A 57,478-nucleotide genomic window follows, 5' to 3' on the forward strand; every position below is an offset into this window, starting at 1 on the left:
GGCCGAAGCGAACATGGCTAAGCTGCTCGCGTCCGAGGCGACCTGGCACGCCGCCGATACCGCGCTGCAAACGCACGGCGGTTTTGGTTATGCCGAGGAATACGGCATTGAACGCAAGTGGCGCGAAGCGCGGCTTTATCAGACCGCGCCCATCTCGACGAACCTCATTCTTGCGTATCTCGGCGAGCATGTTCTCGGGCTGCCGCGGTCGTATTGATGCGCGAACGTTTCGCGGCGCGTGCCTTATTCACAGTCATCGAACTGCCGGCCGACCTCTTCGATATGCGTTTGCATCGCTTCGGCGGCGGTATGAGGCCGATGCGCGCTGACAGCATCGTAGATCGCGCGATGCTGCGCGAGCCGCGCCGTCGCGAGCCGATGCGATTCGTCCTCGGAAGCCGACGCCAGCAGCGTATTTCTCGCGATATGGCTGCGCAAGGTCGAACCTGCATTCAGGCAGAGCGTGGCCAGCATCCGGTTATGGGAAGCGCGGACCAGCGCCAGATGGAAATGCGCATCCGCGAGCGCTTCGGCCTCCACGTCTCTCGCGTGCACGGCATCGGTCATGCGCTGAAGCAGCGTCTGCAACTCGCGCAGATCGCTGTCGGCTGCACGCGTCGCGGCGAGCCTCGCAGCGGCGCATTCGACGACGAGCCGGAACTCCAGCGTGTCGCGTCTCGAAGCCGCGGTTTCGCCGAACACCGAAGGCTCCAGCATGTCCGATGCGGGCGGCGCGCGGCGAATGAACAGCCCGCGGCCGTGACGCGCATCGATTGCACCGGTTGCGATCAGTCGCTGGATGGCCTCGCGAAGCGTCGAGCGCGATACGCCGAGCGTCAGCGCCAGTTCGCGTTCGGGCGGCAGACGCGGCTCGTTGCGCAAGCCGGCTTCTTCGATCGCGCTTTCGAGCTGACGAGCGACGCGCGCGACCGTCTCGCGGCGTCCGGCCCTACGCTCGGTCGTGTGGGGCTGCTGCATCGGTGGTCTGACCATCTTGGTGAGTGCCCAAGGTTGTTTCAACATGGTGGGGTCGCGCTTCGCTTCCCCGCGAACATCGGCGCGCTCGGCGCGTCTCTCTAAAGGTGAGAACGAATGGACGAGATCAATCAGTATTCCCTATTTATCGATGGAGACTGGGTTGCGTCGAGCGGCACGGCGCGGCTCACGGTGCGCAATCCGGCGACAGGCGAAACCATCGCCACGGCCGCCGACGCGACGGACGCGGATATCGACCGCGCGGTTCAGTCCGCGGCGGCGGCATTTCCCGCATGGAGCCGCCGCACGGCCGTCGAGCGCGCGGACTTCCTGTTGCGCCTGAACACGCTGATCCAGCGCGATCACGAACGCCTGGCGCGGCTGCTGACGCAGGAAGTCGGCAAGCCGATCCGCGAGGCGCGCGGCGAGATCGATTTCGCGATCTCGCTGATTCGCTTCGCCGCCGAGAATGCGCGCCGCCTCGAAGGCGATATCGTGCCGGGGAGCCGTCCGGGCGAAAAGATCCTGATCGACAAGCAGCCGCATGGCGTGATCGCCGGCATTTCGGCGTGGAATTTTCCGGCGGGGCTGCTCGCGCGCAAGGTCGCGCCGGCGCTCGCGGCCGGCAATACGATCGTGCTCAAGCCGCATGAACTGACGCCGGTGACATCGCTCGAAATCGCCAGGCTCGTCGCCGAAGCAGAGTTCCCGGCGGGCGTCGTCAACATCGTGAGCGGGGGCATTCCGGCGGGACAGCGCCTTGTCGCGAATCCGGCCGTGAAAATGGTCACGATGACGGGCAGCACCGCGGCGGGCAAAAAGATCATGGCCGCGGCCGCGCCGACGCTGAAGGAAGTCCGCCTCGAACTCGGCGGCAAGGCGCCGTTCATCGTGCTCGCCGACGCCGATCTCGAAGCGGCCGCCAGCGCGGCCGTCGAGGCGCGCTTTCTCAACGCGGGTCAGGTCTGCACGTGCAATGAACGCACGTACGTGCACGAAGCCGTCTACGACCGCTTCCTCGAACTGGTGAGCCAGAAGATCGGCGCGATCAAGGTCGGCGATCCGTCGAACGAAGATACGACGATGGGCCCGAAGATCAGCGCCGCCGAGCTCGAAAAGGTCGAGGCGATGGTCGCAAAGGCGGTGCATCAGGGCGCGCGCGTGCGGATCGGCGGCGCGCGGCTGAGCGGCGGCGTGTACGAGCGCGGCCATTTCTACGGTCCCACGCTGCTGACGGACGTGACGCACGAGATGGACATCGTGCAGGGCGAGGTGTTCGGTCCGGTCATGTCGGTGCTCAAGGTGCGCGATTTCGACGAGGCACTCAAACTCGCGAACGATTCGAGCTACGGTCTTTCCGCGTATCTCTTCACGAAGGATCTCGGCGTGCTGATGCGCACCGCCGCCGAACTGAACTTCGGCGAGATCTACGTGAACCGTTCGCTCGGCGAAGCGCCGCAAGGTTTCCATCATGGTTACGGCGATAGCGGCCTGGGCGGCGAGGACGGCAAGTACGGGCTCGAAGCCTACGTTCGCACGAAGACGATCTATCTGAACGCCTGACGCAGGCGCGGGCGCAAGCCCGCGCATCGTGCCGCGCGTGTCAGTTGCAGGAAGCGGGCGCGATGCCGTCCAGCATGTGGCGGAACGCGATCATTCCCGGATCGTCGAGACCGATCGAGCGCTCCGCGAACATCCGCGCGCGCCCGATCCGGTTCGGCTGCGTTCTGAACGACGCGATGGTTTCGTCGACTGCCGCGCTCGCGGCGGCGTATTGCGCACGAGGATCGTCGATACCGTCGATGGCGTCGTGCGCGGCCGCGAGCGTATCGAGCACGGTCTTGTCGCCGAGCTTCGCGCCGCCGCGCTGAGACATCGCATCGAGCGCAGCTTGCAGGGCCGCGGGCAGGTCGCGCCAGGCGAGCGTCGCCTGGTTATCGAGCCGGCGCGCGAGCGTCATGAACGCCACGGTCAAAAGCGTGCCGAAGCTCGATCCCGACGCGCGCGCGCAAGCCTGCGCGCAGGCCTTGAACAGCAGGCCGAGATCCGCGTACGGACCGGCGTCGAGCGCCGTGCGCACGCGCGCGGCGCATTTTTCGAGCGTCGCGCCGAGGTCGCCGTCGCCGAGCTGGCCATCGAGCCGATTGAGCTCGGGCGCCGCTTCATCGATACGGTCTGCCCAGCGGCGCAGCGCGGCTTCCATCTGTGAAGGCGTGAGAGACATCGTCAGTGGCTCCAGAACGGGCAGCGCGCGGGCGCGCGCAGCAGCGTTTCGAGATCGGCGTCGAGGCGCTGGATCGTGAGCGATGCGCCCGTCATTTCCATCGACGTCGCATAGCGCCCGACGAGCGGCGCGACGATGCTCACGCGCTTCGCATCCAGCAGCCGCGCCACCGCGCGATAGAGGATGTAAAGCTCCTCGTGCGGCGTCGCGCCAAGCGAGTTGAGCATGACGGAAACCCGCTCGCCCGCGCCCACGTCGAGGTCGGCGAGCACGCGTTCGAGCATTTCGCCCGCGAGCGCGTCGGCCTGTTTCAGCTCGCCGCGCCAGATGCCGGGCTCGCCGTGAATGCCCATCCCCATCTCGATCTCGCCTTCGCCGATCGTGAAGTTCGGTGTGCCGACTTCCGGCACGATGCAAGGCGTCAGCGCGACGCCGATCGTGCGGCATCCGGCAATGGCCTTGCGCGCGCTGCCGGCCACGTCGTCGAGCGTGGCGCCGCGCTGCTCCGCGCGCGCACCCGCGATCTTGTACGCGTAGACGATACCCGCAACCCCGCGGCGCTTGCCGCTTTCTTCGGCGGATGCGCTCGCGACGTCATCGGTCACGAGCACCGTTTCGCTTTGCATGCCGTCGAGTGCGGTCAGCTCGCAGGCCATGTCGAAGTTCATCCGGTCGCCGCCGTAGTTGCCGTACAGGCAAAGCACGCCCGCGCCGCGCTCGGCGGCATGCATCGCGTCGATGCAGTCGCCGACGGTCGGTCCGGCGAACACGTTGCCGATCGCGCAGGCATCGAGCAGCCCCTCGCCGACGTAGCCGGTGAAAAGCGGCATATGGCCCGAGCCGCCGCCGGACACGACGCCGACCTTGCCTTCGAAGCCCGGCGTCGCGCGCGCGATCACGCGGCCGCTTTCGCCGGCGCGGCGGTACGTGTCGGGATGGGCTGCGCACAGGCCGTCGAGCATTTCGTCGACATACGCGCCCGGTTCGTTCATCAGCTTCTTCATGAATTCCTCCAGCGGTGCGTGTGCGTCAGGCGGGGACGAAGCGCGCGAGCGAGACCTCGGGCGTCACGTCTTCGAACTGCACTTTCATCGGCATGCCCATCTTCACATCCTGGGGAATGCCGTTCCCGAAGTTGCCGACGACGATCGGGCCATCGTCGAGTTGAACGAGGCAGACGTGATACGGCAGCTCGCCGCGAAAGGCGTCCCAGTACGCGCGATGAAACGTGACCCACGAGACGAGCGTGCCGCGGCCGCTGACCGCTTCCCACGCCTGCGCATCGGACAGACACGAGGGGCATACGGGCGATGCCGGAAAATGCCGATGGCCGCATTGCCGGCACACCTGCACCGACAGCCGATGCTGGCGCGCGAAGTTCCAGTAACCCTTCGAATACTCGTCGATCGCCGGTAGCGGCTTGTCATAGGCAGTGGTCATGGCTTATCCCTTCGTGTAGATGATCGATCGCGTGCACGGCGTGGCCGCGATGTACTGCACGACCTCGCAGTCCTTCACCTGGCGCGCGCCGCATTCGCCGCGCAGCTGCCGCACCGCTTCGACATTGAGCGCCCAGCCCTGCATATACGAATTCGACAAGTGGCCGCCATCGGTATTCGTCGGCAGCCGGCCATGTACGCCGAGCGCGCCGTTCTCGACGAACGCGCCCGCCTCGCCGCGCTCGCAGAAGCCGAGCCCTTCGAGGCTGAAGAGCACCGTCGGCGTGAAGTTGTCGTAGCACATCAGGGCATCGACATCGTCCTTCGTGACGCCCGCCATCTCGTAGGCCTGCGTGCCCGCCTCGCGCACCTCGTCGTACCAGAACTCGGGATCGAAGTTGCCGATGGCGGAACGCTCGAACGCATCGCGCGCGCCGACGCCCGAAATCAGCACCGGCGGCTGTCGGAGATCGTTCGCGCGCTCGCGCGTCGTGAGAATCATGCAGACGGCGCCGTCGTTGATGAGGCAGTAGTCGAGCAGACCGAGCGGCTCGACGATCCTGCGTATCGACGCGTGATCCTCCAGCGTGATGGGCTTGCGCATGACCGCGTCGGGATTCAGGATTGCGTTGTTGCGAAAGGCGACGGACACTTCCCCGAGCTGGCGCGTCGTCGTGCCGTAGCGCTCCATATGCATGCGGAACATCAGCCCATGCGAAGCGCCCGGCGACGTGAGACCCCACGGGTCCCAGAACGAAGCGAATTCGTCGCCGCCATAGTTCATCCGGCGCGAGCGCCCGATGTTCGTATAGATGAGCGCGACATATTTCGCCGCGCCCGTTTCGAGCGCGAGCATCGCTTCGGCGATCGCCATGCCGGACATGCGGCCGTGGCCCGGCAGCGTCATCGTCCAGCGCGGATTGAGGCCGAGGATCTCGCCCATGCGCGCATAGAAGGGCACGCGGCAGCAGAGCAGGCCGTCGATCTCGTTCTTGTCGAGCCCGCAATCGGCGATCGCGGCCTTGAATGCCTCGGCGCCGAGCGCGTAATCGTCGACGGCGGGGAAGTCGCCGTAAGGCGTGTTGCCGACGCCGACGACGGCGATCCGGTTACTGAGGCCCTGCATCGGATTCATGCTGTGTCTCCGTTCGATATGGGATGGTCGGGGCAGACGCGCTCAGATCACGCCTTCCTCGCGCAGCGCGTCGATCTCCGACGCGCCGTAGCCGAGCCACTGGCTGAGCACGTGTGCGTTGTCCTCGCCGTAGCACGGCGCGCCGCGGTCGATCACGCCGCCGCTATAGGCGGGCGTCGCGGCGAGCTTGACCGGGAATTCGATGACCGGCCAGCGGCCGATGCGCGTGCCCGTTACTTCCGTCAGCCAGCCGAGTTCGGTGAGTTGCGGATCGGCATCGCAGCGGCCGGCGGCCGTCTGGCACACGCCGGCCGGCACGCCCGCGCGCTGCAGGCGCTGCATGCAGGCGTAAGGCTCCTGACTCGACGTCCACGCGCCGACGAGCGCGTCGAGTGCGTCCTGGTGAGCGAGCCGGTCCGTGAGCGTCGCGAAGCGCGGGTCGCCGGCGAGCGCGGGCAGTTGTGCGGCGTCGACGAAGGTGTGCCAGTGCGCGTCGCTGAAGCAGGCGATCGCGAGCCACGCGTCATCGCCCGCGCACCGGTAGGCGCCGTGCGGCGCGGCGCGCTTGTACGGCGAGCGGTTGCCGTAGCGCGTCCAGACGCGGCCATTGGCCGACCAGTCGAGCACGGACGACGCCGTCTGGAAGATGCCGGATTCGCACTGCGACGAGTCGATCCACTGGCCTTCGCCGGTGCGCTCGCGGTGATAGAGCGCGCCGAGCGCGGCGAGCGCGAAGCCGTATGCGCCGATCCAGTCGAGATACGAGTAGCCCCATCCGGCAGGCATCGCGGGATCGGGCAGGCCGGACATTTCGGTGCTGCCCGCGAACGACGCGGCCACGGGCCCCACCGTACGGAACCGGCCATAGCGGCCGATCGTGCCCATGCCCGACTGCTGCACATAGATGATGTCCGGCCGGATCGACTTCAGCACGTCGTAGCCGAGGCCGAGCCGTTGCAGCACGCCGGGCGAGAACCCTTCGGCGACGATATCGCACTGGCGGATCAGATCCTTCGCGATCGCGAGACCTTTCGGATGCCGGATGTTCAACGACATGCCGCGCTTGCCCGCGTTCTTGTTGTTGAACTGCCCGCCCATATCGGGGTCCGTGACGCCCGGCAGCGGCCCGGTGGCCTTTTCGCGCGCCTCACGGCCGCCGACCGGCGCCATCGCGGCCAGCCGCGTGTCGGGATTCTCCTTCCATTCGACCTTGATGCTTTCCGCGCCGAGCGCATTCAGGAAGCGCGTGCCGCCCGCCGATGCGAGGAACCACGAGAAGTCGAAGATGCGCACGCCCTGCAAAGGGAATGGCTTGCCATGCTTCGAGAGCGTCACACCGGCGGGCGATGGATCGCGAGGCCGCGCGGGCAGCTTGTCCCCTTCGCTGCGCGCGAGCGGCTTCGTGAGCGGCTTCATGAGCGTGGCGTCGTCGTTGTGCTCGCCGAGGAACGGCGCGCGCGTGCCCGCCTGCCATGCGGTGGCCGTGCCGAGCCATTTGCTGGTCGGATAGCGGAAGCTGCGGCCAAGCTCCGGATGTTCGATGTCGCTGAACGACGAGCGCGCGAGCCAGTGCTCGTCCTCGGCATTCTCGTGAGGCTTGCGCACGGGCGCCCACAGCAGCCCCGCGTCCTGAGCTTCGCGCCACGGCAAGTGTTCGTAATCGTACGAGCCGACGAAACGCTGGATGACTTCGAGCATATGGCGCGTATCGGCATCGACCTCGGTCGAACCCGGCGTGTTGCGAGCCGTCATGTCGGTGTCGCTCGGGGGCGGCTGCAGGTCCTCGGCCTTGTCGAACTGTTGGAGGAACGGCACGAGCCGCGCCTTGTCGCGCGCGGATACGCCCCATGTCATGTTCCAGCGGCCATCCGACGTGCGGCTGATATTCGGCACGTCGCTCGGCGTCTCGGATGCGTGCCGCGCCGTCTGCCGATAAAGCGGCGCATGCCGCATCACCCACGACATGAGGTCGAGTTCGGTGTTGATCGACACGGCTTGATGGATCGCGCACGAGACATCCTGACCTTCGCCGGTGCGCAAGCGGTGCATCAACGCGGCGAGAATCGCGACGGCGGTCTGGTCGCCGGCGATGTGATACGCGTGCCAGACCTGCGGGGCGATCGGGGGCGTGGAGTAGGTGCCGTCCGCATTCCGGTCGTAGCCGCAGTTCATCATCACGCCGCCGAGCGCGAGATGAACGAGGTCCGATGCGCGATAGTCCTTCCACGGTCCGCTGTCGCCGAACGGCGTAATGCGCGCATGGATCAGCGCGGGAAAACGCTTTGTCACCGGCTCGCCGAGTTCCAGGTCGCGCGCGAGGCGGCCGCACGTGCTGTCGAGCAGGATGTCCGCGTGGGCCAGCAGGTCGAGCAGTCGCGCACGGCCCGTGGGACTCGCCGTATCGATCACCACCGATTTCTTGCCGCGGTTGTAGGCCCAGAAATGCAGCGAGCGCTCGCGGTCTTCGACGTCTTCGTAAAACGGCCCGATGCCGCGCGTCGTATTGCCGTGAAGCGGTTCGATCTTGATGACCTCGGCGCCCAGTCCTGCCAGCAGCAGACCGCAGTATTCGCCGGTTTCGTCGGCGACTTCGATGACCCTGAGGCCGGTCAGCATGCCGGGGAGGGTAGCGGGGTCGGGCATGCTGGGTCCGGAAGCGGTGCGATGCGACATGGTTCTCCTTTGCCGGGCCGTGTTACCCGGAATCGTCGATGCAAATTATAAAATATATTCTATAACGCGGTCACGTCACTTTCGATTTGAATCTCAAGCCGGGGATCGGGCGCGGCGAATGGGCGCCGGGACGCGGCGTGCGCCGACGCGCACACAAAATGCATCGGCGACGGCGCGGGGGCTGCGGCGTCGTACAATACGGCCTGGCGTTGCCTTGCAGGCTGAGCGTGTCGGCTCAATCGGCGGGCCCGAAGCGCGATCGCACCTTCTCTGGACAATCATGGCTTTCCTCACAAAACTCGATCACGTGGCAGAACGTTTGCGAGAACGGATCATCTCGGGTGAGTACCCGCGCGGCCACAAGCTGAAGCAGGCGGATATCGCCGCCGAACTCGGCGTATCGATCACGCCGGTGCGCGAGGCGCTCAAGGCGCTCGAAATGGAAGGCTTCGTCGTCAGCGAACCGCATCGTGGCCTGTCAGTGCCCGATATCGATCCGATGCGCGCACGCGAGATCTTCGAATTGCGCGTCGTGCTGGAGCGCATGCTCGCCTTCAAGGCCGCCGAGCGCGCGACGAAGGAAGACATCGCCGAGCTGCGCGCGATGCACAAGGAGTTCGTCGCGCTGGTCAAGAGCGGCGAGCGCTTCGCGATTCGCGCCGCGAACGTGCGGTTTCACTTCCGGCTCTACGAGATCGCCGACTGTCAGCAGACGCTGCAGTTCGTCCGGGTGCTGTGGGCCAAGTTTCCGTTCAACTTCCATTACGATCAGGCAGGGCGATTCAAGCAGTTGCCGCACGAGCACGTCGAGATCCTGCGCAAGCTCGAGGATCACGACGCGCAGGGCGTGGCGGATGCGATGACCGAGCACATCGAGGCCGGCTGGGTTCGGGTCGAGAAGAATCTGACGACGCCGTCCACTGCCGCCTGACGGTGCTGCCCGGCCAGCGCTGCTTCGGCGCTGACCGGAAGGCGCGGGCCGCGATCAACGTCCCGCGCGGGCGGGGGTGAGCGGCTGCCCCGTTTCGGCGGCGATCGGTGCGATCGGCTCCTCTTCCACCAGCGAGCGGCGGCAGGTTTCCGGCAGCGTGAAATACAGCACGACGAACGCGATCAGCGCGATCGCGCAAAGATAGAACGCCGGCGAAACCGCAATGCCCGTGCTTGCCACCAGGGCGGCCGCGATCAGCGGACCGGTGCCCGCGACCGGCCCGGCGCCGAGATTGAGCGCGAGCGCGCCGCTCGTCATCCGCGTGCGCGGCGGGAACAGCTCCACGACGACAACCGTGTTCATCACGTTGATGAGCGCCTGAAACGACGCGAAGATCACGAGCCCCGCGAATGCGATCAGCAGGCTGCCCGACGACAGCATGAAGAACACCGGCAAGCCGAACGCCATGTGTCCGAAGATGCCGATGAGGAAGGTCTTGCGACGGCCGATCACATCCGACAGCCAGCCCGCCAGCGGACAGAACAGCCCGTAGAGCACGAGGCTCGCGCCGCTCACCATCACCGATTCGGTGCGCCCCAGATGACCGGTCACGGGCAGATAGTTCACCATGTACGTGACGAAGTAGTAGAAGCCGAGACCGGTGATGCTCGCGAACAGGAACGCGATGCCGATCATGCGGATATCTTCCTTCAGCGAAGCAAGGAACGGCGTTCTGGCAACGCCGCCCGCCGAGCGCGCCTTGATTTCCTCGAACACCGGCGTGTCTTCGAGCTTCAGCCGCATGTAGAGGCCGACCAGCCCCACAGGCACCGCGAGCACGAAGGGAATGCGCCAGCCCCACGCATCGAATGCCTGCGCATCCAGCCTGCTCGATATGGCGAACACCACGAGACTGCCTGCCGCGACGCCGAATGCGGCCGTCGCCGAAATCACGCTCGCTGCGATGCCCCGGCGATTCGCCGGCGCATATTCGACGAGAAACGTGCCCGCGCCCATCCATTCGCCGCCGACGGACATGCCTTGCACGCAACGCGTGAGCAGGAGCGCGACGGTCGCCCACATGCCGATGCGCTCATAGGTCGGGAGGATCGCGAGCACGAACGTGGCCGCGCTCATGACGATGATCGCGATGGCGAGCGACTCCCGCCGGCCCACACGATCGCCGATCATGCCAAGCACGATGCCGCCCAGCGGACGAAGCAGAAAGGCGATGCCGAACACCGCGAGCGATGAAAGCAGCGCGACCGTCGTGTTGCCCGCCGGAAAAAACGCGTGACCGATATTGACCGCGACGAAGCCATACACCGCGAAGTCGAATCACTCCATGAAATTGCCGATCAGTGTCGCGATGACCGCGCGCCTTCTGCGAGTCGAGATGTCGGCCTTGGGGCCGCCGTTCGTCGTGTTCAATGCAGTCTCCGGTTTTGTCTGTTCTGTAGGTGGATCGCGCGCCGATGCGGCCCGCGATTCAGCGCAGCGAGCGGTTCCAGTTCGTTGTCGGCGCGCCGGCGATGGGACTTTCGAAGGTCAACACCGCATCGCCGAGCAGGCAGCCGAGGTAGGCGGTTCTCCTGTCTGGACCGCCGAACACGAGGCTCGATACGCTTTTCAGCCGCGATGTGCCGGTCGTCGCCATGTCGTCGGGCGTGAGCGAACGGGCCGCGTAGCGCGACGCGAGGTAAGCCGTGTACTCGACGTCGAGGTCTTCGAGCACGATCTGCGTCGAGCCGTCCGGCCGAACGACGATGACGCGGTTGCTGCCGACGCAGGTGACCCACACGCCGCCGAATGCGTCGAAGCACAGGCCGTCCGGAAAGTCGGCGCCTTCGTATTGGCAGACGATTTCCTTCGGTCCCAGCGACGGTCCCGGCAGCAGGGAGAACCGGCTCGTCTTCTGCGCGTAGGTTTCGTTCACGTACAGCCACTTGCCGTCAGGAGAGAAGGCGATTTCGTTCGTATAGCCAAGACCGTCCGCCACGATGCGCGATCCTTTCGCGTCCGCCACGCCGATGAAGCCATCGGCAACATCGCGCGTCCACGCCCGCGCACGCGGACGCATGCGCGTGCTGACCGTGAACCAGATCGCGCCGTTGCCGTCTTCGACGACGAAGTTCGTCGGCGGCATGGGCGCGTTGTCTACGGTCTCCACGACGGGTTCGACCGCGCCGTTTCCATCGATGCTGAAGATGCCGCCGAGCTCGCTGCCGAGGTTGGCGAACAGCACCTTGCCGCGCGTCGATAACGCGATGCCATTGGGCACATAGCGACGCGGATTGCCGTCGGCCGGCAGGACATGACGCGGCGAGCCGCCGGGACGCCAGTGCGTGTAGCCGCCTGCGCCGTGCGCGGCGATCAGTTCGCCCGTCTCAAGCGCGAGCACGCACTCCGGCCGGGTGAGGCCGGCAGCGGAGACGCGCAAGTCGGAAAAAACAAGCCGGAAGTCGGGCCTGAGTGGATAGGACATCGGAAGCTCTCCCGCATGGGTTGGACGTGAAAGGGCGCACGCCGGTACGTGAAAACGCCGGTACGTCTGCCGGTGGTCCCAGACAATATAATTTATATTTTGCATTTTATAAAATGATGCCGTCGAGCGCAGCGGCGGACGGCGCTTACATCTGCGCGCCGATCATCCAGGGCACGAACTCGTCGTCACCGACGCCAAGCGCTTCGCTTCGACTCTTCTCGCCGCTGGCGACGCGCAGGATTGCGCGGAAGATCTCTTCGCCTTTTTCCTGCACCGTGGCGCTGCCGTCCATGATGTCGCCGCAGTTGATGTCCATGTCGTCGCGCATGCGCTCGAACATCTTCGTGTTGGTCGCCAGCTTGATCGATGGTGCGGGTTTCGCGCCGAAGCAGGAACCGCGTCCCGTCGTGAACAGCACGAGATTGGCGCCGCTCGCGACCTGGCCGGTCGCGCCCATCGGGTCATAGCCGGGCGCATCCATGAAGACGAGGCCGTGGATCTCGATGGGCTCCGCATAGCGATACACGCCCATGAGCGGCGTCGATCCGCTCTTGGCCACCGCGCCCAGCGATTTTTCGAGGATCGTCGTCAGGCCGCCTGCCTTGTTGCCCGGCGTCGGATTGTTGTCGATGCTGCCTTTCTCGCGTTCCGCATAGCCTTCCCACCAATGAATGCGCTCCACGATCTTCTCGCCGACCTCGCGCGAGATCGCGCGGCGGGTGAGCAGGTGTTCCGCGCCGTAGATCTCCGGGGTCTCGCTCAGGATCGCCGTGCCGCCGTGCCGCACCAGCAGGTCGACCGCCGCGCCGAGCGCGGGATTCGCCGTGATGCCCGAATAGCCGTCCGAGCCGCCGCATTGCAGCGCGATGCTCAACGCCGACACGGGCACCGGTTCGCGCGTGACTTCGTTCGCGGCGGGGAGCAGCGCGTGGACCGCCTCGATCGCGGCATCGATCGTTGCTTGCGTGCCGCCTAGCTCCTGCATCACGAGCGGAACCATGCGCGGTCCGCTTTGCACGTTTTCGGCGACGAACATGGCGCCCATCTGATTCGCTTCGCAGCCCAGTCCGATGACGAGCACGGCGGCGAAATTGGCGTGCTTCACATACCCGCCGATGGTTCGGCGCAGTTGCGCGATGCCCTCGCCGTGGTGATCGATGCAACAGCCGAAGCTATGCGTGACGGGCACGACGCCATCGACGTTTGGATAATTCGCCAGCGCGCCCGGTGCTGCGAAATGTTGCGCGACGCGTTTGGTGACGGTGGCCGAACAGTTGACCGTGCTGACAACGCCGATGTAATTGCGTGTCGCGACGCGGCCGTCGGCCCGGCGAAAACCCATGAAAGTGAGCGGTGTGCCGGGTGGGTCGACGGGTTTGACGTCGCAGCCGTACGCGTAGTCGCGGTCGAATGCGCCGATCGAGAGGTTGTGCGTATGCACGTGCTGGCCCCGTGCGATATCGGCCGTGGCGAAGCCGATCACCTGGCCGTAGCGGCGCACCGCTTCGCCCTTCGTGATCGAACGCAATGCGATCTTGTGGGCGGCGGGAATGTCGTCCAGCAGGACGATGTCGTCGAATTCGGGCAAGGTCGTGCCCGCCGTGAGGGCGTCGCGCGCGATGGCGACGTCGTCGGTTTCGTGAAGTTTCAGGGCTCGTGATGCGGTGAAGGTGAGGGTGTCCATGTCGATCCTCCGGTGCGATCGGTGGGGAAGAAACGCCGATGGTGCAAGAGAGGGCGAGGATTGGGGAAGGTGGTCGGACCATCGTCGAGGCGCGGGGCTGGCGGCGGCTGCGTTACCGGTAACGCACTCGAATTGCACGAGCTGCCGAACAATCGCTATACTGGCTCCGCGATCGTGTGGCCCGACCACTTCGATTGGCCTGACCGCAGAACGAATCAAGCAGACTGACTGGAAGTGTCGCATCGGCCCCGCGTTCGATGCGCCGGAAAGGAGCGTGCTGTAGATGAAGTCGCGCAGCGCCCTCTCCACAAGAAAAATGAAAGGAGACGATTCGATGTTCCGTAAAGGAAGGCCAGTGAGCGCCGCGCTCGCGCTTGCCGCCTGCGCGCTTACGAGCGTAGCGCAAGCGCAGGTCGCAACGGGCGACACCACGCAGAAGAAGATCGCACTATCGAATAGCTTCGCCGGCAACGCGTGGCGGCAGTCGATGCTCAAGAGCTGGAACGCCGTCGCGCAGCAGGCGGTGGCGGACAAGAAGATCGCGGCCGCGCCCGCTTTCACGACCGCCGAAAATCAGGTGACGGAACAGGCGCAGCAGGTCCAGAACCTGATTCTGCAGGGCTATAACGCGATCGTCATCGACGCCGTATCGCCCACCGCGCTCAACGGCACCATCAAGAAGGCGTGCGCCGCGGGCGTGGTCGTCGTGTCATTCGACGGCATTGTCGACGAGCCGTGCGCGTATCGTGTGAACTTCGACTTCAAGGGTTGGGCAGAGCAGGGCGTCGACTATCTGGCGACGCGGCTCAACGGAAAGGGCAACATTCTGGAAGTGCGCGGCGTGGCCGGCATTTCCGTCGACAACCTCATGCACGAAGGCGTGCTGGAGGGGCTCAAGAAGCATCCGGGGCTCAAGCTCGTCGGATCGGTCAATGGCGACTGGACGCAATCGGTCGCGCAAAAGAGCGTCGCCGGCATTCTTCCGACGTTGCCGCAAGTCGATGGCGTCGCCACCGAAGGCGAGATGTCGTTTGGCATCGCACAGGCGTTCAAGGCCGCCAGCCGTCCCGCGCCGCCGATGATCATCGGCAGCACGTATCCCGAACTGCAATGGTGGAACGAACAGGCGAAGACCGGCTATCAGTCGCGCTCGCTGTCGAATCCGCCGGGCGCGGTCTCGTTCGCGTTCTGGGTCGCCCAGCAGGTGCTCGCGGGCAAGAAGCTCCCGAAGGAAGTGACCATCAACGTGCCGCTGCTCGCCATCTCGCAAGAGGAGTTGCCCGCGAAGCTGGCCGCGACGCCGCCGGGCGGCATCGCCGACGTAACCTACACCTTGCCGCAGACCGTGGCCCTGCTCGACAAGAAGTAAGCATGGCATGACGCCACGTAGGGAGGCATGTGAATGGGCGCAACAATCGACAATGAGGAACGGCGCGCGCTGATTCGCTTCGAAGGCATCGGCAAGACCTTCGGGCGGGTGCGCGCGCTCGCGGACATCGACTTCGCGTTCATGCAGGGCGAATGCGTCGGCATCGCGGGGCACAACGGCGCGGGCAAATCGACGCTGATGGCCGTGCTCGCGGGCGTGTATGCGCCGACGCAGGGCCGCATCGAAGTGAACGGGCAGAGCGCGCCGCACTACGACGCCAACGCCGCGCGCGAGGCCGGCGTGCGCTGCGTGTTTCAGGAACTCTCGTTGTGCGCGAACCTGACGGTCGCGGAGAACATGACGATCGTGCATCCGCAATTGCGCGGACGCGGCTGGCGGCGCAGGGCCACGGCGCTCATGCGCGAGAAGCTCGAAGAAATCTTTCCGGGCAATGGACTCAAGGGCAACGAAGTCGTTTCCGATCTGACGCTCACGCAGCAGCAGATGGTCGAGATCGCGCGCGGCTTCACGGTGACGGACGCACCCGTGCGTCTTGTGATTCTTGACGAGCCGACTTCGTCGCTCGATGCACACACCGCCGATCAGCTGCTGGCCTTCGTGCGGCGCGCGGCGGAAAGCGGCATCACGTGCCTGCTCATCACGCACATGCTCGGTGAGATCGAGCGCGTCGCGGATCGCGTGATGGTGATGCGCGACGGCGGCATCGTCGGCGTGCTGCCGCGCGACTCGGCGGACCGGGCGTCGATCATTCAGGCGATGGGCCAGCATCTCGAAGCGGAGCGGACGCCGGCCGCCGCGCGCATGCGCGATGCGCAGAGCGGCGAGAAAGCATTTCGCTGGAACGTCGGCGCCAGAAAACATACGTCGATCGAAGCATCGCGCGGCGAGATCGTCGGCTTCGCCGGACTCGCGGGGCAAGGGCAGACAGAAGCGCTGCTCGCCATCTACGATGCCGCGACGAGCCGCGGCGCGGGCCGCATGAAAGCCGCGTTCGTCGCGGGGGATCGCGGGCGCGACGGCGTGTTCCCGGTGTGGTCGATCGCGCAGAACCTCGACATGCGGTGGCTCGTCGGCGGCGCGAAACGCAAGCGCGGCTTGATCGATTTCGCGGCGGCGCGCGCGCTTGCGGAAGCGTGGCGCACGAAGATCGGCATACGCGGCGCATCGATGAACGCCGGCATTCTGTCGCTCTCGGGCGGCAATCAGCAGAAGGTGCTGTTCGCGCGCGCGCTCGCATCGGACGCGCAACTCATTCTGATGGACGATCCCACGCGCGGCGTCGATGTCGGCACCAAGCGCGATATCTACCGGCTCGTTCACGACGAAGCCGCGAAAGGCCGCACATTCATCTGGTACACGACAGAAAACGAAGAACTGTCGCATTGCGACCGCACGTATGTCTTCCGCTCGTCGGCGGTGACGCGCGTGCTGCACGCCGACGAATGCACGGAAGAAGCGCTGCTCGCGGCGAGCTTCGAGGAGCAGGCCGCATGACCGCCATGCGCATCACGTTTCGGGGCACGCAGGCGCGACTGCGCGCGCTGCTTCCGGCGATCTCGCTCGTCGCGGTGCTGGTGCCGATTCTCATCATGCAGCCTGCGGTGATGAGCTATTTCGGATCGAGCCTGCTGCTCAATCTGGCCGTGCCGATCGTGCTGGCGACGCTCGCGCAGCTCGCCATTATCACCGTCAACGATCTCGACTTGTCCATCGGGCCGTTCGTGAGTCTCGTCGCGTGCATCGGCGCGACGCTGCTCGTCAAGACGCCGTGGCTCGGCGCGCTCGCGCTCGCCGGTTGCGTGCTCGCGTATGCGGCGGTCGGCGCGCTGATCGAGCTACGGCAGATTCCGTCCATCGTCGTGACGCTCGGACTGTCCTTCGTGTGGAGCGGGCTCGCCATCGTGCTGTTGCCTTCGCCGGGCGGTACGAGCCCCGGCTGGCTCGGCACGGCGATGGGTTATCAGACGCCGTTCATCGCCGCGCCTATCGTGTGGTCGGTGCTGATCGCCATCGTGGGCCATATTCTGCTGATGCGGACCTCGGCCGGCGTGCGCATACGCGGGGCGGGCGGCAATCCGCGCGCGATGCGGCGCTTCGGCTGGTCGCTCGTGCGCAGCAAGGCGACGCTCTACGGCATCGCGGGCGTGTTCGGCGTGCTGTCGGGGCTTTCGCTGCTCGGCCTCACGACCTCCGCCGACGCGAATCTCGCGCTGCGCTACACGCTGCTTTCGATCGCCGCGGTGATCCTCGGCGGCGGCGAGTTCGTCGGCGGTCGCGTATCGGTCATCGGCGCGGTGCTCGGCGCGATCACGCTCACGCTCGCGGCGTCGTTCCTCGCCTTTCTCAACATCTCGGCGGATTGGCAAGTCGGCATGCAGGGCGCGATCCTGATCGTCGTGCTGTCGTTGCGCGTGCTGCTGCAACGCGGGGAGCGGCAATGAAATCGCAGACATCGGGCGAAGCCATCGGCAACGATGCAACCGCATGGGCGCGGCTCAGAAGCATTCAGGCGCCGTGGGCATGGTCCTTCATCGGCATGGTGCTCGTGTGGTTCGGCATCGTCGGCATCTTCGGGTTCGGCATCGCGAGCAATGTGGCGCAGACAGCGCTCACGTACGGCGTGTTCATGGTGCTCGTCGGTCTCGGGCAAATGCTCGTCATCACGTCGGGCGTCGGCAATATCGACCTCTCGGTGCCATCGACGATCGCGCTCGCAGGCGTCGTCGGCATGCACGCGATGAACGGTGCAAACGATCAGATCGCGCTCGGCGTGGCGGCAGCGCTCGGCGTCGGCGTCGCGGTCGGGATCGCGAACTACATGCTGATCCGGCTGCTGCGCATTCCGCCGATCATCGCGACGCTGTCGTCGAGTTTCATCATCCAGTCGATCGCCATCACGCAGGGGCGCCAGCTTCCTCCGCCGCCGCCCGCGCTCGGCGCATTCGCCACGGGCCGGCTCCTGAACGTGCCGTATATCGCGCTCGTCGCGCTGGTCTTGTCGGCGGCGCTGGCCGTGCTGCTTCATCGCGCGGTGTATGGCCGCAGGCTTTCCGCCATCGGACAGAACGCGCGGGCCGCGTGGCTCGCGGGCGTCGATGTGCACCGCACGCGCTGCCTCGCCTATGTGCTTTCGTCGATGATCGCGGCGCTCACGGCGCTGCTGCTCGCGGCGACATCGGGCGGCGCGTCGCTCGATATGGGCGTCGAGTACATGCTGATCTCGATTGCCGTGGTCGTGATCGGCGGCACGCTCGTCACGGGCGGCAAGGCGACGATCGTCGGCGTGTGGGGCGCGTCGATGTTCCTGTTTCTCACGAACGCCGCGCTCAATGCGGTCGGCGCGGATGCGGGCGTGCGCTCGATCGTCTACGGCGTGCTCATCATCGCGGTGACGGTCGCGGCCGGCGGCAAGTCGGCGCGCTGACACGGCGATCCACATCCACAGAAGGACGAGGGGACATGAAACCCAGCGATTTCGAAGTGCATGACGCGCGTTTCAGGCTGCTGCTTCAGCCGAACGCGTTTCTCACCCGCCTGACCGGTGAATGCCTGTGGGCCGAAGGACCGGTGTATTTTCCGGCGGCGGACCTGCTCGTCTGGAGCGACATACCGAACAACCGCATGTTGCGCTGGGCGCCGGGCATGGGCGTCGGCGTGTTTCGTGCGCCGTCGAACTACAGCAACGGCAACACGCGCGACCGCGAAGGGCGGCTCGTGAGCTGCGAACACGGTGCGCGCCGCGTGACGCGCACGGAGCACGACGGCAGCGTGACCGTGCTCGCATCGCACTTCGAAGGCAAGCGGCTGAATTCACCGAACGATGTCGTCGTGGATTCGCAGGGCGCCATCTGGTTCACCGATCCGGACTACGGCATCCTGAGCGACTACGAAGGCTATCGCGCCGACAGCGAGATCGGCCGATGCAACGTGTATCGCGTGGCGCCCGATGATACGCGCGTGCAGCTCGTCTGCGACGACTTCGCGAAGCCCAACGGTCTCGCGTTTTCTCCGGACGAATCGCGGCTCTATATCGCTGATTCCGCCGCTTCCCATGACGACGAAGCGCCGCGTCATATCCGCGTGTTCGATGTATCGGGCGAAGGCGTCTTGCGCAACGGACGCGTGTTCATCGAGATGCAAAGCGGCGTGCCGGACGGCATGCGTCTGGACGAGCACGGCAACGTATGGACGAGCGCGGAAGACGGCGTGCACTGCTACGCACCCGACGGCACGCTGCTCGGCAAGATCCTGATGCCGGAAGTCGTCGCGAATCTGACGTTCGGCGGGATCCATCGCAATCGCCTGTTCATTGCGGCGACTTCATCCATCTATTCGCTTCATGTCGGTGTGCGCGGCGCGGGGCGGTAAGACTTCATAACATCGAAACGATAATCGGAGACGAACATGAAGGCGGCAAAACTCGGCGTGGCGTTGTGCATGATCGCGGCATCCGTGGGCGCGTCGGCGCAGGTGGCAACGGGCGACACGTCGTCGATGAAGATCGCGCTGTCGAACAACTACGCGGGCAATAGCTGGCGGCAGCAGATGCTCAAGAGCTGGTCCAACATTGCGGATCCCGCCGTGAAGCAGAAGATCGTCGCGGCGGCGCCCAGTTTCACCACGGCGGAGAGCCAGGCGACCGAGCAGGTCCAGCAGATCCAGAATCTCATTCTGCAGGGCTTCAAGGCGATTGCCGTCGATGCCGTTTCGCCTACGGCGCTCAACGGCGTCATCAAGCAGGCGTGCGGGGCGGGCGTGACGGTCGTATCGTTCGACGGCATCGCGACCGAACCGTGCGCGTATCGCATCGCGGTGGACTTTCAGGGGATGGGCCGCATGCAGGTCGATTACCTGGCGAAGCGGCTGAATGGCAAGGGCAATCTGCTCGAGATTCGTGGACTCGCGGGCGTCTCCGTGGACGACGAGATTCATCAGGGCATCGTCGATGAACTGAAGAAGTATCCGGGGCTGAAGATCGTCGGTTCGGTGCATGGCGACTGGACGCAGACCGTCGCGCAAAAGCAGGTCGCGGGCATCCTCCCGACGCTGCCGAAGATCGACGGCGTGGTCACGCAAGGCGGCGACGGCTTCGGCGCGGCGCAGGCGATCAAGGCAGCCGGGCGGCCGACGCCGATCATCATTCTCGGCAATCGCCAGGAAGAGCTCGCGTGGTGGGCCGATCAGAAAAAGAGCGGTTACGAGACGATGTCGGTGACGATTCCGCCCGGCGCGTCTTCGTTCGCGTTCTGGGTGACGCAGCAGATTCTCGCGGGTAAGAAGGTGCCGCACGACATCCGCATGCCGGTGCTCGAAGTGAAGCCGGAAGAGCTTGACGCCGTGCTTGCAAAAACCCCGGCGGGCGCGCTCGCGAACAAGGAGTACACGCGCGAGGAAGTCGTCGCAGTGGTGGACCGGAAGTAAGGCGAGGCGGGCAGCGTTCGCGCGGAGATATCGCGATGCGCTGCCCGTCGCGGCTGTGCAGATTGTGATCGCGCTAGAACGTCGTGCGCAAGCCGACCATCACGCTGCGGCCGCCCTCGGGCGCGATATCGCGCACGACCGAACTCGCATAGCGAATATCCTGATTGGTCAGGTTGTCGCCGCGCACATAGGCGAGCCAGTGGGTCATGCCGACGTGGAACCGGTAGGTGAGCATCAAGCCGAGCCGCGTATAGCTCGCAGTCGGCAGATCGTCTTCGGGCACGCGATGCTGCGCCCACGCGTGCTCCATCTCCGCATGCGCGCCGAACGGCCCGTAGCCGTAATCGACCGCGACCGTCGCGCGTAACGGCGAGATGCGCGGCAGCGGCTGACCGGTGTCCATATCGCGGGCGTGCGTGTAATCGCCGACCAGGGAGACGTCGACCGAGTGCGCGCCGTGCTCGTACACGCGCCATTTGCCATCGAGCTCGATGCCGTAGAACTCCGCGCGCACGCCGCGATAGACCGCTTCGTTCAGGGCATCGTCGGTGCCGGGCGGCACGACTTCGTCATCGTCGTTGACGAGGCGTCCGGTGTTGAACTCGGTCAGATAGTTTCTGAATCGGCTGTAGAACGCGCCAATGCTGCCCTTGTTCGGCCCGCTCGCAAAACGCAGCGACAAGTCCGCCGAGACGGCCTTTTCCTTCTGCGCATCCGGATTGCCGATCAGGTATTGGCCGGTCGCGTCGTGCGGTCCGTTGGCGAAGAGTTCGTAGAGCGCGGGCGCGCGCTCCGTATAAGCGACGTTTCCCGCCACCGACCACACGGGCGTGAGCTTGTACAGCGCGCCGAGCGAAGCGCTGACCGCGTTGAAGTCGCGATCGGCAGCGCCCGCGAACTTGTCGTTGCCCGCCGCGGTGGGATCCTGCCTGACGTGTTCGTAGCGTGCGCCCGCGCTCAGCTTGAGCGCATCGGTGACGTTCCACTCTTCAAGCCCGAAGAGCGCCACGTTGGTCGTCTGCGTGGTCGGCACGAGCGCCTCGTCGCCGAGCGCCGAGAACGTATTCTGGCTGACCTGCACGCCGATCGCGCCTTCCAGCGGACCGATCTTGCGGTGCCGCGCCTCCAGCCGCGCTTCATAGCCGTGATTGCGGAACGTCGTGCTCGTCTCGCCGTCGTCGATTTCCCTGTGCTCGTAGTCCGTGTAGCCGAAATCGAACTTCAGTTGCGAGAACGGCCCTTGCAGATTGCGCACTTCGGACGCGAACGCGACGTGATCCTGATGCATGCGCAACCGCACATCGTCTTCCGCGACCGAACCGTAGTTCGCTTCATAGCCGTTGTACGACAGGCCCGCATAGCCATCGGCCCAGGTGTACGCGCCGCCGACCGCGCCGCCGTGCCAGCGGCCGTCGCTGTTCGGGATGCTGCCGTAGGGCTCGTCGGCGTCGGGGCCGTCGAGCGCTCGCTGACGGTCCGAATGCGCGAAGCCGGGAATGCGCTCCTTGCTGGTTTCGCGGTCGAACGCGTCGACGTGAAAGGCGAATTGCCCGTTACCGCCTTCGACCATGGCTGCGCCGGCGCGCGCATCGTTGGCACCGCCGTAACTCGCATCGACCGCGCCGTCCACGCCCTTGATCGGCTCGCGCGGAATGCGGTTGTCGATCGTATTGACCACCCCGCCGATGGCGTTGCCGCCGTACAGCAACGCCGCCGGTCCGCGCACGATCTCGACGCGCTCGATCGTGAGCGGCTCCTGCGGCACGGCGTGATCATACGAGAGCGACGAGGCGTCCCACGCCGCCACGCCGTTCTGCAGAAGGCGGATGCGGTCGCCGTCCATGCCGCGGATGATCGGGCGGCCGACCATCGGCCCATAGGTCGTCGTGGACACGCCCGGCAGGCCATTGAGCGTCTCGCCCAGCGAGTTGGTCTGCCTGCGCGTCAACGCGTCGCCGTACAGGGCGGTAGCCGGCGCGATGAGATCGGTATTGCCGAGCGGGTTGGCGGTGACGAAAACCGGCGCCAGCGCGCCGCCGGGAACCGCAGGGGCGCTGGCGGCCGCGTCCTGCTGAGCCTGCGCGATCACCGCGAAGCAGGCGAGAGATAGGGGAGACAGGCGCAGGGCCCGTTGCGATAGGCGTTTCAGGTCTTTTTTCACGGTGGTTGTTCGAATATTTCACCTTGGTACCGTCCGCGCTTGATGCGCAACAATATATCGTTGCATCGACGGAGCGCGGCAGTCACATCGAAAACGTACCGAGCTACGATGTGCGGACGCAATGTTATATTGTTGCATCGACACCGTAAACGGATATCTCAGCTTCGCAGCCGTCCGCGACCAAAGGGCAGATCATCGTCCCGAGGTTTTCTCAACGGCCAGAACGACCCATTTTCCGCCTTGTTCTTCGTAAAGCGTCGCGGAGGCATTCCTGAGATCGCCAGTGCGGGTGAATGAAATCGTGCCGGTGATTCCATCAAACTCATTCGTTCGCAGGGCTTTGATGTATTGCGCCGGGTCGGTCGAGTCGGCCGATTTCATCGCATGGATCATGGCCCACGCGGCGTCGTAGGCGAGCGGAGCGAACTGCACGATGCCGGCGCCGAACCGGGCCTTCAGTCTGGCGTCGAGTTCGGCCGCGCGAGGCATCCGGTCGCGCGGAAGTCCGTATTCCCAACTGAGCATTCCTTTCGCGCCCGAGCCGGCAAGTTGAAGAAAATGGTCATTCGTGAATCCACCTTCTCCCATGAACCGGGCCTTGATACCGAGCTGACGAATCTGTTTCGCCAGGCCGGCGGCTTGTATGTCCTGGCCGACATAGAAGATCAGGTCGGGGTTCAAGCCCTTGATCGTCGTGAGCAGGGCTCGGAAGTCGATGGCGCTTACCGTGGTGTACTGCCACGAGACGAGTTGAGCGCCACGCTTTTGAATCGCCTTCACGTATTCCGTGACCAGGTTTGTGCCGTAGTCGGTACTGTCGTCGATGACCGCGATACGTCTCGCTCCCAGCCGCTCGACCGAATAGCTTGCCGCGAGCAACGCCATCTGATCGTCGTTGCTGATTGTCCGAAAGGTGGTTTCGAAGCCTTGCGCGGTGTACGAAGGCGAACTCGACGTCGGCGAAATCTGCGGAATGCCGGCCCGCCGGTACACCGCGGATGCCGCGACGGAACATCCGGAATTGTAGTGACCAATGACCCCGCTCACGCCCTCGTCGACAAAGCGCTGTGCGACGAGCACCGCGGTTTTTGGATCAGCGGCATCGTCCTGCGCATCGATCTCGAATGCGACTTTCTTTCCGCCGATTTTGAAACCCTGCGCGTTGGCTTCCTCGAACGCGAGACGGGCGGCATTCTCGACATCCTTTCCGTTCGATGCCGAAAAGCCGGTCAGCGGCGCGGCGATCCCTATCTTGACCACCTTCACGTCGTCCGGCTTTCCAGCTTCCTGTGCGCTGGCGCCGATGGCGAAAAGCAGGATGAGTGCGAGAACGAAGTGGCGAAGAGACATGAGTGCTCCACGAGCGCGTTTTTTGCAAAGGGGCCGTGCGCGAAACCTATACCGCCGATGCATCGGACTTCCGTCAATCTGTCTTGCCGCGACGTACCTTAAGGTTCTTGAGGCGGCCGGTGGGACCCCATTGCCTGAGCCCGATCTCCGGCGCATCGAGGTTCGCGAGATGGGCCGTGAGCTTCTTCCCTTCGGTCATGTTGTGCGCTTCAGCGAGCCTGCCCGCTTCTTCGACATCCGCCGCGAGAATCGCCGCCGTTATCGGGCGATGTTGTTCGACAATGGCGTCGCCACTCTCGACGAGCGCATCGCTCGAACGAATACAGATGCGAATCTGACGCTCGATCACTTCGTACTGGCTCTTCAGCCGTCCATGATCCGCGAGGTCGATGATGGCCTTATGGAACGCGAAATCCGCTTCGGCGATCGCGCGTTCGTTCGAGGACGCGCAACCCCGTTCGAGGGCGGCAAAGCAACTGCGGATCTTGTCCCGCTTCGCGGCGTTCAGCGTGCTTGCCACCAGTTGCGCGGCCAGACGCTCCAGGCTGGACCGCAGCGTATAAAGCTCCCAGACGTCCTTCGGGTTCAACGTGATGACCGTCCAGCCCGTATAGGGAACGAGTGTCGTCAGCCCCTCTTTAGCCAGTTGATGCAGCGCGGCCCTGACGGTGGCCCGCGAAAGATCCATCTGCTCCGCGAGCTGAATTTCAGTGATTCGCGCACCCGCCGGCAGATCCCCGCTGATGATCGATTCGCGAAGGACGTCGATGGCCTGAGAACCCATCGACTGCTTGACGATCCTCGGCACCTTCAGAACTGAAGACATAAACATGGCTCTCGCTTCGATGCGTTCTTCATCATTGTAGACAATCGCCAACGATCATCGCCCGGCCCGTACGCGGCGATGGCTCGCTCGACGCGCCCGGAAATAAGAGTACAATTGTCGGCATTACGTCGACAAGAGTTCGAACAATGTTCGGCTCCGCGACAGACGAAGGATGGAAGGGCGAAATGGCAAAAGAGACGGTAGCGGACATTCAGGGCGCCAAGGAAACGGGCACGGCACGCGTTTATGTGACCCTGCGAAACGAAATCCTCACGATGAAGCTCGCACCGGGCACGCATCTGGACGAGCAGGGCGTTGCGGAGCGCTTCGGCGTATCGCGGTCGCCGGTGCGCGAGGCGCTCGTCCGTTTGTCCGCGGAAGGGCTCGTGAACATCCTTCCGAACCGGGGCAACGTTGTCGCGCCCATGGACTTCGGCCGCGTGCCGGAGTTTCTCGATGCACTGGATCTGCTGCAACGCGTGACGACCCGGCTCGCCGCACTGCACCGCACCGACGACGATATCCAGACCATTCGGATCGCCGCGAAGACGTACGAAAAGGCGGCGGCGGCAAGCATCAAAAAGCGCAATAGCCTGGAGATGATCGAGAAGAATTACGAGTTCCACATGGCCGTGGCCAGGGCCGGAAAGAACGTGTACTTCGCGGATATCTACCGCCGTTTGCTGGAAGAAGGGCGACGCATGCTCAACCTTCACTTCCAGTTTCAGACGCTCGCGAACATGAGTTCCGAGCAGATGGCGAGCGACCATACGGACATGGTGGCCGCAATCGAAGCAGGCGATGCCGACTGGGCCGAGGCCACCGCCCATCAGCACGCGGTTCAGTTCAAGGGCCGCTTCATGCAGTTCCTCGATCGAAACCTGACCGCGCAGATGCCCGTCAATTACCCGGCGAGCAAATCGGCCTGAAAGCAAATCGGCCTGAAGCCGAGACTTCAGGCCGGTTTTCTCGCTCGCGCTGGCGTCAGTTCTTCTCCGCATGAGCCGTCGCGTGGTCGGAGACCAGCCGGCCGCCGACTGCCCAGCTCGCGTGCGCTCGCTCGTCGAAGACGATTTGCACGTCCGTGAGCGTGCAACGTGCGATGCGGGCGGTCTCGCGCGTGAGCACTTCGGCGAGTTCGGATTTTTGCTCCAGGGTTCTTCCTGCGAGCATTTCTACACGAATGATGGGCATGACAGTTCCTTCGGGGATGACGGCAAGTCGTTACTCGGGTTGCGATGCGAAAGCCAGATAGGCCGTTGACACGAGCCATCCGCAATCGATCGGCAGCGTGACGCCGGTAATCGCGGCGGCTTCGCTCGAACACAGGAAATGGACCGCATCGGCGACTTCGGACGGCTTCACGAAGCGGCGCAGCGCCGAGCGTTCGATCACCGCGTTCGGATCGCGTTGACCACTGTCGATGCGCGCCTGCATGGCCTGCGTCAGCGTGTAGCCCGGCGCGACCGCGTTCACGCGCACGCCGCGCGGGCCCCATTCGGCGGCCATCGTCTCGGTCAGCGCCTTGAGCCCGGATTTGCCGACGGTATAGGCGACCTGCGCGGACGAGCGGAACGTGGTCATCGAACATAGATTGATGATCGATCCGCGGCCCGCTTCGCACATGGAGGCGCCGAACGCCCGCGATGCGATCAGCGTTCCGCGCACGTTGATCTGGAACAGCCGGTCGAACTCGGCGAGATCCATGTCCAGCACGCGCACGGCGTTCTGCAGGATGCCGCCCGCATTGACGAGCGCCTGGGGCGCGCCGTATTCCGCGATCACCGCCGATGAGAACGCGGCCACCGCCTCTTCGCTCGCCAGATCGACCCGGTGAAAATGAGCGTCCAGCTTCTCGGCCCGCAGTTCTCCGGCGACACGATTCCCGCCTTCGGCATTCACGTCCGCCAGGATCACACGACGCCCGGCGCGAGCGAAGCGACGCGCGCAGGCCTCGCCGATGCCGCTCGCGCCACCCGTTACGACGACCGCTCCCTGATTGTCCGGCATTTTCCTCTCCCGATGTGACCGGCGATAGCTACGCCGGCCCGTCTAAAAACGACTCCGTTGAGTCGACCTAATGCCGACAATGCTCACACTGAGCGTCAGGCAAGTCAAGAAATCCAGCCGATTTTCATGCACTCATGTTTACCCTCATGCATGCATTAAACCCTTATGCGACGGGCTTATGAACGCAAAACGAACCCTCGGTTAATTTTTTCACGTTGACATTGTCGGCTTTTGATCGACAATGCGAGCTATGGACGAGATGCACTTGTCGCGACGATGAAGTTGTAGAGGCTGTGTCGACAAGCACAGCAAATAATTGTCGCCAATCATCCATTCCATGTGAGCCGGACTACCGCTGTTTCTCGACTGGGAAGCCGGCAAGCGGCGTGCACCTTCAACTTGGAACCCGAGCCAGCATCAAGTCAGACGGCTCGTGAACGATCGGGAATCGATATGGCAAGCGCGAGAATTGGGGTCGACATCGGCGGGACTTTCACGGACCTTGTGTTGCTCGACGACAAGGGATATGTGACCTTCACGAAGGTCTCTTCGACGCCGGCGGCGCCCGAGGAGGCGGTACTGACGGGCGTGCAGCGCATCCTCGAACAGGCGGGCATGAAAACGTCCGATGTCACCGAGGTGCTGCACGGCACGACGGTCGGTTCGAACACCATGCTGCAGAAGGTCGGCGCGAAGTGCGGCCTGATCACGACGAAAGGTTTCCGCGACGTGCTCGAAATCGGCCGTGTGCGTACGCCGACCATGTTCGACCTGTCGTGGGACAAGCCCGTGCCGCTCGTCGAGCGTCAATATCGTCTGGAGATCGACGAGCGCGTGCTCGCCTCCGGCGACGTGCTGCGCCCGACGCCGGTCGATCAGGTCATCGAGGCCGGCACGTTCTTCCAGAGCGAAGGTGTCGAGTCGGTGGCGATCTGCTTCATCAATTCGTACAAGAACGGCGCGAACGAAAAGGCCGCGCTCGAAGCGTTCCAGCAGGCATTCCCCGACATCAGCGTGACTGCGTCGATCTCCGTGCTGCCCGAATTGCGCGAGTACGAACGCACCTCGACGACGGTCGTGAATGCGTACGTGCTGCCGGCATTGCGGACCTATCTGCAGCGTCTGGAATCGGGACTCAAGCGGATCGGCGTCAATGCACCGCTTCTGGTGAGCAACTCGAACGGCGGCTTGTCCAGCGCGCGGATCGCTCAGGACACGCCGGTGTTCTTCATCTCGTCAGGCCGCTCGGCAGGCGTGGTCGGCGCGGGCCGCCTCGGCGACGCGATCAAGGAACAGGAACTCGTGGTCTTCGACATGGGCGGCACGACAGCATCCGCGTCGCTGATCCACGAAGGGCAGCTCGCGCGCACCAACGAATACGAATTCCGCGCCGGCATCTCGACGCCGAGCCGCTTCATCAAGGCGGGCGGCTACATGATGCGCGTGCCGACCATCGACGTCGCCGAAGTGGGCAGCGGCGCGGGCTCGATCGCATGGACCGACGCGGGCGGCCTGCTCAACGTCGGTCCGGTGTCGGCGGGCGCGTATCCCGGACCGGTGTGCTACGGCATCGGCGGCGAGAAGCCGACCGTCACCGACGCGAACGCCATTCTCGGCTTCCTGCCGCAGAAGCTCGCGGGCGGGACGATGGAACTGAACATCCAGGCCGCGCGCGATGTGGTCGACACGCTGCTCGCGAAGCCTTTGGGTATCGGCGTCGAGGAGACGGCGGTCGGCATCCGCGAAGTCGTGAACGTCAACATGGCGCGGACCATCAAGGCGGTGACCGTGGAGCGCGGCGTCGATCCGCGCGATTTCACCCTCGTGGCATTCGGCGGCTCCGGTCCCGTGCACGCGTGCGATCTGGCGCGCGCGCTCGACATGAAGCGCGTCGTGTTCCCCGCGGCGCCCGGCGTGTTCACCGCGATGGGCATGCTCGCTGGCGCAGTCGAGCGCTATTTCGTGCGTCCGTCGCTGAGCCTGCTCGACACGCTCGATATCGACGCGCTCGCGGATGTCGTCGCCGAAATGCGCGCCGACGCACGCAAGGCGCTCGCCGACGAAGGCTATTCGGCCGATCGCATCGAATACGTATTCGATCTCGACATGCGCTTCAAGGGACAGGATTACGAGATTCCGGTCCGCATTCCCGACACACTCGGCGAGAGCGCGCGCGAGGCATTGCGCAGCGGTTTCCGCGACGCCTACGCCGCGATCTACGGCTACGCATCCAGCGATGCGATCGAGTGCGCCAACGTCCGGCTGCTCGCACGCGGCGTCGCGACGAGCACGCTCGACTTCAATGACATCCGCAGCGCGAAATCGGCGGGGAGCAACGAGGAAAAGAGCACGCGCCGCGTCTATTTCGATCGCAAGACGGGCTGGGTCGATACGCCCATCGTGCCGCGTTCGAAACTGGACAAGCCGCTCGACGGGCCCGTGATTCTCGAAAGCTCCGACACCACGATCGTGATCCCGCCGGGCTGGCGCGTGAGCACCGACAAGGTAGGCAGCGTGATTGCCTCACTCGACTGATTTCGCCGATTTCACTGGAGTAGTCATGACCCAACGTAACGTTGACCCGATCACTTTCGCGGTCGTCAAAAACGCGCTCGACACTATCGTCGATGACATGGCCTTTGCCGTGATGCGCACCGCCCGTTCGCCGATCATTCGCGACGTGCTCGATTATTCCGTCACGATGTGCGATGCCAAGGGCCGCATTCTCGCGCAGGCAAAAACGGTGGCCTTGCATCTGGGCGCGGTGCCCGACGCGGTGGACGTGATCATCGACAAGTACGCCGCCACGGTCGAACCCGGCGACGTCATCATCCTGAACGATCCGTACGAAGGCGGCATGCACCTGCCGGACATCTTCATGTTCAAGCCGATCTTTCATGAAAAGCGGCTGCAGGGCTTCTCGGTCGTCATCGCGCACCATTGCGATGTCGGCGGACGCGTGCCGGGTTCCAACGCGGCCGATTCGACCGAGATCTTTCAGGAAGGCATCCGGATTCCGCCGACGAAGCTCTACCAGCGCGGCGAGCCGAACGAGACGCTCTTCAACATCATCAGGAAGAACGTGCGTCTGCCGGATCTCGTGCTCGGCGACCTCGACGCGCAACTCGCTACATGCAATATCGGCGAGCGCGAACTGCTGCGCATGATCGACCGCTACGGCGAAGAAAACCTGCAAGGCTATTTCGACGAACTGCTGGACTACGGCGAACGACTGACGCGTCAGGCGATTGAAGCATGGCCCGATGGCGTGTACCGCTTCACGGATTACATCGACAACGACGGCTTCTCCGAGGACGCCATTCCCATCGACTGCGCGATCACGGTGGCGGGATCAAAGGTCAGCGTGGACTTCGCCGGATCGTCGCCGCAAGTGCGCGGCGCGATCAACTCGACGCTCTCGTTCGTGAAGTCGGCCACCTATCTCAGCGTGCGCTGCGCGCTCGAAGCCGACGTGCCGAACAACGCGGGCGTGTATCGCTGCATCGAGATCACCGCGCCGGAAGGCTCGATCCTCAATCCGCGCATGCCGGCTCCGGTCGCCGCGCGCGCCCTGACAGGTTATCGCGTGGTCGACTGCGTGCTCGGCGCGCTGGCGCAGATCGCGCCGAAAAAAGTCATGGCGGCGGGTGAGGGCGGCAACACGGTCATTGCGTTGAGCGGCTATGCGAAGGGAGCGAGCGAGCCTTTCATCCTGGTCGACATGATCAACGGCGCGTGGGGCGGCCGCTTCAACAAGGACGGTGTCGAAGGCGTGACCAACCCCTCGCAGAACATGTCGAACATGCCGATCGAAACGCTCGAAGCGCGCTATCCGATCGTCATGGAAGCGTACGGCTTCGCGACGGATTCGGGCGGCGCGGGTGAATATCGCGGCGGCCTCGGGCTGGTGCGCGAATACCGCATCGAAGCGGAAGAAGTGGTGGCCCAGATCCGTTCGGACCGCGCAAATCACGCGCCGTACGGTCTCTTCGGTGGCGGCACGGGAGCCTGCTCCGCGAACTATCTGCGCTCGGATGAAGGCCTCACGCCGCTGCCCAGCAAGTTCACGCGGACGCTTCATCGCGGCGCGATCATCCGCCACGAACAGGCAGGCGGCGGCGGTTACGGCGATCCGCTGACGCGCACGTTCGAGCGCATCGAAGCCGATCTCGCAAATGGAAAGATCACGCGCCGGTACGCCGAAGAACACCACAACGTCGTGTTCGATGGCGACAAGATCGACCGCGTGCGCTCGAACGCCGCGCGCAACACGAAGTGATACCGAGGAGATGACCCGATGAATCAGAGTCTCAAGGATCGACTGCAGGAGCTGGGTATCGCGTTGCCGCAATCCGCGCCCAAGCCCGGCGCGAACTTTCTGCCGGTCAAGAAGGTGGGCAACCTCCTGTACGTGTCGGGACAGGTTCCCGTGCTCGACGGCGTGGATCACTACGTCGGCAAGATTGGCAGAAACCTCTCGATCGAAGATGGCCAGGCCGCCGCGCGGCTGTGCGCAGTCAACATGCTCGCGCAGGTGGATCGTGCGGTGGAAGGCGACTTCAGCCGGGTCGCCGGATGCGTCCGGCTCGGCGGCTTCGTCAACGCGACGGATGACTTCACCGACCATCCGAAGGTGATCAATGGCGCGTCCGACCTCATGGTGGCCGTGCTGGGCGACGCGGGCCGGCATACGCGCGCCGCCGTGGGATGCATCTCGTTGCCGCGAGGTGTGGCGGTCGAGCTCGAAGGCATTTTCGAACTGAAGTAAGGCATGAGCGCGTAGCAAGAAAGATAACTGTCTATTGAAATCCCTTATCTGCAGAGGTTGATCATGTTCAAGATGTCTCGATTCCTGGGCCGCGCACTGCTGGGCGCGACTGCGATTGGCGCGCTTGCGGCGAGCTCGGCTACTTACGCGCAGGACAATTCCAACTGGAAGAGCGTGCGGCAGGCCGGCGTGCTTCGTTGCGGCATCGCCACCTCGCCGCCGTACACGATGAAGGACCCGAAGACGGGTACTTATAGCGGCGTGTTCCCGGACCTGTGCCGTCAGTTCGGCGAGCAGGTGCTCAAGGTGAAGGTCGAGTATGTGGACACCACATGGGACAACATCGTCGCGGGTCTGCAATCCGAGAAGTGGGACATCTCGCTGTCACTCAACGACACGCCGGAACGCCGCAAGGCCATTTCGTTCTCTGAGCCCGTGGTCGATTACAGCGTGACCTTCACGTACAACAAGAACAACCCGAAGGTGCCGAAGCAGATCCAGTCGATCGCCGATATCGACAAGCCGGGCACGACGGTCACGGTGATGTCGGGCACGGCGCAGGACAAGGCGATCTCGGCCGTGCTCAAGCAGGCGACCATCATGCGTCTGCCGGGCTTCGATGAAACGCGCCTCGCACTGATGTCCAAGCGCGCCGATTTGCTCGCCGACGACAACATGACCAACCTGCTGCTGACGCGCGCGCATCCTGACTGGGCGGAGGCGTTCAAGCCGAACCCGTTGCTGGCTCAGCAAGGCATCGCTTTCGGCATTCGCAAGGACACGCCTGCCGCGGACGTCGCCGTGCTGAATCAGTTCATCGAGAAGCAGAAGCAGTCGGGCGCGGTGAACACCCTCGTCGATGCATCGGTGAAGCAGACCGTAGCCGCGACGAAATAAGCGGAACCGGGTCGGCGGCGCCGCGTCTGACGTGGCTCCGCCATCGGGTTCGGACGACGGGAATGGCTCCATCGATGAGTCATGCGTTTGAATGAAGTCGTGAGCGCCAGCGTTGCGCTCCGCTGGAGGATGTCCTCATGTTTCTATCTCAGGCACAAATACAACCGGTGACGAAGTCGGCCCGACCTGCGAGTGTCGCGCCGTTGTCGTCGGTGTCGGGCGATTTCGTGCAGTTGAAAAACGTGTACAAGTCGTACGGCGAGAATCTGGTCGTCATGGACCGCATGAGCCTCGACATGCGCGCCGACGACCGGCTGGTCGTGATCGGCCCGAGCGGCAGCGGCAAGAGTTCGCTGCTGCGCGTGATGATGGGCCTCGAAGGCGTGCAGGGCGGCGAGATCACGTTTCAGGGCAGGCCCTATATCCAGGGCGCCGATGTGGGCGGCTCGAAGCGGATCGACCCGAAGCTGCAGAAACAGATCGGCATGGTGTTTCAGCACTACACGCTCTTTCCGCATCTCTCGGTGCTCGGCAATCTGATTCTGGCGCCAGTCAAGGTGCTGGGTCTCAGCAAGCAGGACGCAACGGAACGCGCGCGAAAGTACCTTGCGCGGCTCGGGCTGGAAAGCAAGTTGCACGCGTACCCGAGCCAGCTTTCGGGCGGCCAGAAGCAGCGCGTGGCGATCGCGCGGGCGCTGATGCTGGAGCCCAAGCTGATGCTCTTCGACGAAGTGACCTCGGCGCTCGATCCGGAGATGGTCATCGAAGTGCAGAACGTGATGCTGCAACTCGCCGAGCAGAAGATGGCGATGATCATCGTCACGCACGACATGCATTTCGCGCGAGACATCGCGACCCGGGTGGTGTTCTGCGCGAGCGGCAAGGTGGTCGAGGAAGGCGCGCCCGCCGACATGTTCAAGTGCCCGAAGGAAGCTCGCACGCGCGAGTTTCTGGAGAAGGTCCTTCATCTGGATTGAGCGAGGCGGATCATGGGCTATCAGTTTGATTTCGATTTTCTGAACGGAAGCGCGGAGACGCTGCTGCGCGGCCTGAAGGTCACGCTGGAACTGGCGGTGGCCGCCAATGTGATGGGCCTCGTGCTCGGCTTCATCCTGTGTCTCCTGGTGATGAGCCGCTGGCAGTTCGTGCGCTGGCCGGCGCAGCTCTTCATCGAGTTTTTCCGCTGCACGCCGGCATTGCTGCAGATCGTGTGGTTCTTCTACTGCATTCCGATGATGGTCGATGTCTTCATCGATCCCGTCGTAATGGGTGTGCTCGCACTCGGGCTGAACCTGACCGCCTTCAACGCGGAAGCGTATCGCGCCGGCGTGCAGGCCGTGCCGAAGGAGCATCTCGATGCCTGCGTCGCACTGGGACTGAAGCCGTGGCAGCGCACGTTCTTCGTGGTGCTCCCTCAGGCATTGCGCAGCGCGCTGCCCGTGCTGATGACCAACGGAATCGGCACGCTGCAGCAAAGCGCGCTGGTCGCGATCGTCGCGGTGGCGGACCTCATGTATGTCGCGAAAAGTCTGGCAACGGAAGCCTATCGGCCACTGGAAACCTACTCGGTCGTCGCGCTGATCTATTTCGCGCTCTCGCTGCCGATCTCGCGTCTGGTTCATGTGATCGAGCGCCGGCAGGATGCCGCCGTGCAGCGTTAAGGGGATGACAATGAATATCGATCTCGGGATCGTCGCGTCATACTGGCTCGTGCTTCTGAAGGGCCTCGGCCTCACCGTCGCGTTCACGGGCGGCTGCGCCATACTGGGCAGCCTGCTCGGCTTCGTCCTCAGCCTCTTGCGGATGTCGCCGTCGCGCTGGGTGAAGGCGCCGACGTGGCTGTACGTGGAACTCTTTCGTGGCACGCCGCTGCTCATCCAGCTCTTCTGGATCTTCTTCTGCTTTCCCGTGGTGTTTCGTTTGCCGATCCCGCCGTATCTGTCGGTGATCATTGCGCTGACGCTCTACATGACCGCGATCACCAGCGAGACGTTTCGCGGCGCGCTCAAGTCGATATCGGGCGAGCAGCATGATGCATGCATCGCGCTCAGCCTTTCGCCTCAGGCGAAGATCATCCATGTGATTTTTCCGCAGGCGTTGCTGCGCGCGATTCCACCGCTCCTGTCGAACGTGATCAGCCTCTTCAAGGAGAGTGCGCTGATCTCGTCTGTGGGCGTGGCCGATCTCATGTACGTCGGCCAGAGCATCTCGAACGCGACGGCGCGCCCGCTCGAATTCCTCACCACGGTCGGCATCATTTATTTCGTGGTCGCCTTTCCGCTGACCCGGCTGGTTGGCTTGATCGAAACGAGATTTCTTCGCCGCTTTGCATATTGAGCGTCGAAGGTATTCAATAAAAAACAGATCTGATTTGCAGCACGGACACTATCGAAGATGAACTCCGTACCCCGCGAGCGTTTTTCCCATCCCATGGCGGCTTCCGCACCGAGCGAGCAGGCGGTCGTGATCGGCGGCGGCATCGTCGGCACCTGTTGCGCGCTCTACCTTCAGCGCAACGGCTTTCAGGTGACCTTGATCGATCCCGCGGCGCCGGGCGACAGCACGGCCAAATGGAGCTGCGGCCAGATTTCGGTCGGCGAGATCATTCCGCTCTCGAAACCGGGCCTGCTCATGAAAGTGCCGGGCTGGCTCATGGATCAGACCGGTCCTCTTGCGCTGCGGCCGAGCGCGTTGCCGGGAATCATTCCCTGGCTGCTTCGCTTCATGTCGTGCGCGCGGCACTCGAAGATCGAGAGCATCGCGCGTTCGATGGCCTCGCTGACGAAGGACGTGTTCGCCGACTACGCGCCCTTGCTCGATGCGTGCGGCGACAAGGCGCTGCTCATCCAGCGGCCCGTCATGCAGGTGTTCGACGGACCCGAAGGCGTGGAACGCGAGCGCGGTCATATGGACCTTCGAGCGTCGCTCGGATTCTCGTCGCAGGTGCTCGATGCGGCGGAGATCGGCGATCTGGAACCGGCGCTCGGCGGCCGCTTCTCGCACGGCATCCTGCTGCCGCAGTGGCGCTTCGTGAGCGACACGGAAGGCTTCATCGCGGCGCTGACAGAGAGCTTCGAGGAGCAGGGCGGACGACGGCTCCGCACCACGGCGGTCTCGATCGATGAGGACGCCGGGCGCGCGACAGGCGTCACGCTCGCGAATGGCGAACGCGTCGGCGCGACGCAGGTGGTGCTCGCCGCGGGCGCGGGCGCCACACGCTTTTTTTCGCAACTCGGCATCCACGCGCCGCTCGAAGGCGTGGCGGGTTATCAGGCGCTTCTGCCCGAGCCGGGCGTCGAATTCCGGCATTCGGTGATTTATGCCGATGGCGGCTTTTGCTTCACGCCGATGCGCCGTGGCTTGCAGATCGGCGGCACGATCGAGTTCTCGGGGCGAAACGCCAAGCCGAATTTCCGGCGCGCGGAAATCATCCTCGAGAAGGCGCGCCGCGTTCTGCCGCAGCTTAACGCCGACAGGCACGAGTTCGGTGTCGGGTATCGGCCGTTTCTGCCGGACACGAAGCCGATCATCGACCGGTCGCGGAGACTGCCGAATGTGCTGATGGCGATCGGACATGGACAACTGGGCCTGACGCTCGGCGCGACGACCGGGCGTCTGATCGCCGATCTCGCCACCGGGCGCACGCCGAAGCAGGATCTCGAAGCGTTCAGTGCGTATCGCTTCTGACGCCATCCATTTTTAACGTGAGGCCATCATGCGCTGGAAAAAGACCCTTCAACTCGTAGGCGTGCATTGCGAAGGCGAGATCGGGAAAGTCATCACGGGCGGCGTCGTGAACATTCCCGGCACGACGATGCTCGACAAGATGAACTACATCAACGAGGTCGATGACAGCCTGCGAAAGCTCGTCGTGCTCGAACCGCGCGGATGCCTGCAGATGTCGGTGAACCTGCTGTTGCCGCCGACGCGTCCCGAGGCGCACGCGGGCTTCATCGTGCTTCAGTCCGACAAGGCGCATCCCATGTCGGGAAGCAATTCGATTTGCGTCGTCACCGCGCTGCTCGAAATGGGCATCGTGCCGATGCAGGAGCCGGAAACCACCGTCGTGCTGGACACGCCGGCGGGCCTCGTCACGGCGCGGGCCACCTGCCGTGACGGGCGTTGCGTAGGCGTGTCGCTGAACATGGTTCCGGCGTTCGTCGAGCATCTCGATCTGCCGATCGAAACGGCGGAATTCGGCACGATCAAGGTGGATGTCGCTTTCGGCGGCGTGTACTACGCGCTCGTCGATGTGGATCAGGTGGGCCTCACCATTGCACCGGAGAATGCGCGCCGGCTGGCGGATCTCGGCGTCGGGCTGCGAAACGTCATCAATGAACAGGTAAGCATTCGACATCCGCTTTATCCTGAGATCAACCAGATTGCTTACGTGATGTTCCGCAACCGCGTGAGCGACGTGGAGTATCAGACTTGCACGACGTTGCCGCCGGGGCGAATCGACCGGTCCCCGTGCGGTACCGGCAGTTCGGCGAATCTCGCGACGCTCGCCGCGCGAGGCAAGGTCGATGTTGGCGGCAAGCTGAAATCGCGCTCGACGATCGGAAGCGAGTTCGGTGTCGAGCTGCTCGGGAAGACGGAAGTGGGCGGCAAGCCTGCGGTGCTGCCGCGTATCAGCGGGCGCGCGTGGATTTATGGCATCGAGCAAATCGGCGTCGATCCGGATGATCCACTGGCGGCCGGCTTCATGCTGAGCGATACCTGGGGCGAAGGGTTCCCGAAGAAGTAGGGCGTCGCGCGTCTCGCCCGCGGGCGGGGCGCGCTTTTCGCGCTTCATCATCGATATAGCAATTAGCGGTACTAATTACGAAGGACGTTCATGATTACCGGAAAGACTGGCGTTTTCTTCATGGTGGCGGACCCGATCGAACAGGTGCGCACGCCGGAGATTTTCAACAAGGTGCTGCCGCTGAGCGACGACGACGCGGTCATGGTGCCGCTTCAGGTTGCGCCGAAGAATCTCGAAGCAACCGTGCGCGCGCTCTTCAGTTCGGCGACGACGCGCGGCATGGTGCTGTCGATTCCTCACAAGACCGCGGCGGCTTCGATCGTCGATCGTCTCTCGAAGGGCGCGCAGGTCGCCAACGCGGTGAACGCCATCCGGCGCAACGCGGCGGGCGAACTCGAAGGCGAATTGTTCGACGGGCTCGGCTTCGTCAAGTCGATGGAGCGCTATGCGATGGAGTATCGCGGCAAGTCGGTGCTGCTGGTGGGCGCAGGCGGCGCGGCGAGCGCGATTGCGGCCGCGCTGTCGGAAGGCTCCGTGTCGTCGATCGGCCTGTACGATCCGGATACGGCCAAGGCGCGTCAGTTGGCGGCGTCGATTCAGAAGCAGTACGGCGTGCCCGTTTCCGTGCAGGAGAACAACGATCCCGCCGCGTTCGAGGTCGTGATCAACGCGTCGCCGCTCGGTCTCAAGACGAACGATCCGCTGCCGGTGCCGGCCGATCGACTCGCACCGCGAGCGCAGGTCTGCGACATCCTCATGAAGAATCAGCCGACGCCGCTGCTCAAGGCCGCGATGGACCGCGGCATGACGGTTCTTCCCGGTTTCGACATGCTGATTCTGCAAACGCCGCTGTTTCTCGATTTCTTCGGAGCGCACAAGGCAGCGGAACTGCTTCGCACCGACGATTCGATCGTGCGTGACATGTTGTTCCCGGCGGAGCTTCGCGACCTGGTCAAGCGGGCGGCGTAAATCGATTCAAAAGGAGAAGGCCGGTTCTGCGTATTGCAGAACCGGCCTTCTTCATGGTGCGCCCTCTCGTCGATGAGAGGGCGACGGCTCATCGCGCGAATTCATCGAGGCTGAATCCGTGCGCATAAGGCTGCGATTCATCGACATAGTGCTCGCCGCGGCCGGTAATCCACGCCTGTCCTTCGATGCTCGGCAGTACCGCATCGAGACCGCTTTCGAGTTTCGTCACTGCTTCCACCCGTCCGACGAACGAACTCAGGATCAGGCTCTGATGCGTAAAGGCCTGTCCCTCGCGCAGCAAACCTCTGGCATGGCGTTGAGCCACGCGCGCCGACGTGCCCGTGCCGCACGGCGAACGGTCGATGATCGACGCACCCGCGATAACCACCGCGCGGCCGTCTGCACCCGTTCCCTGAGGCGCGCCTGTCCACATGCAGTGCTTCACGCCGCGAATGGCCGGCTTGTCCGGGTGAACGACGTCGATCGTGCGATTGACGACGTCCTGCATTTGCCGCCCGTATTCGAGCAACTGGTCGGGCGTGAAGTGCTCGCAGCCGGGGAAATTCGGCTGGACTTCGACGATCGGATAGAAATTTCCGCCGTACGCGATGTCGAGCACGAGCTTGCCGAAGACAGGATGATTCACTTCCACGTCGCGGTGGAGCAGAAAACTCGGGACGTTGGTAAAGCGCACCATCTTGACCCGGTTGCCCTCGGTTTCATAGACGGCCGTCAATTGACCGGCAGGAACATCGACGACGATCTTGCCGGGCTGGCGCGGCTTCACCAGACCCGTTTCAATGGCGAACGTGATCGAACCGATCGACGCGTGTCCGCACATCGGCAGAAAGCCCGATGTTTCGATAAAGAGCAGGGCCATGTCCGCGTTCGCGGAGATCGGCGGATAAAGAATGGTTCCGGACATATTGCCGTGACCGCGCGGCTCCATCATGAGCGCGCGACGCAGCCAGTCGTATTCCGCGATGAACGCCTCGCGCACTTCCAGCATCGAAGCGCGTTTCACCGACGGCGCGCCGCCGATGACCATCCGCACGGGCATACCGCCGGTATGACCTTCGATACATTCGAATCGATATTGGGTCATGCAAGTTTCCTGGACTGATGTGTTGGATCTCTCGATGAAAAAGCAACGAACCACCGGCGCCCGCAAGGGACGCAGTGGTTCGACCGGATAAAGCTCAGGCTTGACTGGGCTTGTCCCAGAGATTCAGCGACTGGCCAATCCCTTTCTGCACGGCATTCCTGTACAGATCATAGCCCCAGCTGATATCGAATACCGCCATGCCGCACGCGATGAAGATGACGCGCTCCTTGCTGCTCTCGCGGCCGGGTTTCACGCCGTTCACGACATCGCCCAGACCCGTCGAGTCGGCGAGCGAAGGCAGCTTGCCCGCGTCGATCAGACGATAGAACGGACCGCCGATGACGCCGTTGTAGTACGCCTCCTTGTTGCCGGACGCGATCGCGTCTTCGACATAGGCCTCCTGCAGCGCGGTGTGATCGAAGACGATCCTGCAATTCGTGAGGAACGACTCGTCCGTGTTGAACGGGCCGGACACGAGAATGGCGGCGCCTTCCTTGATCCACTCGTCCTTGAAGTGCAGCGGCTTGAGCCGGGACGCGGCGATGGTGATGACATCGGCATCGCGGAAACCCTGTTCGGCGACATCGACGCCGATAGCGCTGATGCGATACGTCGCCTCGACCCAGCTCGCGAACTCGTTCGCCTTGTCGAGGAAAACATCGAAGCAGACCACTTTTTCGATGCCTTCGAGCTGCGTCATGATCGCGGTGAAACAGGCCTTGTTGATCGGGCCGCAACCGATCACCGAAGCCGTCTTCGCATCCCTGTTCGCCAGATACTTCGCCGCCACGCCCGGCACGGCGCCCGTGCGCGCCGCGCTCAACAGGTTCGCCGACATGAGCGCGAGCGGCGCGCCCGTGTCCTTGTCGTTGATCATCATGGTGAGGATCGAGCGCGGCAAGCCCTTTTGCGCATTTGCATGATTCGAGCCGTACCACTTGTTGCCGCATACGTCGAAACGCCCGCCGAGATAACCCGGCATGGCGGCGAAACGGCGATCCGGTCCGGCCACCGGCATGTTGGGGAACTTGGTCTCCTTCGGAAACACGATGTTCATGCCGTGATTGTTGTGATTGGCGCCGCCCATCAGATAGTCGCCTTTGCCGAGCAGGCTGAAGGTTTCTTCGCAGACGGTCACGCAGCGCGCGGCATCGTTCACGCCGGCTTCGATCATGTCGGGTTCCGACAGATACAGAAAATCGATCTTGGGGTACATGGATTTACCTCTTGGAAATGGTTGGATCAGAAGCGCAGAAGCGGCGCGATGTCATACAGACGGCATGCGGAACTCCGCGCATTGGCGCGCATGAGGAAGTTCAGCTTTTCGATGCGTTCGCCCGAACGCGGCGCACCGTTTTTCTGGAAGGGCACTTCGAGGCCGACGGAGAAATCCATCACGACATCGTCGACGACGCCGCCCGAGCGGCCCGACGGCACGGCGATCAACCCGTGCTCGTGCGCGAACCGGTACGCATCCATCGCTTCGGTGATCGTGCCGACCTGATTGGGCTTGAGCACGAAGCCGTCCACCGCGCGCGTGTCATGCGCGCGGCGCAGCAGTTCGAGGCTCGTCACCGTGAGATCGTCGCCGAGCACGATCGTGCGCTGGAGTTCGCGCACGGCCTTGCTATAGCCGTTCCAGTCGTTTTCATCGAGCAGGTCTTCGATGAACACCAGATTGAAGCGCTCGGTCAGATACTTCGCGTAGGCAATCAGCTCGTCCGACGAAACATGCTCGCCCTTGAGGAGATAACGGCCGGTTTGTTTGTCGTACATCTCGCTCGATGCACAATCCAGCGCGAACGCGATACGGTCGGTGTAACCGCATTCGTCGATGGCTTTCTGCATCAGCGTCAGGATCATTTCCGGGTCTTCGGAGGGCGCGGCATAGCCGTACGAGCTCGCCACTTGCGGCTTGTGTCCGAGATACGCCGTCAGCACGTCCGCGAGTTTCTGAAACACCGCCACCGCCATTTCGATCGCGAAGTCGATGCTCTCGGTGCCGTAAGGCACGATGAGAAACTCGTTGAACGCTTGCGTGAAGCCTTCGTAGCGTCCGCCGTTGATCACATTGAAGCAGGGCACCGGCACCGTCCAGATGTCGCGGCCGGCGATGTGCTCGTAGAGCGGAATGGCGCGCGCGTCGGCGGCGGCGCGAAACGCGGCGATGGAAACCGAGTAGATCGTATTGCCGCCCAGACGGTGTTTGTCCGGCGTGCCGTCGAGCGCGATCATCTTCTCGTCGATGGCCCGCTGATCGAACACGTTCATGCCGATCAGTTCCGGACCGATGATCTTCACCGCGTTCTCCACGGCCTTGTGGACGCTGAGTCCCTTATACGTCGACGGATCGCCGTCGCGCAGCACGAACGACTCGTGCATGCCGACCGACGTGCCCGTTGGCGCCGCGCCGCGCCCGAGTGCGCCGCTTTCGGTGCGGATCTCGACCTCGACGGCGGGACGGCATTTGCAGTCGATGATCTGCTGCGCGCGAACGGAGAGGATCTTGTCTTCCATCACTTGCTCTCCTTCAGTGCCGGGACGTAGAGGATGTTCAGGTCGCACAGGTTGGTGCCGGTGTTGCCCGTGAACACGGCCGAGCCGATGGACGAAAGCGCTTCGTAGCAGCTGTGCTCGCGCAACGCCTGAAAGAGACTCACGCCCTTGTTCGCGGCCGCTTTGAAGCTGGTGGAATCCGTGATGCCGCCCGCGACCTTCGCGGTGCCGTCCGTGCCTTCGCTGTCGATCGAAAGCAGGCACGCGCCCTTGGCTTTCTCGGCGGTGATCGCGAAACCCACGGTCATTTCCTGACCCGGTCCGCCGTGGCCTTTGATGACGCTGTTATCGCCGATATGCGTCGTCACTTCGCCCGAACTCAGCAGCACGCAAGGCGGCTTGATGGGATTGCCGTAGGTCTGGATCTCGCGCGCCATCGACGCGAAGAATGTCCCCGCGTCGCGGCTTTCGCCTTCGAGGAACGAGGTGACGATCATCGCGGGAAGGCCCATGTCCTCGCAGATTTCCTTCGCGTAGATGCAGGAATCCGGCAGCGTGTTGAGCAGAAAGTAAGTGTTCTCGGGGAACGCCTTGGGCGTCTCGCCTTCGGGGCCGGCGTTCATCAGATAATCGACGACGCTCTTCGGCAGACGGTCCGCGACGTTGCGATTGACGATGGTCGCGCGCGCATCGTCGAGCGTCGTCATGTCCGGGCCGATGGGCGTGCTCTTGTACGCCGCGTACGGCACGGCGATGTCGCCTGTCGCGGGCGAGCCCACCGCATCGCTGATGCCGAAACCGATCAGTTCCGCGCCGACAGCCTGAATGCGTTTCGCCAGCATGCCGCCGTTGAGCGCGGAGATATGCCGGCGCACGGCGTTGATTTCGTAGATGCCCGCGCTGGACTTGAGCAGCACGTCGGTGGTATCGATCTCGTCCTGCAGCGTAATGCCGTCGATCGGACACGACATGAGCGCGGAACTTCCACCGCTGATCACCGCGATGAAGAGATCGTCCGGCCCGGCCTGATCCACGAGGTCGATGATCTTCTTCGACGCACGGTGCCCTTCCTCGTTCGGCAGAGGATGACCGCCGACGAACACTTCCGTCCTGTTGAAGCGGTCCGATTCTTCGTGAATCTTCACGATGGCGATGCCGTATGTCAGGCGATCGCCGAGCACGTGATCGACGGCCATCGCCATGTGATTGCAGGCCTTGCCCGCGCCGACCAGATACACGTTGCGCTTCTTCGACAGGTCCCACGAACGCGTGCCGATATGCAGCGTGTCGCCGTCGAGTCGCATGATGCTTTGAATGCGCCGATAGCTGTCGAGACGTTCGAGCGTGCGGTCGGCGATATCGAGGACGATGCGCCGGGACTCGACATCGCCATGAGAAAGAATCTCTGTGGAATTACGTATCTTCTTCATACGAGGGCAGGTGTTGGGTGGCCTTGACGTAGGTGCAATTTAGGCAATCACCCTGCACAGATACATGTACACTTGGCCAAGCTCGCGGATCGCTGTACAGGCTCCGCAACCTACACACACAGGCCTGGTTTCGAGTCCTCGTATGAAGCCCGTTCTTTCGCTGGATCCCGGTTCCGAGACGTCGCTCACCATGCAGATCGTGGCGGGCATCGTCGTCGAGGTCGAAGAGAAGCGCTGGCGGCCCGGCGCGCGCGTGCCGAGCATTCGCGCGTTCGCGGTCGCGCATGGCGTGTCCACCTTCACCGTGGTGGAGGCGTATGACCGGCTCGTCGCGCAAGGCGTGCTGGTGGCGCGGCGCGGCTCGGGATTCTACGTCTCGGAGCGGCGCCTGGGCGCGCCTCAGAAGGGCGCGGAAAAGCTCGACGAGAAAGTCACGAACGGATGGCTCGTGCGCAATTTTCTCGGCGCGAGCGAAGGCGCCATTCACGCGGGCGCGGGCTGGCTTCCCGAAACCTGGTTCGATAGCGAAGGCATCGCGCGTTCGCTCAGGCAACTCGCCGCGCACCCCGAGCATTTGCTGGGCTATGGGCCTGCGCGCGGCTTCGACCGGCTGCGCGAACAGATCGTGCGGCAACTCGCGGAATACGAAATCGAAACCGATGCCGGCGGCGTCATGACCACGCTGGGCGCGAATCAGGCGCTCGATCTCGTGATTCGCCAGTTCACGCAGCCCGGCGATATCGTCATGGTGGACGAGCCTTGCTATAGCGATCTTCTGGTCGCGCTGCGCATGCGCGATGTCGAAACCATCGGCATTCCGATGAAGCCCACCGGCCCTGATGTCGCCGCGCTGGAAACCGCGCTCGAAACGCATCGCCCGAAGCTCTACTTCACGAACAGCAGGCTGCACAATCCGACCGGAGCCAGCTACAGTTCCGCGGCGGCCTACAAGGTGCTGAAGATCGCCGAGCGCCACGGCTGCCTGATCGTCGAGGACGATGTCTCGGCCGATCTCGTGCAAGGCGCGCACTTCACGCTCGCGTCGATGGATCAGTTGAAGAACGTGATCTATGTCGGCAGCTTTTCGAAGACCATCGGTGCGGGCTTGCGCGTGGGTTTCGTCGTCGCCGATCACGACGTGGTCGAAGGCCTGCTCTATCAGAAGCTCGTGTCGGGCATGTCGACGCCGACGGTGACCGAGCGCCTCGTCAGCGCGATCCTGTCGGAAGGGCATTACCGGAAGCAGACCGAGCAATTGCGCGATCGCCTCGGGGCCGCGCAGGAGAAGACGTGCCGCAGGCTCGAAGCGAGCGGCTTCGAAGTGTTCTGTGAGCCGCGCTCCGGCATGTTTCTCTGGGCGAGGCCGAGCGGCATCGACGCGGATTCGTCCCGGCTCGCGGAACTCGCGCTGCAGGAAAAGATTCTGCTGGCGCCCGGGCACCTGTTCTTCGCGGGCCGCATGAAGACGGGCTGGCTCAGGTTCAACGTCGCGCATTGCAACTTCGACCGCCTGTACAACTTTCTCGCGGATGCCGTAGGCCGCTGAGCGTCTTTCCAAGTGTGTAGTTCCCGCCGCCTGTACAGGTATCGCGGTGTGTGCATGTCGCGCGCGATTTCAGCGAGCGAGCATGTGCCGATGCGGAAACACACGGAGAGAGAACGGATGAGCCACGACCTTTCGCGCTTCGCGATCAATCAGATCACGACGCCCAAATGGACCATGCCTGAAGCACTCGAAGGCTACAGGCGGCAGGGAATCAGCGGCATTGCGGTCTGGCGGCAGTTTCTGGAGGACTACGGCGTCGCGCAAACGCGCAAGCATCTCAGGCAACTGGAGATGTGGGTGCCATCGCTGTGCACGAGCGAATGGCTCAATGTCAGCGTAGACCAGAGCATGACGGCGGCGATCGACACGAATCGCCGTTTGCTCGATGCCGCCGCGGAAATCGGCGCAGCCTGCCTCATGATGGTGGTAGGCGGCATGCCGCCCGACAGCAAGGACATTGCGGGCCAGCGCGCCCGCGTGCGCGACGCGCTTTTCACGCTGCTGCCGCATGCGCGCGAAGTCGGCGTCAAACTTGGCCTCGAGCCTTTGCATCCGATGTACGCCGGCGACCGCAGCGTGCTGAATTCGATCAAGGTCGCCAACGATCTGTGCGACGAGCTCGGCGAAGGCGCGGGTCTCGTTCCCGACGTGTACCACTGCTGGTGGGACCCGGCCTTCGAGACGGAGCTTCGCCGCGCGGGCCCGGAGCGCATCATCACCTTCCACTATTGCGACTGGCTCGTGCCGACGCGGAACCTGCGCGACCGCGGCATGGTCGGCGACGGCGTCATCGATATTCCGCGCATCAAGGGATGGCTCGACGATATCGGCTATGCCGGGCCTTTCGAGCTGGAAATCTTCTCCGAGCTGGACTGGTGGGAACGGCCGCCGGAGGAGACGGTTCGCGTGGCGATCGAGCGATGCGGGCCACATGTCGGCGCGGCTACTTCGAATTCGTGACAAGTCGATTGAGCGCCTGAGTTCGCCTCTCACAAAGGTTGACATGCCCGCATTTCGCCTTTTATTATTGTACGCAACGTTGCATACAACGTGATACTCAAGTATGAATTCACTGGAGGAAACTCATGCAAATGAAAGGCATCCTGCCCGCATTGGTCACACCGTTTGACGCGTCAGGCGCGGTCGATCACGACACGCTGGCGGACATTCTCGAATTTCAGTTGAAGGCGGGAGTCAGTGGCTTCGTGCCGCTCGGATCGACGGGCGAGTACTACGCGCTGACGCACGACGAGCGGCGCGCGATCCTGAAGACCGTGCGCGAAGTCGTGGGTGACCGCGGTGAACTGATCGGCGGGGCAAACGGTTCCTGCACGCGCGAAGTCATCGAACAAGTCCGGCTCGTGCGTGATGCGGGTTACAGGAACGTGTTGATCGCGCCGCCTTACTATGCGTTGCCGTCGCAGGAAGAATTGATCGGCCATTACGAGGCGATCCTGGATGCCGTGCCGGATGTCGACATCGTCCTGTACAACTACCCGGTGCGAACCAACGTCGAAGTCGGCTTCGGCGTGCTCGACGCCTTCAAGGACAATCCGCGCGTGATCGGCATCAAGGAAAGCAGCGGCAATCTCCTGCGCGCGATCGAAATCGGCGAGAAGTACAAGGGTAGCTATCAGCTCTCGTGCGGCTCGGACGATCAGGCGCTCGACTTCTTTCTGTGGGGCGCAACGAGCTGGATCTGCGGACCGGCGAACTGCTTCGCGAGCCACGTCGTCGACTTCTACACGAAGTTCTCGGCTGGCGACATTCGCGGCGCGCAGGACGTCATGCGCAAGCTGTTTCCCGTCATGGCGACGATGGAAGCGGGCAAGTTCGTGCAAAAGGTCAAGTACGGCTGCGAGTTGGCGGGCTTCAAGGTGGGCAATGCGCGTCTGCCACTCAAGCCGCTGACCGACGCGGAAAAGGCCGAATTTCGCACGGTGTACGAAGCATCGCAGGCATGAAATCGCGCAAACAAGGGTGTTCATGAAGTCCTACGACAAACTCTTTATCGGCGGCCGCTGGGTCGCGCCCGCGAAGAACGGATGTTTCGAGACCATCGATCCGTGCAGCGAAGAAGTCATCGCGCAGGTGGCCGCGGCCACGGCGGAGGACGTCGATCTCGCGGTCGCGGCCGCGCGCCACGCGTTCGATGAAGGTCCGTGGCCGCGCATGAGTGGCGTCCAACGCGGCGCGGTGTTGCGGCGTATCGGCAAAGGCATTCGCGCCCGTCTCGACGAACTGGCGAAACTTGAAGTTCGCGACAACGGCAAGCCCTTGCCCGAAGCGCTATGGGACCTCGGCGATGCGGCCGGTTGCTTCGAGTACTACGCGGGTCTCGCCGAACGACTCGATGCGCACACGGAGACGCCCGTCGCGCTGTCCGACGATCGTTTCAGTTCCATAGCGCGCAAAGAGCCGGTCGGCGTGGCGGGTGCCATCATCCCGTGGAACTTTCCGATGCTGATGGCGGCGTGGAAGGTCGCGCCCGCACTGGCGGCAGGTTGCACGATGGTGCTCAAGCCGTCGGAGCTCACGCCGCTGACCGCGCTGGAGCTCGCCGATATCGCCGCCGCCGCGGAACTGCCCGCGGGCGTGCTCAACGTGATCACGGGTCTCGGCCCCGACGCCGGCGCGCCGCTGAGCGAACACCCGGGCATCGACAAGCTGGCGTTCACCGGCAGCGTGCCGACCGGCAGCCGCATCATGCAGGCCGCCGCCCGCGACATCAAGAACGTGAGTCTGGAACTCGGCGGCAAGTCGCCATTCATCGTGTTCGATGACAGCGATATCGACGCCGCGGTCGAATGGATCATGTTCGGCATCTTCTGGAATCAGGGCGAGGTGTGCTCGGCAACGTCGCGCGTGCTCGTGCAACGCGGCATCTACGATCGGCTGGTCACGCGCCTCGAGGAAGAAACGCGCAAGATCACGATCGGCAACGGACTGGACGAGGGCGTGTTGCTCGGGCCGCTCGTGAGCCGCGGGCAATACGACAAGGTGCGGGCGGCGGTCGCGCGCGGGCGCGAGGAGGGCGCGCGGCTCGTGACCGGCGGCGAGCGGCCGGCGCATCTCGACCGGGGTTATTTCATGACGCCCGTCGTGTTTGCCGACGTGCCGGAGCAGAGCTGGATCTGGCAGGAAGAAGTCTTCGGGCCCGTGGTCTGCATTCGCCCGTTCGAGGACGAAGCCGAAGCCGTCCGCTCGGCCAATGACTCGCGCTTCGGTCTGGCTGCTGCGGTCATGTCACGTGACATGGCGCGTTGCGAGCGCGTTGCGCGCAGGTTGCGGGCGGGCATCGTATGGATCAACTGTTCGCAGCCCACGTTCACCGAAGCCCCGTGGGGCGGCTACAAGCAGAGCGGCATCGGCCGGGAACTGGGCGAGTGGGGCTTGAACAACTATCTCGAAGTGAAACAGATCACGCGCTACGAGAGCGACAAGCCGTGGGCCTGGTACATGAAATCGCGATGATAAACTCGAAGCCGCGCCCGTCTCTCCGGGCTTTCGACGAATGTGGTGAAAGAATGGCCAAAGGAACGGCGAAAGCCGCGACGAGCAAGCAGACGAACGATGCGGGCGAGCGGCCGGAGGCCGGCGTGCGCCGACACGGCGGGCGTTACATCTACGAAGAACTGCGCAAGCAGATTCTCACGCTGAAGCTCAAACCGGGCGCCCCCCTCGACGAAATTTCGCTCGCCGAGCAGTTCGGGCTGTCGCGCTCGCCAGTGCGGGATGCGCTGGCGCGCCTCGTCAGCGAAGGCCTCGTCACCATTCTGCCGAATCGCACGACGCTCGTGACGCCGTTCGAAATCGAAGAATTCCCCAAGTACATTTCCGCGCTCGATCTCATTCAACGCGCCGTGAGCCGCCTTGCCGCCATTCATCGCTCTGAGGCGGACCTCGTGCGCATCCGGCAAGCCGACGAAGCCTATATGCGAGCGGTGGAGAGCGGGGATCTCCAGGCCATGTCGGAGACGAACAAGGCGTTTCACATGGTCATCGCGCACGCCGCGAACAATCCTTACTTCGTGGGCTATTACGAGCGTCTGCTGGGCGAGGGCCAGCGTTTGATTCATTTGCACTTCGACTTCACGGTGAGCTCGCCGAGCGCGACGAAGCTGGGCCGCGATCATGAGGAGCTGATCAGGGCCATCGAAAAGAAAGAAGCCGATCGTGCCGAGCGGCTTGCTCACGAACATACGATGCTGTTCCAGAAGCGCTTTCTGGATTACATGCGCCAAAACATGACGGAATCCATGGTGCTGGTCTAGGCCCTTCGCTCAATGCGCTGTGGATGAAGAAGTAACGTTAGCTGATTATGTTAGTTTTCCTAACGTTTGTTGGGAGTTCATCCACTCGCAAAAGGTGCTCATCGTGCGGTCTTCCATACCTGATCTTCCCGACTCTTGCCGCGCACTACGTGAACGTTCGAACCTTTCTCGCGTTGCTCAGCACGATCGTGCTGCCGCATTGATGAGACGAATTGACCGTATTTGAGAAACCAGGACCTGACGCGAACTCCCGCGCTGCGCAATAAATATTCCCGTGTTCAATCAACCGGGAGACACGGCGGTGAATACCCAAACTATTCCCGGCAGCGCCGGCATGAGCGCGTTGCCGCTGATCGTCGCAGTCGAAGACCTGGCCGGCGCCGCGTATCTCGGCCAGATGCGCGCCCTGGTCGTACAACGGCAGGCTGCTCTCGGGCGCTTCTTCGCGGATCCGGCGGCGTCGGCACAGATCGAGGCCGCGCAAGCCGATCTCCGCCGGCATGTCACGCATTACCTCGACCGCCTGATTCCCGAATCGATCGGCATGGTGACCACCTTCGAGCATGCGAAGACGCTCGTCGTGTCGGTGCGCCAGGAACTCGGCGCGCGCCCCGACGACGATGCATCGAAGGAGGTGCGCGCAGCGCTGATAACCGAGTTCGACAAGGCGCTATCCGATGCCGACGAAGCGCGCCGTCTCGTCAGCCGGGAGCTTCAGTCGGTGACCGGAACGGTCGGCACGCTGACACGCATCATCGACGAGTACGGCAGGCAGTTGCAGGAGGGCGAACGCGGCCGCCTCGCCGTGCTCGAAACGGATATTGCCGCCGCCAGTAAGGGCATGACCGACGCGGTCGAGCAGACCGTCAAGTCCGGGCGCAAGATCGGCGCGCAGGTCAAGAAACTCGTGACCTGGATCATGTCGCTGTTCGGCGCGAGCGGCGACGCCGACGATACGCCGAAGGACAAGCAAGACGACGGCGACAAGGACAAGGACAAGCCGGAAGGCGAGAAGAACAAGACCGAAAAAAAGAGCAGGCGGCCCGCACTCAAGGATCCCGGCGAACCCTTCCCCGGCGAAACCATCGGCGAGATCTCGGATGAGACCTCCACCGCGCTCGCCTCGACGAGCGACCTCAACCGCCACGCAGCGAAGCTGGAAAAGCTTTACGTCGAACTCTACACGCTGCACGCCGCCCTCGGCGCCGCCGTGCTCATCAAGCAGCAGGGAATCGACTACCTCAACGCCGTCAAGCAGCTCGACGAAAGCACGGCCGATGTGAGCGCTGCCTGGAAGACACTCGCCGGCGCATGCAGGGAAGCCGGCAGCCTCGCTGCGCAAACGTTTGACGCGAGCTGGGAACAGCTGGAGCGGCGCATCGGCTGGATCAGGGACTCGCTGACCGGAGGATCGGCGGGCATTCCACAACTTGCGCGCAAGGACAACGTCGTTCCGATCCATCAACCAGGAGAAGGCTCATGAGCGATACAGCAAAGGCGCCGGATACGTTCGAGGCGAGCATCGACGGGCAGCGCGAGAAGGTCAAGGCGCAAGCTGCCGCCGGTTTGATCCTGCAGGCGCATTGCATGAGTGTGGAAGCCCAGCCTCTCGTCAGCTTCGAAGGGGTCGAGAAGCTGGAAGCCGTCAAGGTCCGGGCCAACAATGCGCTGGGCGTGGCGAAGGCCCATGCAAGGAACTATCTCGACGTCATCCAGCCGAGGATCATCACGACTTTCACGAGCATCGAGGAGTACTTCCTTCTGCAGCGCACGGTGACCGAGGCGCTCGTGGACATTCAGTCCCGCGAGGATGCCAAGACCATCATCCGGCTGCTTCAGGAACGGGTTGCCGAGTTCAAGACGCAGTCGGTTTCGAACCGCACCGCGCTGGAAACGCTGCGCACGAATCTCTCGGAAGACCAGTCCGCCTTCAAAGGCATCACGATCGAACTGACCGGTCTGCTCGAAGGCGACAAGGGCGTGCTGGCGGACATCACAGGGCAGTTGTCGTCGATCGACGGGAAGATCGCGGGCGCGGCCGTGGGCGTCGCACTGGGCGGCCTCGCCGTGATCGCCGGCGGCATCATGTTCGTGGTTGGGGCGTTCACGTCGTTCGTGACGGGCGGCGCGGCGGTGGCGTTGTGCGTGGCGGGCGGGGCGGTCATCGGCACGGGCGCGGCGGCGGTCGCGGGTTCGTCCATCGCGCTGGGCGGGCTGCTCAACATGAAGAGCGACTTGCTCGTGCGCGAGGCGAAATTGAAGAACGAAGTAAAGCTCGTGAACGGCATGATGAGCGGCTTCGGTTCGCTGGCATCCAGCGCGGCGGCCGCTCAGGACAGCGCGCAGTCGATGGCCAATGCATGGGGCTTCATGGGCGATCACCTCGAATCGCTCTACGGCAACCTGGACAAGGGCAAAACCGACAACGCCATGCTCCGCAAGATCTTCCTCGCAGCGGCGGAAAAATCGGTGGCTCCGATCGAGCGCGATGTAGCGATCATCAGAGACCAGATGACGGCGCCGCACTACCAGCAGGATGTCTCGGGCCCGCGCGTCGGCGACGCCGTCATCCAGGCCGCGCAGAAAGAAGAAGCAAAGCGACTCGCAGCGTGACCCTGAACGTCATCCAACTATTCGGAGGAACCCCGAATGTGGCAGAGCATGAAACAGCGGCTCGACGAGGTCGTCGCCGAAGCCGCCACCTTGCCCGACTCGTCCGACGCAATCAGGGACGCCAAGCAGCACATCGCGCAATTGCCGGCCGGCGCGGCCAATCTCCTGCAATTGCAGGCCCGCGTCCTTGACCATGTCGCGAACGCCAAGGGCAGCACGGCCAGGGCATTGCTCGCGGCAACCGTCGAAAGCCCCGACATGAAGCAGCAACTCGCGACCTACGCGAACACGATGAAGGTCGATGTGGACGCGATCATCAGCGACATTCAGGAAGCGGGCACCCGCATCTCCCGCCGTCGCGCGGTGATGGGCGAAGACGCGGCGCGGCTGAGCGCGGTTGCGATGGACGCTCGCGCGCGCCTGAAGGTGCTGGAACAGCGCCGCCAGGAGCTGGATGTCAAGGCGCGCGAACTACGCGACCGTTCGGTCTGGACGTGGCTGTTTCTGCCCGCCAAGGCGATCGACGAACTCGTGTCCGCGATCCAGCACGGGAAGTCCACCGAGGCCGCGCTCGAAGATGCGCTGCGCCAGATCGGCGATGCCCAGCGCGAAGCGTCCGGTCACATCCGCAGCTATGACATCTGCACCAATCTTTCTGAAACGCTCAAGCAGCTCGCCGCGGGCATCCAGAGTGTGGCGAACAAGCTCGAGTATCTGAAAGGCTACATGAGCAGTCAGGAGAGCATGGCAAGCCTTGCGGCGGCCAGCTCGGCGCAGGTGTGTCTCAAGACCGTTCTGGGATTGCTGAGCGTCATCGAAACCGAAGCGGCCTGAGCGCGTTCACTTCACCACTGGAGGTCATCATGCTGATGTTTTTTGGCAAGCCGAAGGGAAAGAATACGGATAACGACGAAAATGCATCGCGTGCGGCACGTCTCAAGATCCTGCGCGAGAGCTTCTATGCGTGGAAGAAATGGCCCGAGTTCGCGCCGGACAACACCCGGTTCCAGACGGTGCCCATCCAGCTTCTTCTCAACGAAAAGAAGAAACTGAAGGAATATGGCGACAACGCCAAAATTGTCGTCCTGAACGCGCATGGTTCGTCGCGCACCTTCAATGGCTATGACGGCAGCGAGGTCGCGGAGATGCTGGTGACGCTCGGCATCAAGGAAGCCGGGACGAAGGAAATCTGGGTTGCGGCATGCGACGTCGGTCATCAGACACAGGACAACAGCAGTGCCGAGCCGTTCGCGACGGATCTGCTGCGTCAGTTGCGGCAACGCGATGTCGATCCGAGCGTCTACGCGCCGCGCGGCATGCTCACTTACCGCGACCCGACGCGCAAAGTAGTCGGGAACGAGTCGGTGCTGGTCTACGGCCGGTCGGTCATTCGCAGCCCCGAGCGCGAATATCCGTTCAGCGAAGGCTGGGTGCTGGCGCATCCCTGACGCGGACGTCAGTCAGGCGCGATGCGTTCCATCCACAGGGCGAGCATCCGGGCGCGAAACTCGCCCGGGCTCGTGCCGATTTCGCGCCTGAAGCACCGGTTGAAGGTTCGTACGTCTTCGAAGCCGCAGCGATAGGCGAGCGTTTCGATCGGGACATTGAAGGGTGGCGCGGCGAGCAGGGTGCAGACGAGTTGCAGACGCATCATGCGGATCACACCGGCGACGGTCTGATTGCGCTGCGCGAAGGCACGATAGACCGTGGGTCTCGAGCAGCGCACCGCCGCCACCACGAAATTCACCGTCAATGAAAAATCGCGCAGATGCTCCTGAATGATCGTGCAGGCCTGCCGGTATACCCAGTCGAGCGTCTGCCGCGCGGAGGGATGCTCCGTGCGCGGCGCTTTGTCGATCTGGGCGATGAGGCGCAGAAAGCAGCCACGGCCGGGCGCGCTCATGACGCACAGGTCAATGTCCGGTCTCGGCTGGCCCGTTGCTGGGACGACCATTCTTCACCCCTTGTTCGTCTTCCGCGCGGCGGAGCAGGATGCGTCGTGAATGCAAACGATCATTCGATGACATCCGATTGCGCTGCTGACCAGTTCTATGGCATGGCAACGTGCGATCGGGAAATCACCTGAGCAAAAGGCACTTTAGGAAAAAATGGATGGGGTTGCCAGAGACTTTTTGCGTTGGGGGTGTCTGAGCGCATCAGACGCGGCCGGCCGCTTCGATTCGTTATCGGAGCATAGTCAGTCTCGGTTCAGTGCCTTGACCTGCCGCTTCCAGAGCGTCCAAGGCCTTTCCATCACACCGAGCATCATGTCGTTGCTGGCCCTGCCTTCGTCATCGTCGAGATACGTCACCTCGCCGCCCAATGCGATGGCCTGCTGCTGCATTCCGGCGTTGAGCTCCGTGTAGATCGCGCGATACACCGCGACCGGCAGCGAAGGGCCCGTCGCCACGAATCCGTGACCGCGCATCAACGCGACGTCGGAGGCGCCGAGCGTCTCGGCCAGCGCCTTGCCCTGTGCGCTGTTTCGCACCAGCATGTCCGTGCAACCGAAGCAGTGGCGAATGTCGAACACCGGCGAGCCACTCGAAAGAAAGCCGGCCATGTGATAGATGGGGCGCAGCCGCGTCGACGATGCCGCGAACGGGATCACCGACGGCGAATGGCTATGCACGACCGCCTGTACGTCGGGCCGGGCACGGTAGATCTCGGCGTGAATCCACGTTTCCAGATAGCGCTTGCGTGTGTCGCCGTCCACCGGCTGACAATCGAAGTCGAGCGTGAGGATGTCCTCGGGCTGCACCAGTTCAGGCGCCATCGACTGGGCGATCAGGAAATGCTCGGGATTGCGCGGATCGCGAACGCTCACATGACCGAAGCCATCGAGCACTTCGTGATGCGCGAGGATGTGGTTCGCCGCGGCGAGATCTTCGAAGAGGCGCGGGATGTCATGCACGTCGTGCGTGGTCGGGGCGGCGATGTAAGGCGTATTCTGGGTCATGGTGTATATCGTTTGGGAATGGAACGAAGACGTGGTCAGTGTCCGAAGGCGGGAGCGTCGGGCAGGCTTTCTGGACGCTCGACGAGAAATACCAGCAGCGCCGCCGTGACGAGCGAGGCGCCCAGCACGAAGAACATGGCGCCGGCCCCGCCCGTCGCCTGTTGCAGCACGCCGGAGATCGCCGGCCCGCACATGGCGCCAACGCGCGCGACGCCGAAGAACACCCCGACGGCCGTGCTGCGGATTTCGGTCGGATAACTGACGGCCACGAGGTTGTTGAGGACCGTTTGCGTACCGATCACGAACATGCCCGCGATCGCGATGATCCAGATAAGCTGGCCGCTCGACATGAGTGCGAGCATCGCGATCGCGCTCGCGCCAAGGAGCCAGGCGATCGACATGGCGAGCCGCCGGTTGCCGATGCGGTCGGCGACGAACCCTGACAGCAGACTGCCGAAGGCGGAAGCGAACACCAGCAGTGAACCGTAGGCAAAACTGATCGACAGATTCTCGCCGCGCTTCAGGAGGATGGTCGGCAGCCAGCCCGACAGCCCGTACGACGAAAACAGCGAAAGCGCGCCCATCGCCCAGAAGCACAGCGTCTGGCGGCGAAAGCGCACGGCGAACAGCGCACGGAAGGAGCCGGCTTTCACGGTCGGCGCCGGGGCGACCAGTTCGGCATCGCGAAATTCCGCTGCCCGCGCCGGCCAGAAGCGCATCAGTTGCGCGCGCACCTCGTCCTGACGATTGCGGCTCGCGAGAAAGGCCACGGATTCCGGCAGCACGAATTGCAGCGCGACGGCGAGGATCATCGCCAGCGCGCCGGTGTAGTACATCGCTTGCCAGCCGAAGCGGGGCATGAGCCACGCCGCGATAAAGCCCGAACACGTCGCGCCGCCGATCCAGCCGAGCGAGAAAAAGCCGATCGTGAACACGTTGTTCGACCGCTTCGGCGCGATCTCGTTGATGTACGTGACGCACATCGGCATCAACAGGCCGAGCGCCAGGCCCATCACGAAGCGCAACGCGACGAACGAGGAGAGATCGTGGGCGAAGAGCGCGATGGCGAGGCTCATCGCGCTCGACACCCAGACGCCTGGCAGGATCACCCGGCGTCGCCCGAATCTGTCGCCGAACAGGCCCGACACGGCCGAGCCGATCGCGAACCCGCCTAGCCCGCACGAGAGGAGCAGACCGATCTGGCTCGGCGAGAGATGCCAGGCGGGCGCAACGTCGTGGACGATGTACGACGCGTTGTACAAGTCGAAACCGTCGTACCAGAGGACCAGCGCGAGCAGGAAGGCGAGACGGAAGTGAAAGGCGCCAAGCGGCGCGGCGTGCAGCGTGTCGCGCACGAATATCCGTTTGGCATGCGGCGTCGTGTCCAGGGTCATTCAGTGTCTCCGATAGAGGGGCTCGTCGCGCCGTCCGAAGAGGCGCGCGGTGCCTTTTGTGTTGTCTCGAAGCTCACTCTACTGGCAGTATTTATCTCGATCAATATTGAGTTTTAAAATCAATATAATGGGGTTTTCCCGGACGACGGATGTGGCGGCAACGGACATGAGCGAGCAAAACTGGAACGACGTGCTGACGTGCGAAGAGGCGCTCGCCCGGCTGAACATCAAGGCGGCGACGCTGTATTCCTACGTCAGTCGTGGCCTGGTGCGCGCCACGCCGCACGAGGACGGCCGCAAGCGTCTGTACCTGCGGCGCGATATCGAACGGCTCGCCGCGCGCAAGCGTGGGCGTCCGCCCACCGGCGCGGTGGCCGAGTTGACGCTGCGGCTCGGCGATCCGGTATTGCACACGGCGATCACGCAGGTCACCCCGCACGGGCCGCGCTATCGCAACCGCCTGGCCGTCGATCTGGCCGGATCGGGGGCCGCGTTCGAATCGGTCGCGCATCTGCTTTCGACCGGCATCTGGCAGAGCGGCCTCGCGACCTGGTCGCCGCTGGATACGCCGCCCGATGTGCTGCGTTTCCTGTCGGTCTACGAGGGCGGGGTCGCGAGCGGCGACATCGGCGCGTTGCTGGGCATGGTGCCCTTCGCACTCGCGATGCAGGGACGCGGCACGAGAGAAATCGCCGACGGCGGCGCGGTGCAGGCCGCGCGCCTGATGATGCAGAGCATGGCGGGCTGCGTGGGATTTCTCGGCCCTGAGCGAATCTTCTGCCCGCGCGCCGAGGGTGAAAGCATCGCTGGCCAGATACTGCGCGCCGCGGGCGCAGCGGTGACGCCCGAGGGTCTGCGCGCACTGAACGTCGCGCTCGTCGTTCTGGCCGACAACGAACTCGCGCCCGCAACCTTTTCGGCGCGCGTGGCCGCGTCGACCAACGCAGATGTGTTCAGTTGCGTGGCGGCGGCGATCGGCTCGCACATCGGATTTTCCACCGGCACAGGCACCGAGAAGGTCGAGACGCTGCTGTTGTGCGAGCCCTTGTCGGCGCTCGATGCGCGCGTCGAGCGCGTGCGCGAATACGGCGCGAGCCTGTTCGGTTTCAACCATCCGCTCTATCCGGGCGGCGATCCTCGCGCGGATCTGATGCTGCAGGCAGCAGCGCAAATCGCCGGGCAGGGCGATGCGACGCCGGCGGCACGCGAGGGCACGCGCCTGACGGTCGCGTTCCTGGAGCGCATGCGGCGCGAGCTCGATGCGCATCCCGGCGTCGCACTTGGCCTCGTCACGCTCGCCCGCGCCCTCGGCTTGCCCGACGGGTCGGCGACCGCGATCTGGATCGTCAGCCGCACGGCCGGATGGGTCGCGCATGTGATGGAGCAACGCACGCAGGCGTTTCTGCTGCGCCCGCGCGCGAAGTACGAGACGACGGCGTCCGCGGAGACTGCGCGCTTCGCCGACGAAACCGCCGGAGCCGCGCGACTTTGAGTACGTGAAGCCGGCCTCCGGCGAGAAATCGAAAATTTGCGATTCTGAGCCCGAATCTTTGCGTTTGTGGCGTGCTTTCCGAGG

Annotated in this window: 51 protein-coding genes (1 of these 51 only partly in view); 30 read left to right on the forward strand and 21 right to left on the reverse strand. The window is 63.8% G+C overall.

Annotated elements, in window-relative coordinates:
- Nucleotides 1–217: the 3' portion of an acyl-CoA dehydrogenase family protein gene (locus AWB70_RS17450; RefSeq protein ID WP_053570489.1), read on the forward strand. The gene continues 986 nt to the left of window position 1, outside the view; 217 of the gene's 1,203 nt are visible here — the last part of the coding sequence; its start codon lies off the left edge, out of view; the stop codon is at nt 215–217.
- A 26-nt stretch (nt 218–243) separates the two neighbouring features.
- On the opposite strand, the gene AWB70_RS17455 is transcribed toward AWB70_RS17450, so the two are convergent.
- Nucleotides 244–978, reverse strand: a complete 735-nt coding sequence (locus AWB70_RS17455; RefSeq protein ID WP_053570753.1) for a FadR/GntR family transcriptional regulator — start codon at nt 976–978, stop codon at nt 244–246.
- Between the two features lie 114 nt (nt 979–1,092).
- Here AWB70_RS17455 and aldA point away from each other — a divergent pair, with 114 nt between their 5' ends.
- On the forward strand, nt 1,093–2,538 hold the full coding sequence (aldA, locus tag AWB70_RS17460) for an aldehyde dehydrogenase (protein WP_053570488.1): 1,446 nt from the start codon (nt 1,093–1,095) through the stop codon (nt 2,536–2,538).
- A 40-nt stretch (nt 2,539–2,578) separates the two neighbouring features.
- Here aldA and AWB70_RS17465 read toward each other — a convergent pair whose 3' ends face one another.
- From AWB70_RS17465 to AWB70_RS17485, 5 genes are read right to left on the reverse strand one after another with little or no spacing between them, the layout of a single operon-like run.
- Nucleotides 2,579–3,199 carry a DAK2 domain-containing protein gene (locus AWB70_RS17465; RefSeq protein ID WP_063786725.1) on the reverse strand — a complete coding sequence of 207 codons (621 nt, stop codon included), beginning with the start codon at nt 3,197–3,199 and terminating at the stop codon, nt 2,579–2,581.
- 2 nt (nt 3,200–3,201) lie between these two features.
- Nucleotides 3,202–4,203, reverse strand: a complete 1,002-nt coding sequence (locus AWB70_RS17470) for a dihydroxyacetone kinase subunit DhaK (protein WP_053570486.1) — start codon at nt 4,201–4,203, stop codon at nt 3,202–3,204.
- Between the two features lie 25 nt (nt 4,204–4,228).
- Nucleotides 4,229–4,639, reverse strand: coding sequence for a Zn-ribbon domain-containing OB-fold protein (locus AWB70_RS17475; protein WP_045456885.1), 411 nt, complete (start codon nt 4,637–4,639; stop codon nt 4,229–4,231).
- A gap of 3 nt (nt 4,640–4,642) precedes the next feature.
- A complete protein-coding gene (locus AWB70_RS17480) occupies nt 4,643–5,773 on the reverse strand; it encodes a thiolase family protein (protein ID WP_053570485.1) in 1,131 nt (376 codons plus the stop codon).
- A gap of 42 nt (nt 5,774–5,815) precedes the next feature.
- Entirely contained in the window at nt 5,816–8,446 is a 2,631-nt protein-coding gene (locus AWB70_RS17485; protein WP_235024276.1) for a CaiB/BaiF CoA transferase family protein, read from the reverse strand.
- Nucleotides 8,447–8,726: 280 nt separating this feature from the next.
- On the opposite strand from AWB70_RS17485, the gene AWB70_RS17490 reads away from it, so the two are divergent.
- A complete protein-coding gene (locus AWB70_RS17490; RefSeq protein ID WP_014193370.1) occupies nt 8,727–9,377 on the forward strand; it encodes a GntR family transcriptional regulator in 651 nt (216 codons plus the stop codon).
- A gap of 54 nt (nt 9,378–9,431) precedes the next feature.
- Here AWB70_RS17490 and AWB70_RS17495 read toward each other — a convergent pair whose 3' ends face one another.
- The 3 genes from AWB70_RS17495 to AWB70_RS17505 all read right to left on the reverse strand — a co-directional run bounded on the left by AWB70_RS17495 (nt 9,432) and on the right by AWB70_RS17505 (nt 13,546).
- Entirely contained in the window at nt 9,432–10,703 is a 1,272-nt protein-coding gene (locus AWB70_RS17495; RefSeq protein WP_053570484.1) for an MFS transporter, read from the reverse strand.
- Between the two features lie 163 nt (nt 10,704–10,866).
- Complete coding sequence (locus AWB70_RS17500) at nt 10,867–11,862, reverse strand: SMP-30/gluconolactonase/LRE family protein (RefSeq protein WP_053570483.1); 996 nt, start codon at nt 11,860–11,862, stop codon at nt 10,867–10,869.
- A 145-nt stretch (nt 11,863–12,007) separates the two neighbouring features.
- The gene (locus tag AWB70_RS17505) at nt 12,008–13,546 is read right to left on the reverse strand and encodes a D-arabinonate dehydratase (RefSeq protein WP_053570482.1); all 1,539 of its coding nucleotides are present in this window, start codon (nt 13,544–13,546) and stop codon (nt 12,008–12,010) included.
- Nucleotides 13,547–13,880: 334 nt separating this feature from the next.
- Here AWB70_RS17505 and AWB70_RS17510 point away from each other — a divergent pair, with 334 nt between their 5' ends.
- Genes AWB70_RS17510 through AWB70_RS17535 form a run of 6 tightly spaced genes read left to right on the forward strand, consistent with a single transcriptional unit; the run spans nt 13,881 to nt 20,357 of the window.
- Nucleotides 13,881–14,915 (forward strand): ABC transporter substrate-binding protein, encoded by a 1,035-nt coding sequence (locus AWB70_RS17510; protein WP_014193366.1) that lies wholly within the window; start codon nt 13,881–13,883, stop codon nt 14,913–14,915.
- Between the two features lie 33 nt (nt 14,916–14,948).
- Nucleotides 14,949–16,430: a sugar ABC transporter ATP-binding protein gene (locus AWB70_RS17515; RefSeq protein ID WP_053570481.1), complete on the forward strand. Its 1,482-nt coding sequence runs from the start codon at nt 14,949–14,951 to the stop codon at nt 16,428–16,430.
- The gene (locus AWB70_RS17520; RefSeq protein WP_014193364.1) at nt 16,427–17,377 is read left to right on the forward strand and encodes an ABC transporter permease; all 951 of its coding nucleotides are present in this window, start codon (nt 16,427–16,429) and stop codon (nt 17,375–17,377) included. Before AWB70_RS17515 ends, AWB70_RS17520 begins: the two co-directional genes overlap by 4 nt.
- Nucleotides 17,374–18,360 carry an ABC transporter permease gene (locus tag AWB70_RS17525; protein WP_014193363.1) on the forward strand — a complete coding sequence of 329 codons (987 nt, stop codon included), beginning with the start codon at nt 17,374–17,376 and terminating at the stop codon, nt 18,358–18,360. The genes AWB70_RS17520 and AWB70_RS17525 overlap by 4 nt, the downstream gene beginning before the upstream one ends.
- A 35-nt stretch (nt 18,361–18,395) precedes the next feature.
- The gene (locus AWB70_RS17530; RefSeq protein WP_053570480.1) at nt 18,396–19,304 is read left to right on the forward strand and encodes an SMP-30/gluconolactonase/LRE family protein; all 909 of its coding nucleotides are present in this window, start codon (nt 18,396–18,398) and stop codon (nt 19,302–19,304) included.
- A 36-nt stretch (nt 19,305–19,340) separates the two neighbouring features.
- Nucleotides 19,341–20,357 (forward strand): ABC transporter substrate-binding protein, encoded by a 1,017-nt coding sequence (locus tag AWB70_RS17535; protein WP_053570479.1) that lies wholly within the window; start codon nt 19,341–19,343, stop codon nt 20,355–20,357.
- 73 nt (nt 20,358–20,430) lie between these two features.
- Here AWB70_RS17535 and AWB70_RS17540 read toward each other — a convergent pair whose 3' ends face one another.
- The 3 genes from AWB70_RS17540 to AWB70_RS17550 all read right to left on the reverse strand — a co-directional run bounded on the left by AWB70_RS17540 (nt 20,431) and on the right by AWB70_RS17550 (nt 24,745).
- A complete protein-coding gene (locus AWB70_RS17540) occupies nt 20,431–22,518 on the reverse strand; it encodes a TonB-dependent receptor (RefSeq protein WP_053570478.1) in 2,088 nt (695 codons plus the stop codon).
- A gap of 192 nt (nt 22,519–22,710) precedes the next feature.
- The gene (locus AWB70_RS17545; RefSeq protein ID WP_053570477.1) at nt 22,711–23,868 is read right to left on the reverse strand and encodes a branched-chain amino acid ABC transporter substrate-binding protein; all 1,158 of its coding nucleotides are present in this window, start codon (nt 23,866–23,868) and stop codon (nt 22,711–22,713) included.
- A gap of 73 nt (nt 23,869–23,941) precedes the next feature.
- The gene (locus AWB70_RS17550; protein ID WP_235024277.1) at nt 23,942–24,745 is read right to left on the reverse strand and encodes a GntR family transcriptional regulator; all 804 of its coding nucleotides are present in this window, start codon (nt 24,743–24,745) and stop codon (nt 23,942–23,944) included.
- A 134-nt stretch (nt 24,746–24,879) separates the two neighbouring features.
- Here AWB70_RS17550 and AWB70_RS17555 point away from each other — a divergent pair, with 134 nt between their 5' ends.
- Entirely contained in the window at nt 24,880–25,623 is a 744-nt protein-coding gene (locus tag AWB70_RS17555) for a GntR family transcriptional regulator (RefSeq protein WP_053570750.1), read from the forward strand.
- Nucleotides 25,624–25,678: 55 nt separating this feature from the next.
- Here AWB70_RS17555 and AWB70_RS17560 read toward each other — a convergent pair whose 3' ends face one another.
- Both AWB70_RS17560 and AWB70_RS17565 read right to left on the reverse strand, forming a co-directional pair.
- A complete protein-coding gene (locus AWB70_RS17560) occupies nt 25,679–25,888 on the reverse strand; it encodes a tautomerase family protein (RefSeq protein ID WP_053570476.1) in 210 nt (69 codons plus the stop codon).
- 30 nt (nt 25,889–25,918) lie between these two features.
- The gene (locus AWB70_RS17565) at nt 25,919–26,704 is read right to left on the reverse strand and encodes an SDR family NAD(P)-dependent oxidoreductase (RefSeq protein ID WP_053570475.1); all 786 of its coding nucleotides are present in this window, start codon (nt 26,702–26,704) and stop codon (nt 25,919–25,921) included.
- 453 nt (nt 26,705–27,157) lie between these two features.
- Between AWB70_RS17565 and AWB70_RS17570 the strand changes: the two genes are divergently transcribed.
- From AWB70_RS17570 to AWB70_RS17615, 10 genes are all read left to right on the forward strand, one after another.
- Complete coding sequence (locus tag AWB70_RS17570; protein ID WP_053570474.1) at nt 27,158–29,239, forward strand: hydantoinase/oxoprolinase family protein; 2,082 nt, start codon at nt 27,158–27,160, stop codon at nt 29,237–29,239.
- A gap of 25 nt (nt 29,240–29,264) precedes the next feature.
- Nucleotides 29,265–30,983, forward strand: a complete 1,719-nt coding sequence (locus tag AWB70_RS17575) for a hydantoinase B/oxoprolinase family protein (protein WP_053570473.1) — start codon at nt 29,265–29,267, stop codon at nt 30,981–30,983.
- Nucleotides 30,984–31,001: 18 nt separating this feature from the next.
- Nucleotides 31,002–31,472: a RidA family protein gene (locus AWB70_RS17580; RefSeq protein ID WP_053570472.1), complete on the forward strand. Its 471-nt coding sequence runs from the start codon at nt 31,002–31,004 to the stop codon at nt 31,470–31,472.
- Nucleotides 31,473–31,535: 63 nt separating this feature from the next.
- On the forward strand, nt 31,536–32,369 hold the full coding sequence (locus AWB70_RS17585; RefSeq protein WP_014193351.1) for a substrate-binding periplasmic protein: 834 nt from the start codon (nt 31,536–31,538) through the stop codon (nt 32,367–32,369).
- A gap of 137 nt (nt 32,370–32,506) precedes the next feature.
- The gene (locus AWB70_RS17590) at nt 32,507–33,346 is read left to right on the forward strand and encodes an amino acid ABC transporter ATP-binding protein (protein ID WP_143281652.1); all 840 of its coding nucleotides are present in this window, start codon (nt 32,507–32,509) and stop codon (nt 33,344–33,346) included.
- A 12-nt stretch (nt 33,347–33,358) separates the two neighbouring features.
- Nucleotides 33,359–34,030: an amino acid ABC transporter permease gene (locus AWB70_RS17595; RefSeq protein WP_014193349.1), complete on the forward strand. Its 672-nt coding sequence runs from the start codon at nt 33,359–33,361 to the stop codon at nt 34,028–34,030.
- Nucleotides 34,031–34,040: 10 nt separating this feature from the next.
- A complete protein-coding gene (locus AWB70_RS17600) occupies nt 34,041–34,706 on the forward strand; it encodes an amino acid ABC transporter permease (protein ID WP_045456931.1) in 666 nt (221 codons plus the stop codon).
- Between the two features lie 57 nt (nt 34,707–34,763).
- Complete coding sequence (locus tag AWB70_RS17605) at nt 34,764–36,056, forward strand: NAD(P)/FAD-dependent oxidoreductase (protein ID WP_053570471.1); 1,293 nt, start codon at nt 34,764–34,766, stop codon at nt 36,054–36,056.
- A gap of 28 nt (nt 36,057–36,084) precedes the next feature.
- Nucleotides 36,085–37,116: a proline racemase family protein gene (locus AWB70_RS17610; RefSeq protein ID WP_053570470.1), complete on the forward strand. Its 1,032-nt coding sequence runs from the start codon at nt 36,085–36,087 to the stop codon at nt 37,114–37,116.
- Nucleotides 37,117–37,206: 90 nt separating this feature from the next.
- Entirely contained in the window at nt 37,207–38,085 is an 879-nt protein-coding gene (locus tag AWB70_RS17615; RefSeq protein ID WP_053570469.1) for a shikimate dehydrogenase family protein, read from the forward strand.
- An 88-nt stretch (nt 38,086–38,173) separates the two neighbouring features.
- Here the strand turns inward: AWB70_RS17615 and AWB70_RS17620 are convergent, their stop codons facing one another.
- The 4 genes from AWB70_RS17620 to AWB70_RS17635 form a co-directional block, all read right to left on the reverse strand.
- On the reverse strand, nt 38,174–39,190 hold the full coding sequence (locus AWB70_RS17620; RefSeq protein WP_053570468.1) for a 4-hydroxyproline epimerase: 1,017 nt from the start codon (nt 39,188–39,190) through the stop codon (nt 38,174–38,176).
- Nucleotides 39,191–39,284: 94 nt separating this feature from the next.
- Nucleotides 39,285–40,406, reverse strand: a complete 1,122-nt coding sequence (locus AWB70_RS17625; protein ID WP_053570467.1) for a tyramine oxidase subunit B — start codon at nt 40,404–40,406, stop codon at nt 39,285–39,287.
- A gap of 26 nt (nt 40,407–40,432) precedes the next feature.
- Nucleotides 40,433–41,707, reverse strand: a complete 1,275-nt coding sequence (gene eno / locus AWB70_RS17630) for a phosphopyruvate hydratase (RefSeq protein ID WP_053570466.1) — start codon at nt 41,705–41,707, stop codon at nt 40,433–40,435.
- On the reverse strand, nt 41,707–43,116 hold the full coding sequence (locus tag AWB70_RS17635; RefSeq protein WP_053570465.1) for a glycerate kinase type-2 family protein: 1,410 nt from the start codon (nt 43,114–43,116) through the stop codon (nt 41,707–41,709). Before AWB70_RS17635 ends, eno begins: the two co-directional genes overlap by 1 nt.
- Nucleotides 43,117–43,258: 142 nt before the next feature.
- Here AWB70_RS17635 and AWB70_RS17640 point away from each other — a divergent pair, with 142 nt between their 5' ends.
- The 9 genes from AWB70_RS17640 (at nt 43,259) to AWB70_RS17680 (ending at nt 52,997) form a co-directional block, all read left to right on the forward strand.
- On the forward strand, nt 43,259–44,662 hold the full coding sequence (locus tag AWB70_RS17640) for an aminotransferase-like domain-containing protein (protein ID WP_053570464.1): 1,404 nt from the start codon (nt 43,259–43,261) through the stop codon (nt 44,660–44,662).
- A gap of 117 nt (nt 44,663–44,779) precedes the next feature.
- The gene (locus tag AWB70_RS17645; protein WP_053570463.1) at nt 44,780–45,622 is read left to right on the forward strand and encodes a sugar phosphate isomerase/epimerase family protein; all 843 of its coding nucleotides are present in this window, start codon (nt 44,780–44,782) and stop codon (nt 45,620–45,622) included.
- 125 nt (nt 45,623–45,747) lie between these two features.
- On the forward strand, nt 45,748–46,626 hold the full coding sequence (locus AWB70_RS17650) for a dihydrodipicolinate synthase family protein (RefSeq protein WP_053570462.1): 879 nt from the start codon (nt 45,748–45,750) through the stop codon (nt 46,624–46,626).
- 22 nt (nt 46,627–46,648) lie between these two features.
- Nucleotides 46,649–48,136 (forward strand): aldehyde dehydrogenase family protein, encoded by a 1,488-nt coding sequence (locus AWB70_RS17655; RefSeq protein WP_053570461.1) that lies wholly within the window; start codon nt 46,649–46,651, stop codon nt 48,134–48,136.
- Nucleotides 48,137–48,189: 53 nt separating this feature from the next.
- Nucleotides 48,190–48,936: a GntR family transcriptional regulator gene (locus AWB70_RS17660; protein WP_235024278.1), complete on the forward strand. Its 747-nt coding sequence runs from the start codon at nt 48,190–48,192 to the stop codon at nt 48,934–48,936.
- A gap of 301 nt (nt 48,937–49,237) precedes the next feature.
- Nucleotides 49,238–50,419 carry a hypothetical protein gene (locus AWB70_RS17665; protein ID WP_143281653.1) on the forward strand — a complete coding sequence of 394 codons (1,182 nt, stop codon included), beginning with the start codon at nt 49,238–49,240 and terminating at the stop codon, nt 50,417–50,419.
- On the forward strand, nt 50,416–51,549 hold the full coding sequence (locus tag AWB70_RS17670) for an HBL/NHE enterotoxin family protein (protein WP_053570459.1): 1,134 nt from the start codon (nt 50,416–50,418) through the stop codon (nt 51,547–51,549). Before AWB70_RS17665 ends, AWB70_RS17670 begins: the two co-directional genes overlap by 4 nt.
- Before the next feature lie 36 nt (nt 51,550–51,585).
- On the forward strand, nt 51,586–52,383 hold the full coding sequence (locus AWB70_RS17675; protein ID WP_014193333.1) for a hypothetical protein: 798 nt from the start codon (nt 51,586–51,588) through the stop codon (nt 52,381–52,383).
- A gap of 29 nt (nt 52,384–52,412) precedes the next feature.
- Nucleotides 52,413–52,997, forward strand: coding sequence for a hypothetical protein (locus tag AWB70_RS17680; RefSeq protein WP_014193332.1), 585 nt, complete (start codon nt 52,413–52,415; stop codon nt 52,995–52,997).
- An 8-nt stretch (nt 52,998–53,005) separates the two neighbouring features.
- On the opposite strand, the gene AWB70_RS17685 is transcribed toward AWB70_RS17680, so the two are convergent.
- The 3 genes from AWB70_RS17685 to AWB70_RS17695 form a co-directional block, all read right to left on the reverse strand.
- Nucleotides 53,006–53,452, reverse strand: coding sequence for a helix-turn-helix transcriptional regulator (locus AWB70_RS17685; RefSeq protein WP_053570458.1), 447 nt, complete (start codon nt 53,450–53,452; stop codon nt 53,006–53,008).
- Between the two features lie 294 nt (nt 53,453–53,746).
- A complete protein-coding gene (locus AWB70_RS17690; protein WP_053570457.1) occupies nt 53,747–54,508 on the reverse strand; it encodes a class II aldolase/adducin family protein in 762 nt (253 codons plus the stop codon).
- A 35-nt stretch (nt 54,509–54,543) separates the two neighbouring features.
- Nucleotides 54,544–55,902, reverse strand: coding sequence for an MFS transporter (locus AWB70_RS17695; protein WP_053570456.1), 1,359 nt, complete (start codon nt 55,900–55,902; stop codon nt 54,544–54,546).
- A gap of 166 nt (nt 55,903–56,068) precedes the next feature.
- Between AWB70_RS17695 and AWB70_RS17700 the strand changes: the two genes are divergently transcribed.
- Nucleotides 56,069–57,394, forward strand: coding sequence for a citrate synthase (locus tag AWB70_RS17700; protein WP_063786724.1), 1,326 nt, complete (start codon nt 56,069–56,071; stop codon nt 57,392–57,394).
- Nucleotides 57,395–57,478 lie beyond the last annotated feature (84 nt).

Origin of the sequence: Caballeronia cordobensis (genome assembly GCF_001544575.2) — a bacterium.
Taxonomy (GTDB): Bacteria; Pseudomonadota; Gammaproteobacteria; order Burkholderiales; family Burkholderiaceae; genus Caballeronia; species Caballeronia cordobensis.

Coding starts and splice junctions, on each gene's coding strand:
- AWB70_RS17555 (WP_053570750.1), top strand. CDS start 24,880: ATGGCAAAAGAGACGGTAGCGGACATTCAGGGCGCCAAGGAAACGGGC.
- AWB70_RS17595 (WP_014193349.1), top strand. CDS start 33,359: ATGGGCTATCAGTTTGATTTCGATTTTCTGAACGGAAGCGCGGAGACG.
- AWB70_RS17475 (WP_045456885.1), bottom strand. CDS start 4,639: ATGACCACTGCCTATGACAAGCCGCTACCGGCGATCGACGAGTATTCG.
- AWB70_RS17465 (WP_063786725.1), bottom strand. CDS start 3,199: ATGTCTCTCACGCCTTCACAGATGGAAGCCGCGCTGCGCCGCTGGGCA.
- AWB70_RS17680 (WP_014193332.1), top strand. CDS start 52,413: ATGCTGATGTTTTTTGGCAAGCCGAAGGGAAAGAATACGGATAACGAC.
- AWB70_RS17620 (WP_053570468.1), bottom strand. CDS start 39,190: ATGACCCAATATCGATTCGAATGTATCGAAGGTCATACCGGCGGTATG.
- AWB70_RS17685 (WP_053570458.1), bottom strand. CDS start 53,452: ATGAGCGCGCCCGGCCGTGGCTGCTTTCTGCGCCTCATCGCCCAGATC.
- AWB70_RS17625 (WP_053570467.1), bottom strand. CDS start 40,406: ATGTACCCCAAGATCGATTTTCTGTATCTGTCGGAACCCGACATGATC.
- AWB70_RS17505 (WP_053570482.1), bottom strand. CDS start 13,546: ATGGACACCCTCACCTTCACCGCATCACGAGCCCTGAAACTTCACGAA.
- AWB70_RS17490 (WP_014193370.1), top strand. CDS start 8,727: ATGGCTTTCCTCACAAAACTCGATCACGTGGCAGAACGTTTGCGAGAA.
- eno (WP_053570466.1), bottom strand. CDS start 41,707: ATGGAAGACAAGATCCTCTCCGTTCGCGCGCAGCAGATCATCGACTGC.
- AWB70_RS17500 (WP_053570483.1), bottom strand. CDS start 11,862: ATGTCCTATCCACTCAGGCCCGACTTCCGGCTTGTTTTTTCCGACTTG.
- AWB70_RS17635 (WP_053570465.1), bottom strand. CDS start 43,116: ATGAAGAAGATACGTAATTCCACAGAGATTCTTTCTCATGGCGATGTC.
- AWB70_RS17515 (WP_053570481.1), top strand. CDS start 14,949: ATGGGCGCAACAATCGACAATGAGGAACGGCGCGCGCTGATTCGCTTC.
- AWB70_RS17520 (WP_014193364.1), top strand. CDS start 16,427: ATGACCGCCATGCGCATCACGTTTCGGGGCACGCAGGCGCGACTGCGC.
- AWB70_RS17570 (WP_053570474.1), top strand. CDS start 27,158: ATGGCAAGCGCGAGAATTGGGGTCGACATCGGCGGGACTTTCACGGAC.
- AWB70_RS17580 (WP_053570472.1), top strand. CDS start 31,002: ATGAATCAGAGTCTCAAGGATCGACTGCAGGAGCTGGGTATCGCGTTG.
- AWB70_RS17525 (WP_014193363.1), top strand. CDS start 17,374: ATGAAATCGCAGACATCGGGCGAAGCCATCGGCAACGATGCAACCGCA.
- AWB70_RS17535 (WP_053570479.1), top strand. CDS start 19,341: ATGAAGGCGGCAAAACTCGGCGTGGCGTTGTGCATGATCGCGGCATCC.
- AWB70_RS17650 (WP_053570462.1), top strand. CDS start 45,748: ATGCAAATGAAAGGCATCCTGCCCGCATTGGTCACACCGTTTGACGCG.
- AWB70_RS17470 (WP_053570486.1), bottom strand. CDS start 4,203: ATGAAGAAGCTGATGAACGAACCGGGCGCGTATGTCGACGAAATGCTC.
- aldA (WP_053570488.1), top strand. CDS start 1,093: ATGGACGAGATCAATCAGTATTCCCTATTTATCGATGGAGACTGGGTT.
- AWB70_RS17615 (WP_053570469.1), top strand. CDS start 37,207: ATGATTACCGGAAAGACTGGCGTTTTCTTCATGGTGGCGGACCCGATC.
- AWB70_RS17455 (WP_053570753.1), bottom strand. CDS start 978: ATGCAGCAGCCCCACACGACCGAGCGTAGGGCCGGACGCCGCGAGACG.
- AWB70_RS17575 (WP_053570473.1), top strand. CDS start 29,265: ATGACCCAACGTAACGTTGACCCGATCACTTTCGCGGTCGTCAAAAAC.
- AWB70_RS17585 (WP_014193351.1), top strand. CDS start 31,536: ATGTTCAAGATGTCTCGATTCCTGGGCCGCGCACTGCTGGGCGCGACT.
- AWB70_RS17640 (WP_053570464.1), top strand. CDS start 43,259: ATGAAGCCCGTTCTTTCGCTGGATCCCGGTTCCGAGACGTCGCTCACC.
- AWB70_RS17590 (WP_143281652.1), top strand. CDS start 32,507: ATGTTTCTATCTCAGGCACAAATACAACCGGTGACGAAGTCGGCCCGA.
- AWB70_RS17545 (WP_053570477.1), bottom strand. CDS start 23,868: ATGTCTCTTCGCCACTTCGTTCTCGCACTCATCCTGCTTTTCGCCATC.
- AWB70_RS17670 (WP_053570459.1), top strand. CDS start 50,416: ATGAGCGATACAGCAAAGGCGCCGGATACGTTCGAGGCGAGCATCGAC.
- AWB70_RS17675 (WP_014193333.1), top strand. CDS start 51,586: ATGTGGCAGAGCATGAAACAGCGGCTCGACGAGGTCGTCGCCGAAGCC.
- AWB70_RS17565 (WP_053570475.1), bottom strand. CDS start 26,704: ATGCCGGACAATCAGGGAGCGGTCGTCGTAACGGGTGGCGCGAGCGGC.
- AWB70_RS17695 (WP_053570456.1), bottom strand. CDS start 55,902: ATGACCCTGGACACGACGCCGCATGCCAAACGGATATTCGTGCGCGAC.
- AWB70_RS17645 (WP_053570463.1), top strand. CDS start 44,780: ATGAGCCACGACCTTTCGCGCTTCGCGATCAATCAGATCACGACGCCC.
- AWB70_RS17510 (WP_014193366.1), top strand. CDS start 13,881: ATGTTCCGTAAAGGAAGGCCAGTGAGCGCCGCGCTCGCGCTTGCCGCC.
- AWB70_RS17690 (WP_053570457.1), bottom strand. CDS start 54,508: ATGACCCAGAATACGCCTTACATCGCCGCCCCGACCACGCACGACGTG.
- AWB70_RS17655 (WP_053570461.1), top strand. CDS start 46,649: ATGAAGTCCTACGACAAACTCTTTATCGGCGGCCGCTGGGTCGCGCCC.
- AWB70_RS17660 (WP_235024278.1), top strand. CDS start 48,190: ATGGCCAAAGGAACGGCGAAAGCCGCGACGAGCAAGCAGACGAACGAT.
- AWB70_RS17480 (WP_053570485.1), bottom strand. CDS start 5,773: ATGAATCCGATGCAGGGCCTCAGTAACCGGATCGCCGTCGTCGGCGTC.
- AWB70_RS17605 (WP_053570471.1), top strand. CDS start 34,764: ATGAACTCCGTACCCCGCGAGCGTTTTTCCCATCCCATGGCGGCTTCC.
- AWB70_RS17530 (WP_053570480.1), top strand. CDS start 18,396: ATGAAACCCAGCGATTTCGAAGTGCATGACGCGCGTTTCAGGCTGCTG.
- AWB70_RS17700 (WP_063786724.1), top strand. CDS start 56,069: ATGAGCGAGCAAAACTGGAACGACGTGCTGACGTGCGAAGAGGCGCTC.
- AWB70_RS17560 (WP_053570476.1), bottom strand. CDS start 25,888: ATGCCCATCATTCGTGTAGAAATGCTCGCAGGAAGAACCCTGGAGCAA.
- AWB70_RS17610 (WP_053570470.1), top strand. CDS start 36,085: ATGCGCTGGAAAAAGACCCTTCAACTCGTAGGCGTGCATTGCGAAGGC.
- AWB70_RS17600 (WP_045456931.1), top strand. CDS start 34,041: ATGAATATCGATCTCGGGATCGTCGCGTCATACTGGCTCGTGCTTCTG.
- AWB70_RS17485 (WP_235024276.1), bottom strand. CDS start 8,446: ATGTCGCATCGCACCGCTTCCGGACCCAGCATGCCCGACCCCGCTACC.